General features: G+C 67.8%; 52 protein-coding genes (1 of these 52 cut by a window edge). 38 read left to right on the top strand and 14 right to left on the bottom strand.

Annotated elements, in window-relative coordinates:
- From IEW15_RS06980 to IEW15_RS06940, 9 genes are all read left to right on the top strand, one after another.
- Window positions 1–747 carry the 3' portion of a cytochrome c-type biogenesis protein gene (locus IEW15_RS06980; protein ID WP_229707878.1) on the top strand. It extends 30 nt beyond the left edge of the window, so only the last 747 of its 777 coding nucleotides appear in the window; the start codon falls outside the window, past its left edge; it ends in the stop codon at window positions 745–747.
- The gene (gene ccmI / locus IEW15_RS06975; protein WP_229707890.1) at window positions 747–2174 is read left to right on the top strand and encodes a c-type cytochrome biogenesis protein CcmI; all 1428 of its coding nucleotides are present in this window, start codon (window positions 747–749) and stop codon (window positions 2172–2174) included. The genes IEW15_RS06980 and ccmI overlap by 1 nt, the downstream gene beginning before the upstream one ends.
- Window positions 2175–2316: 142 nt before the next feature.
- Window positions 2317–3111 carry an ABC transporter ATP-binding protein gene (locus tag IEW15_RS06970; RefSeq protein ID WP_188576180.1) on the top strand — a complete coding sequence of 265 codons (795 nt, stop codon included), beginning with the start codon at window positions 2317–2319 and terminating at the stop codon, window positions 3109–3111.
- A 168-nt stretch (window positions 3112–3279) separates the two neighbouring features.
- A complete protein-coding gene (locus tag IEW15_RS06965; protein WP_188576178.1) occupies window positions 3280–3801 on the top strand; it encodes a MarR family winged helix-turn-helix transcriptional regulator in 522 nt (173 codons plus the stop codon).
- Window positions 3802–4027: 226 nt separating this feature from the next.
- Window positions 4028–4801, top strand: coding sequence for a lysine/arginine/ornithine ABC transporter substrate-binding protein (locus IEW15_RS06960; RefSeq protein ID WP_188576176.1), 774 nt, complete (start codon window positions 4028–4030; stop codon window positions 4799–4801).
- A 69-nt stretch (window positions 4802–4870) separates the two neighbouring features.
- Entirely contained in the window at window positions 4871–5590 is a 720-nt protein-coding gene (locus tag IEW15_RS06955; RefSeq protein WP_229707877.1) for an ABC transporter permease, read from the top strand.
- A 3-nt stretch (window positions 5591–5593) separates the two neighbouring features.
- Entirely contained in the window at window positions 5594–6283 is a 690-nt protein-coding gene (locus tag IEW15_RS06950; protein ID WP_188576173.1) for an ABC transporter permease, read from the top strand.
- A gap of 300 nt (window positions 6284–6583) precedes the next feature.
- On the top strand, window positions 6584–7984 hold the full coding sequence (locus IEW15_RS06945; RefSeq protein WP_188576171.1) for an MATE family efflux transporter: 1401 nt from the start codon (window positions 6584–6586) through the stop codon (window positions 7982–7984).
- Window positions 7981–8412 carry a glyoxalase superfamily protein gene (locus tag IEW15_RS06940; protein WP_188576169.1) on the top strand — a complete coding sequence of 144 codons (432 nt, stop codon included), beginning with the start codon at window positions 7981–7983 and terminating at the stop codon, window positions 8410–8412. The genes IEW15_RS06945 and IEW15_RS06940 overlap by 4 nt, the downstream gene beginning before the upstream one ends.
- Window positions 8413–8454: 42 nt before the next feature.
- On the opposite strand, the gene IEW15_RS06935 is transcribed toward IEW15_RS06940, so the two are convergent.
- On the bottom strand, window positions 8455–8916 hold the full coding sequence (locus IEW15_RS06935) for an Lrp/AsnC family transcriptional regulator (protein WP_188576167.1): 462 nt from the start codon (window positions 8914–8916) through the stop codon (window positions 8455–8457).
- A 142-nt stretch (window positions 8917–9058) separates the two neighbouring features.
- Between IEW15_RS06935 and IEW15_RS06930 the strand changes: the two genes are divergently transcribed.
- Window positions 9059–9685, top strand: coding sequence for a LysE family translocator (locus IEW15_RS06930; RefSeq protein ID WP_188576165.1), 627 nt, complete (start codon window positions 9059–9061; stop codon window positions 9683–9685).
- On the opposite strand, the gene IEW15_RS06925 is transcribed toward IEW15_RS06930, so the two are convergent.
- Window positions 9686–10141 carry a DUF1499 domain-containing protein gene (locus tag IEW15_RS06925; protein WP_188576163.1) on the bottom strand — a complete coding sequence of 152 codons (456 nt, stop codon included), beginning with the start codon at window positions 10139–10141 and terminating at the stop codon, window positions 9686–9688.
- A 70-nt stretch (window positions 10142–10211) separates the two neighbouring features.
- The gene (locus IEW15_RS06920) at window positions 10212–11126 is read right to left on the bottom strand and encodes a LysR family transcriptional regulator (RefSeq protein WP_188576161.1); all 915 of its coding nucleotides are present in this window, start codon (window positions 11124–11126) and stop codon (window positions 10212–10214) included.
- A 164-nt stretch (window positions 11127–11290) separates the two neighbouring features.
- Here IEW15_RS06920 and wrbA point away from each other — a divergent pair, with 164 nt between their 5' ends.
- The 9 genes from wrbA to IEW15_RS06875 all read left to right on the top strand — a co-directional run bounded on the left by wrbA (window position 11291) and on the right by IEW15_RS06875 (window position 20182).
- Entirely contained in the window at window positions 11291–11893 is a 603-nt protein-coding gene (gene wrbA, locus IEW15_RS06915) for an NAD(P)H:quinone oxidoreductase (protein ID WP_188576159.1), read from the top strand.
- A 96-nt stretch (window positions 11894–11989) separates the two neighbouring features.
- Entirely contained in the window at window positions 11990–13012 is a 1023-nt protein-coding gene (locus tag IEW15_RS06910) for a glutathione S-transferase family protein (RefSeq protein WP_188576157.1), read from the top strand.
- A 238-nt stretch (window positions 13013–13250) separates the two neighbouring features.
- Complete coding sequence (locus IEW15_RS06905; protein ID WP_188576155.1) at window positions 13251–14846, top strand: ABC transporter substrate-binding protein; 1596 nt, start codon at window positions 13251–13253, stop codon at window positions 14844–14846.
- 177 nt (window positions 14847–15023) lie between these two features.
- Window positions 15024–16034: an ABC transporter permease subunit gene (locus IEW15_RS06900; protein ID WP_188576153.1), complete on the top strand. Its 1011-nt coding sequence runs from the start codon at window positions 15024–15026 to the stop codon at window positions 16032–16034.
- Window positions 16024–16959 carry an ABC transporter permease subunit gene (locus IEW15_RS06895; RefSeq protein WP_188576151.1) on the top strand — a complete coding sequence of 312 codons (936 nt, stop codon included), beginning with the start codon at window positions 16024–16026 and terminating at the stop codon, window positions 16957–16959. The genes IEW15_RS06900 and IEW15_RS06895 overlap by 11 nt, the downstream gene beginning before the upstream one ends.
- The gene (locus tag IEW15_RS06890) at window positions 16959–17996 is read left to right on the top strand and encodes an oligopeptide/dipeptide ABC transporter ATP-binding protein (RefSeq protein WP_188576149.1); all 1038 of its coding nucleotides are present in this window, start codon (window positions 16959–16961) and stop codon (window positions 17994–17996) included. Before IEW15_RS06895 ends, IEW15_RS06890 begins: the two co-directional genes overlap by 1 nt.
- Entirely contained in the window at window positions 17989–18969 is a 981-nt protein-coding gene (locus IEW15_RS06885) for a dipeptide ABC transporter ATP-binding protein (RefSeq protein ID WP_188576147.1), read from the top strand. The genes IEW15_RS06890 and IEW15_RS06885 overlap by 8 nt, the downstream gene beginning before the upstream one ends.
- A gap of 242 nt (window positions 18970–19211) precedes the next feature.
- On the top strand, window positions 19212–19814 hold the full coding sequence (locus IEW15_RS06880) for a hypothetical protein (protein ID WP_188576144.1): 603 nt from the start codon (window positions 19212–19214) through the stop codon (window positions 19812–19814).
- A 185-nt stretch (window positions 19815–19999) separates the two neighbouring features.
- Window positions 20000–20182 (top strand): hypothetical protein, encoded by a 183-nt coding sequence (locus tag IEW15_RS06875; protein WP_188576143.1) that lies wholly within the window; start codon window positions 20000–20002, stop codon window positions 20180–20182.
- 25 nt (window positions 20183–20207) lie between these two features.
- Here the strand turns inward: IEW15_RS06875 and IEW15_RS06870 are convergent, their stop codons facing one another.
- Complete coding sequence (locus IEW15_RS06870) at window positions 20208–21182, bottom strand: methyltransferase domain-containing protein (protein WP_229707876.1); 975 nt, start codon at window positions 21180–21182, stop codon at window positions 20208–20210.
- Between the two features lie 64 nt (window positions 21183–21246).
- On the opposite strand from IEW15_RS06870, the gene IEW15_RS06865 reads away from it, so the two are divergent.
- The 3 genes from IEW15_RS06865 to IEW15_RS06855 all read left to right on the top strand — a co-directional run bounded on the left by IEW15_RS06865 (window position 21247) and on the right by IEW15_RS06855 (window position 23365).
- Window positions 21247–22077 (top strand): ComF family protein, encoded by an 831-nt coding sequence (locus IEW15_RS06865; RefSeq protein ID WP_188576141.1) that lies wholly within the window; start codon window positions 21247–21249, stop codon window positions 22075–22077.
- 127 nt (window positions 22078–22204) lie between these two features.
- Window positions 22205–22471, top strand: a complete 267-nt coding sequence (grxC, locus tag IEW15_RS06860) for a glutaredoxin 3 (RefSeq protein ID WP_188576138.1) — start codon at window positions 22205–22207, stop codon at window positions 22469–22471.
- A gap of 6 nt (window positions 22472–22477) precedes the next feature.
- Window positions 22478–23365: a carbon-nitrogen hydrolase family protein gene (locus IEW15_RS06855; RefSeq protein ID WP_229707875.1), complete on the top strand. Its 888-nt coding sequence runs from the start codon at window positions 22478–22480 to the stop codon at window positions 23363–23365.
- A 47-nt stretch (window positions 23366–23412) separates the two neighbouring features.
- On the opposite strand, the gene IEW15_RS06850 is transcribed toward IEW15_RS06855, so the two are convergent.
- Window positions 23413–24114, bottom strand: coding sequence for an LrgB family protein (locus tag IEW15_RS06850; RefSeq protein WP_188576136.1), 702 nt, complete (start codon window positions 24112–24114; stop codon window positions 23413–23415).
- A complete protein-coding gene (locus IEW15_RS06845) occupies window positions 24101–24508 on the bottom strand; it encodes a CidA/LrgA family protein (protein WP_188576134.1) in 408 nt (135 codons plus the stop codon). Before IEW15_RS06845 ends, IEW15_RS06850 begins: the two co-directional genes overlap by 14 nt.
- A 142-nt stretch (window positions 24509–24650) precedes the next feature.
- Between IEW15_RS06845 and IEW15_RS06840 the strand changes: the two genes are divergently transcribed.
- The gene (locus tag IEW15_RS06840) at window positions 24651–25535 is read left to right on the top strand and encodes a LysR family transcriptional regulator (RefSeq protein WP_188576132.1); all 885 of its coding nucleotides are present in this window, start codon (window positions 24651–24653) and stop codon (window positions 25533–25535) included.
- Between the two features lie 138 nt (window positions 25536–25673).
- Window positions 25674–26933: an MFS transporter gene (locus IEW15_RS06835; RefSeq protein WP_188576130.1), complete on the top strand. Its 1260-nt coding sequence runs from the start codon at window positions 25674–25676 to the stop codon at window positions 26931–26933.
- Here IEW15_RS06835 and IEW15_RS06830 read toward each other — a convergent pair.
- Window positions 26851–27738: an alpha/beta hydrolase family protein gene (locus IEW15_RS06830; protein WP_188576128.1), complete on the bottom strand. Its 888-nt coding sequence runs from the start codon at window positions 27736–27738 to the stop codon at window positions 26851–26853. The two genes, IEW15_RS06835 and IEW15_RS06830, sit on opposite strands and share 83 nt — an antisense overlap.
- 203 nt (window positions 27739–27941) lie before the next feature.
- The gene (locus tag IEW15_RS06825) at window positions 27942–28577 is read right to left on the bottom strand and encodes a peroxiredoxin (protein WP_188576126.1); all 636 of its coding nucleotides are present in this window, start codon (window positions 28575–28577) and stop codon (window positions 27942–27944) included.
- 266 nt (window positions 28578–28843) lie between these two features.
- On the opposite strand from IEW15_RS06825, the gene IEW15_RS06820 reads away from it, so the two are divergent.
- Complete coding sequence (locus IEW15_RS06820; RefSeq protein WP_188576124.1) at window positions 28844–29368, top strand: DUF1178 family protein; 525 nt, start codon at window positions 28844–28846, stop codon at window positions 29366–29368.
- A 237-nt stretch (window positions 29369–29605) separates the two neighbouring features.
- Here the strand turns inward: IEW15_RS06820 and IEW15_RS06815 are convergent, their stop codons facing one another.
- Genes IEW15_RS06815 through IEW15_RS06805 form a run of 3 tightly spaced genes read right to left on the bottom strand, consistent with a single transcriptional unit; the run spans window position 29606 to window position 32646 of the window.
- Window positions 29606–31156: a tripartite tricarboxylate transporter permease gene (locus IEW15_RS06815; RefSeq protein ID WP_188576122.1), complete on the bottom strand. Its 1551-nt coding sequence runs from the start codon at window positions 31154–31156 to the stop codon at window positions 29606–29608.
- A gap of 16 nt (window positions 31157–31172) precedes the next feature.
- Window positions 31173–31640, bottom strand: coding sequence for a tripartite tricarboxylate transporter TctB family protein (locus IEW15_RS06810; RefSeq protein WP_188576120.1), 468 nt, complete (start codon window positions 31638–31640; stop codon window positions 31173–31175).
- Between the two features lie 4 nt (window positions 31641–31644).
- Window positions 31645–32646, bottom strand: a complete 1002-nt coding sequence (locus tag IEW15_RS06805; protein ID WP_188576118.1) for a Bug family tripartite tricarboxylate transporter substrate binding protein — start codon at window positions 32644–32646, stop codon at window positions 31645–31647.
- Between the two features lie 307 nt (window positions 32647–32953).
- Between IEW15_RS06805 and IEW15_RS06800 the strand changes: the two genes are divergently transcribed.
- From IEW15_RS06800 to IEW15_RS06790, 3 genes are read left to right on the top strand one after another with little or no spacing between them, the layout of a single operon-like run.
- Window positions 32954–33628 carry a response regulator transcription factor gene (locus IEW15_RS06800; protein WP_188576115.1) on the top strand — a complete coding sequence of 225 codons (675 nt, stop codon included), beginning with the start codon at window positions 32954–32956 and terminating at the stop codon, window positions 33626–33628.
- Complete coding sequence (locus IEW15_RS06795) at window positions 33615–35036, top strand: sensor histidine kinase (protein ID WP_188576113.1); 1422 nt, start codon at window positions 33615–33617, stop codon at window positions 35034–35036. Before IEW15_RS06800 ends, IEW15_RS06795 begins: the two co-directional genes overlap by 14 nt.
- Window positions 35033–36133, top strand: a complete 1101-nt coding sequence (locus IEW15_RS06790; RefSeq protein WP_188576111.1) for an ABC transporter substrate-binding protein — start codon at window positions 35033–35035, stop codon at window positions 36131–36133. Before IEW15_RS06795 ends, IEW15_RS06790 begins: the two co-directional genes overlap by 4 nt.
- A gap of 49 nt (window positions 36134–36182) precedes the next feature.
- Here IEW15_RS06790 and ubiG read toward each other — a convergent pair whose 3' ends face one another.
- On the bottom strand, window positions 36183–36953 hold the full coding sequence (ubiG, locus tag IEW15_RS06785) for a bifunctional 2-polyprenyl-6-hydroxyphenol methylase/3-demethylubiquinol 3-O-methyltransferase UbiG (RefSeq protein WP_188576109.1): 771 nt from the start codon (window positions 36951–36953) through the stop codon (window positions 36183–36185).
- 195 nt (window positions 36954–37148) lie between these two features.
- On the opposite strand from ubiG, the gene IEW15_RS06780 reads away from it, so the two are divergent.
- From IEW15_RS06780 to IEW15_RS06740, 9 genes are all read left to right on the top strand, one after another.
- On the top strand, window positions 37149–38369 hold the full coding sequence (locus tag IEW15_RS06780) for an aspartate kinase (RefSeq protein WP_188576108.1): 1221 nt from the start codon (window positions 37149–37151) through the stop codon (window positions 38367–38369).
- Between the two features lie 70 nt (window positions 38370–38439).
- On the top strand, window positions 38440–39546 hold the full coding sequence (locus IEW15_RS06775) for an NAD(P)H-dependent flavin oxidoreductase (RefSeq protein ID WP_229707887.1): 1107 nt from the start codon (window positions 38440–38442) through the stop codon (window positions 39544–39546).
- Window positions 39543–41813, top strand: coding sequence for a phosphoenolpyruvate--protein phosphotransferase (gene ptsP / locus IEW15_RS06770; protein ID WP_188576104.1), 2271 nt, complete (start codon window positions 39543–39545; stop codon window positions 41811–41813). The genes IEW15_RS06775 and ptsP overlap by 4 nt, the downstream gene beginning before the upstream one ends.
- Window positions 41814–42242: 429 nt before the next feature.
- Window positions 42243–43469 (top strand): helix-turn-helix domain-containing protein, encoded by a 1227-nt coding sequence (locus IEW15_RS06765; RefSeq protein ID WP_188576101.1) that lies wholly within the window; start codon window positions 42243–42245, stop codon window positions 43467–43469.
- Between the two features lie 133 nt (window positions 43470–43602).
- Window positions 43603–44742, top strand: a complete 1140-nt coding sequence (ispG, locus tag IEW15_RS06760) for a flavodoxin-dependent (E)-4-hydroxy-3-methylbut-2-enyl-diphosphate synthase (protein ID WP_188576099.1) — start codon at window positions 43603–43605, stop codon at window positions 44740–44742.
- A 72-nt stretch (window positions 44743–44814) separates the two neighbouring features.
- The gene (gene hisS / locus IEW15_RS06755; RefSeq protein WP_188576097.1) at window positions 44815–46062 is read left to right on the top strand and encodes a histidine--tRNA ligase; all 1248 of its coding nucleotides are present in this window, start codon (window positions 44815–44817) and stop codon (window positions 46060–46062) included.
- Complete coding sequence (prfA, locus tag IEW15_RS06750; protein WP_188576095.1) at window positions 46059–47150, top strand: peptide chain release factor 1; 1092 nt, start codon at window positions 46059–46061, stop codon at window positions 47148–47150. The genes hisS and prfA overlap by 4 nt, the downstream gene beginning before the upstream one ends.
- A complete protein-coding gene (gene prmC, locus IEW15_RS06745) occupies window positions 47147–48067 on the top strand; it encodes a peptide chain release factor N(5)-glutamine methyltransferase (RefSeq protein ID WP_188576092.1) in 921 nt (306 codons plus the stop codon). Before prfA ends, prmC begins: the two co-directional genes overlap by 4 nt.
- Before the next feature lie 264 nt (window positions 48068–48331).
- Window positions 48332–49798 carry a DUF4167 domain-containing protein gene (locus tag IEW15_RS06740; protein WP_188576091.1) on the top strand — a complete coding sequence of 489 codons (1467 nt, stop codon included), beginning with the start codon at window positions 48332–48334 and terminating at the stop codon, window positions 49796–49798.
- Between the two features lie 112 nt (window positions 49799–49910).
- On the opposite strand, the gene IEW15_RS06735 is transcribed toward IEW15_RS06740, so the two are convergent.
- Window positions 49911–50675, bottom strand: a complete 765-nt coding sequence (locus IEW15_RS06735) for an MOSC domain-containing protein (protein ID WP_188576089.1) — start codon at window positions 50673–50675, stop codon at window positions 49911–49913.
- 338 nt (window positions 50676–51013) lie between these two features.
- On the opposite strand from IEW15_RS06735, the gene clpB reads away from it, so the two are divergent.
- Window positions 51014–53611 carry an ATP-dependent chaperone ClpB gene (gene clpB, locus IEW15_RS06730; RefSeq protein WP_188576086.1) on the top strand — a complete coding sequence of 866 codons (2598 nt, stop codon included), beginning with the start codon at window positions 51014–51016 and terminating at the stop codon, window positions 53609–53611.
- Between the two features lie 170 nt (window positions 53612–53781).
- On the opposite strand, the gene IEW15_RS06725 is transcribed toward clpB, so the two are convergent.
- Window positions 53782–55155, bottom strand: a complete 1374-nt coding sequence (locus IEW15_RS06725) for a M23 family metallopeptidase (protein WP_229707874.1) — start codon at window positions 55153–55155, stop codon at window positions 53782–53784.
- Between the last annotated feature and the right edge of the window lie 1312 nt (window positions 55156–56467).

The following is a 56467-nucleotide window of genomic DNA, read 5'->3' as shown; positions in this document are numbered from 1 at the left end:
GCCCCGGTGCTGCTGCCGGCCGCCAGCCCGGTGGCGCTGGCCCAGCAGACCGATGCGCCCTCGCCGCGCGTGCCCCAGGCGATGCCGGCGCCGGGCAGTGTGGCGCCGGGGCCGTTGAGCCGACCCGAGGCACCGCTGGCCGATCCGGCCGAAGAGCGTCGGGCGCGCGAGATTTCCAAGGAACTGCGCTGTCTGGTCTGCCAGAACCAGTCGATCGAGGACAGCAACGCCGAACTTGCCCGCGACCTGCGCCAGATCGTGCGCGAGCAGGTGGCCGAGGGCCGCAGCCGCGATCAGATCCTGGCATTCATGGTGGAGCGGTATGGCGACTGGGTGCTGATGCGCCCGCCGGTGAAGCCCACCACCTATCTGCTGTGGGCGGCGCCGGCGCTGGTGCTGCTGGCCGGTGCGGTGATCGTGATCGCCTTCATCCGCCGCCAGCGCCGCGCTTATGCGGCCAAGGCGGCCGAGGATGGCTTTGCACGGCCGCTGGATGACGACGAGGCCTGGCGACTGGCCCGGCTGATGGATGATGGCACGCCGGTTCCGGCGGACCTGCCGGCCGCGGGTGACGCCTCCGCCAGGGACGTGGACGTGGTCGATGCGCCCCTGACCGACGCGCCCGTCGACGCCGCGCCTGTCGACGATGTGCCCGCCGTGGATGAGGAACCGGTTGCCGACAAGCCCGCCGCCGCCGACGAACCCGCCGGTCGTGACGATACGCCTGAGGATAGAGAGCCCCGTTGATGATATCCGGCATCTGGTTCTGGGCGGCGATCGCGCTTGCCACCCTGATCTGCCTGACCGTGCTTCTGCTGCCGGTGCTGAAGGGGCGTGCGCGTGAGCGCGGTGCGGCCCGGCTGGGCGATATCGCGATCTATCGAGACCAGCTTGCCGAGGTGGAGCGCGAGCTTGCATCGGGCCGGCTGACCGCCGAGGAGGCCATCGCCGCCCGGCTGGAGATCCAGCGCCGGTTGCTGGCGGCGGATGGCGCGCGTGGTGCGCAGCCCCATCATGTCGCCTCGGGCTCGAAGGAGCGCCGCCGCGCCAACCGGTTGTCGGCAATTCTGATCGTGGTGGTGCCGCTGGTCGCGGTCGGCCTGTATGTCCGGATCGGCAATCCGGGCCTGCCAGACCAGCCGGCCGGTGCCCGCCCGGTTGCGGCGGCCGGCAGCGATGCCGATCTGGCGCGGCTGGCCGAGGAATTGTCGACCCGTCTTGAGACTGCCGACAGCGAGGATCCGCGCGGCTGGACCCTGCTTGGCCGGTCGCTGACCAGCCTTGGCCGCCATGATGAGGCGGCACGCGCCTTCGCCCGCGCCCTGGCGCTGACCCCTGACGATGTCGATCTGCTGACCAGCGCCGCCGCCGCCGAGGTGATCGCGGTGGGCGGGCAGGTGGACGAACATGCCCGTGTGCTGTTCGAACGCGCGGTCTCGATCGATCCCGACAATGCGGCGGCGCGCTATTATCTGGGACTGGCCGACGCCCAGGGCGGACGGATCGAGGCGGCGCTGGAACGCTGGGTGGCGCTCGCCGCCGACACCCCCGCCAATGCCCCCTGGCGGCCCGAGCTTGAACGCCAGATCCGCCGCGCCGCCGGCGATCTGGGCCGGCCGCTGGCCGGGCTGATGCCCGAGGCGTGGCAGGAGGGTGATGGCACCGCCACCGCCGGGGGCCGTGGCGAGGGCATGGCCGTGCCGCCGGCACAGGCCGAGATGATCCGCGGCATGGTCGAGGGGCTGGCGGCCCGGCTGTCCGATGCGCCGGAAGACCCGGAAGGCTGGCTGCGGCTGGCACGATCCTATGCGGTGCTGGGCGATCCGGCGGCGAGCCGCGCGGCCCTGGTGCGCGGCGCCGAGGCCAATCCGCGGGTGATGGATATCCAGCTGGCACTGATGCAGGCCCGGCTGGAACCGGCGGATGATGCCGCGATGGACCCCAGGATCCCGGCGGCGGCACGCGATGCCCGCAAGCGCGCGCTGGACATGGCGCCCGATCACGAGATGGCATTGTGGCTGGGTGGGCAGGTCCATCTGCGCGATGGCGAGCCGGCCGCGGCCCGGGATCTTTGGCAGCGCCTGCTGGACCGCCTGCCGGCCGACAGCCCCGACCGGGCCGCCGTCGAGCGGCAGCTATCGGCACTGCCGGCACCGGAGCCATCGAGCGATTGAGGATGACCGCCGCCTGATGACAGCCCGGCCGATCGGCCGGTTCCCATACGCAGCCGGGGCCGTCATAATCCTGTCTTGAAACGACCGGTGCCGCCTGTTGGGGTGGGATGGCACCGGTTTATGCTGGCAGCGAGGGGGCCGCATGACGCAGTCGGAGGCAGCAGGACGGGCACAATGGGCACTGGAGGTGGAGCGCCTTCATAAACGGTTCGGCGATCTGGAGGTCGTGAAGGGGGTGTCACTTCAGGCGGCCGAAGGCGATGTGATTTCGATCATCGGCAGCAGCGGATCGGGCAAGAGCACGTTCCTGCGCTGTATCAACATGCTGGAAATGCCGGATGCCGGTGAGGTGCGGGTGGATGGGGAGCCGATCCGTCTGAAGCCCCGGCGGGGTGGCGGCATGGAGCCGCAGGATCCGCGCCAGCTCGACCGTATCCGCGCGCGCCTGGGCATGGTGTTCCAGAGCTTCAACCTGTGGCCGCACCTGACCGTGCTGGAAAACCTGACGGAGGCGCCGATCCATGTGCTGCGCCGGCCGCGGGCCGAGGCGGTGGACACGGCGCGCAAGCTGCTGGACAAGGTCGGCATCGGCGACAAACGCGATCATTATCCGGCGGAATTGTCGGGCGGGCAGCAGCAGCGGGCGGCAATTGCCCGGGCGCTGGCCATGGACCCCCGGGTGATGCTGTTCGACGAGCCGACCTCGGCACTGGACCCTGAACTGGTCGGTGAGGTGCTGCGGGTGATCCGCGGGCTTGCCGAAGAAGGCCGCACCATGCTGATCGTGACCCATGAAATGGGCTTCGCGCGGGAGGTCTCGAGCCGGGTTGCGTTCTTCGACCAGGGCGTGATCGCCGAGGATGGTCCACCGTCGCAGGTGTTCGAGAACCCGGTCAGCGACCGATGCCGGCAGTTTCTTGCCAGTCGGTTGCACTGAGCCGGGGACGGGCAGTTCCGCCGCGGCGCCATTCGATGTTATCCTGCATGTATTCGTTGAAAACTGATCACGTAGCGCGTGCTACGATAACGCGCTGGACTTTCGCTCTTCAAGAAGCGGATAGCTGGCCCAAAAAAAACCGACGATCGGCAGGGGGAGATTGAGACGATGATGGTGCCTTCCGAGGACGCGGCCAACCAGCATGACCTGGAGCTGTTTCACTTCGCGTTCCGATTTCTGATCGAGGAGCCGGACCGCATCCTGGCTGAACGCGGCTTGAACCGGTCGCATCACCGGATCCTGTTCTTTGTGGCGCATGGTGGCCCGGACATGACCCTGACCGACCTGCTCGACAAGCTGAAAGTGTCCCGCCAGGCGCTGCACCGTCCGATGCGCCAGTTGCTCGACCAGAATCTGGTGGCGTTGAGCCCGGTGCCGTCGAACCGGCGGATGCTGAACGTGACCCTGAACCCGGAGGGCGCGGCATTGGAGGCGCGGCTCTCGGCGCTTCAGACCGCCTATCTCGACAGTGCCTTCCAGGCCGCGGGCGAGGGGGCGGCCGATGCCTGGCGCCGGGTGATGGCGGTGCTGGCTGCCGAGCCGCCCAAGATCGAAGACGCCGACAGTTTTTCGATGCGCAATGGCGGCCGGCCGCTGATCGGCAACATGCCGCGGCGGGCGATGCCGTGATCGCCGTGACGGTCGATGACGTTTTGTCGTTGAACAGCCCCTCGCCTCGCGGGTTTACTAAGGCGTAACATCGCCGTGCCCGGAACGCGCCAATGGTGCCGCATGCGCGGCAGCCGACGCGACAGGGGGGACCAAGTGCCGGTTCGGGGGAGCCGGCGCCGGTTCGTGACCCCGGCGTTCCGCGGGCATGGGCGTCATCGACCTTGAGGGAGACCGACACGTGGGCATGTTCCGCATCCTGACCGCAGCCGTCATTGGCCTGGGGCTGGCCTCCGGCGCCGCCGCGGCCGCCGAGATGACCAAAATCCGCATCGCCAACGAAGGGGCCTATCCTCCGTTCAATTTCGTCAACGATCAGGGCAAGCTCGACGGGTTCGACGTCGATATCACCAATGCGCTCTGTGAGAAGATGCAGGCTGATTGCGAGCTCATCACCCAGGATTGGGACGGCATCATTCCGGGGCTGCTTGCCAACAAGTACGATGCGATCATCTCGGCGATGTCGATCACCGACGAACGCAAGCAGTCGGTGGATTTCTCGGACAAGTACGCTCTGTCGGCCGGGCAGTTCGTGGCGCCGAAGGACAAGACCTATGATGATGTGTCGCCCAAGGCGCTGGCTGGCAAGGTGATCGCGGTCCAGCGCTCGACCACCCATGTCACCTTCCTGGAAGACAACTACAAGGATAGCGATATCCGGCTTTACGACACACAGGATCAGGCCAATCTGGACCTGGCGGCGGGGCGGGCCGATCTGACCCTGGCCGATCAGCCGGTTCTGGGCGACTGGCTGAAGACCCCGGACGGACAGGGATATCATTTCGTCGCGGGGCCGGTCGCCGATCCGAAATGGTATGGCGAGGGCATCGGGGTCGCGGTCCGCAAGGGCAATGACGATCTGGTGGCGAAGTTCAACGAGGCGATCGCCGCCATCCGCGCCGACGGCACGTTCAAGACCATCAACGACAAATGGTTCAACTTCGATATCTATGGCGAGTGATCCACGCGCGGTCGGGGGGTGTGCCATTGGCGCGACTCCTGACCGCTGCCAACCGACGGTCGCCATCTGATGTTCGATTTCAAAGGCTATGGCGGGCTGCTGATCGAGGGTGCGTTGATCACCCTTGCTCTGATCCCGCCGTCGCTGGCGCTTGGCCTGCTGCTCGGCATGGCCGGCGCGCTGGCGAAATCCAGCCGGTCGCGGGTGCTGCGCGGCATCGGCCAAGCCTATACCACCATCATCCGGGGCATCCCTGAACTGCTGGTGGTGCTGTTCGTGTTCTTTGCCCTGCCGGTGCTGGTCAACAATGTGCTGGCGATGACCGGCAGCGACGCCCAGGTGACCATCGGCCCGTTCGTGGCCGGTGTCACCGCGCTGGGTCTCGCCTATGGCGCCTATGCGACCGAGGTGTTGCGCGGCGCGCTGGGCGCCCTGCCCAAAGGCCAGATCGAGGCGGCGCGCGCGCTGGGGATGAGCCCGGCGCTCGCCTTCCGGCGCATCGTGCTGCCGCAGGTCTGGCGGCTGGCCCTGCCGGGACTGGGCAATCTGCTGCTGGTGATGATGAAAGACACCTCGCTGGTGTCGGTGGTGGCCCTGGACGAGCTGATGCGCAAGGCCCATGTCGCGGCGGGTGCGACGCGTGAGCCGTTCACCTTCTTCTTCGCGGCGGCGCTGATCTATCTGTTCTTCACCCTGATCGCCGAGATCGGCATCGCGCGCCTGGAATACTGGGCGGCGCGGGGCACCGGCCGCCGGCCGGGTGGTGTGCCCAAAGCCGGGAGGGCCTGACCGATGCGCTGGCAGGTCATCTTCGACAACTGGGAACGGCTGCTCGGCGGGCTGTGGACCACGCTGGAACTGGTGGCGCTGGCCCTGGTGGTGGGGGCGGCGCTGGCGCTGGTGGTGGCGATGGCGCGGGTCTCGCGCAATCCGCTGCTGGCCTGGACCGGGCGCGGCTATATCTTCTTCTTCCGCGGCACGCCGCTGCTGGTGCAGCTGTTCCTGATCTATTACGGCCTGTCGCAGTTCACTTTCGTGCGCAGCAGCATGCTGTGGCCGATCCTGCGCGAGCCATACTGGTGCGCCATCATCGCCTTTGCGCTGAACACCAGCGGCTATACCGCCGAGATCCTGCGCGGCGCGATTCAGGCGGTGCCGCGCGGCCAGATCGAGGCGGCACAGGCGCTGGGCATGAGCCGGGCGCTGACCTTCCGGCGGATCATCATGCCGATCGCGGTACGCTATGGCTTTCCCGCCTATGGCAACGAGGTGATCCTGATGATCAAGGCCAGCGCGCTGGCCAGCACCATCACCATCCTGGATCTGATGGGTGTCACCCGCACGCTGATTTCACGCACCTTCGCCGTGACCGAATTGTTCCTGGCGGCCGGCGTGATCTATCTGGTCATCACCCTGGTGCTGACCCGGGTGTTCGCGCTGGTGGAACGGCGGCTGAACCGGCATCTGACCGGGCGTGGCTGAGTGGGGCGTGGCTGAGCGGGCGGGGTCGGGTGAATGCCGGGCGGTCCAGCCGTGACGGCCGGAGCCAGGCCGTCGGCCCGGCGGCATGTCAGGACGGGAAACTGAGGTGGCCCCCATTTCCCATGTTGCCTTGAGAGTGGGTTCCTTGTATCGACACCGCAAGGTGCCGGGCACCTGCCGCCTGCGGACTCCTGTCACGGTGAAGCCCGGATCACGACGATATCTCACCCTCGATGCATTTCGCAGGTGGGCAATGCAGGCCCCCTCCCTCATCGAGATGCCTCTCCGGAGGAGTGAGCGATGTCTGTCGGACGGGCTGCCAATGCCGTTGAAAACCCCTTTCTGACGCGACCCATCGGACGATTATTCCTGTCCAACGCCTTGCCCATGGTGGTGGTCATGTCGACGGGCGGTCTGCTGAACGTGGTCGACGGGATCTTTGTCGGGCGTCTCATCGGCGCCGACGCTCTTGCCGCCGTCAGCCTGGCATTTCCCGTCGTCATGCTGCTGACCGCGTTGACCGCGCTGGCGGGTGGCGGCATGTCGAGCCTGCTGGCCCGGCATCTTGGCGCGGGATCGCGGACCCGGGCGAGCGCCGTCTTCGCCGGCGCGCACGGGCTGGCTCTCGCATTGAGTGTCGTCCTGATCCTGGCGGCGTTGACCATCGGCCCCGCCACCATTTCGTTTCTGGCTGGTGGGAACCCGGCTGTCGCGGCGCCCGCGCGGGACTATCTGCTGATCCTGATCCTGGGCGCGCCTGTGCAGTTCGGCCTGGGACTGCATGCCGATGCCTTGCGCAACGAGGGGCGGGCCGGGCTGATCGCGCTGCTTTCGGTGCTTGTCAACCTGCTGAATATTGCGGCGAACTATACAGCGATCGTGTGTCTCGACCTTGGGGTCGCCGGATCCGCGGCCGGCACCGTTGCCGCGCAGGCGCTTGGCCTGTCACTTCTCGTGGCGGTGCGCGGACGCAGCTCCAGCCTGCTGCCGCTGGCGGCCCTGTTGCGCGACAACTGGTTGTCCGGGTGGCGACAGATCCTCGCGCTGGGTCTGCCCCTCAGCCTGAGCTTCATCGGGATGGCCCTGGTGGTCAGCACCGTGCTCGTCGCCATCGGCACCGACGCCGACGGCGCGGATCAGGCCACCTGTGTCGCGGCCTATGGCGTGGTGACGCGCATGCTGGGGCTGGCCTTCCTGCCGCAGATGGCGATCGCGCTGTCCACCCAGAGCATCACCGGCAACAATGTCGGCGCGGGCCGCGTGGACCGGGCGCGCGCGGCCCTGCGGTTGGCCATGGCCAGCGCGTTCCTCTGGTGTCTGAGTGTCGCCCTGGCCGGCATGTTCGCGGGCGGGACGCTGGGCGCGCTGTTTTCAACCGATCCCGCGATCGCCACCGCCGTTGGCGCGATCATGCGCCCGATGACCGCGCTCTATGCCATCACCGGGCCGATCCTCGTGATGGCCATGCATTTCCAGGCGATGGGGTATCCCTCGCGCACCGCGGTGTTGACCCTGGCCAAGCCCTGGATTCTGACGCCGGCGCTGATCGTGGCCCTGAATGCGGCCTTCGGCGCGCGGGGACTGTGGTTCGCCTTTCCAGTGGCGGATGCCGTTCTGTTTGCTCTGGCCCTCACAATCATCTTTTGGTTCCGCGTGCCCGATACCGCCCCGTTGGCGCCGCAGGCGAAGGAGGTCGCATGACACAGCCGTCACTCGATGCCGTCAAAGCCCAGGCCAGGGCGCTGCGGCAGGCACTCAGATCCGGGAACATGATCGTCAGCCATGCCCGGGCCCTTGAACTCGTTGCCCGGCAGCACGGAGCGCGGGACTGGAATACGCTCCACGCCCGTCTTGCCCGGCGAGGCACCCGATCGGGCCTCGCCCTGGGCGATCGGGTGGCGGGGCGCTATCTGGGGCAGGTCTATAGTGGTGAGGTCGTCGGCCTCTCAGGAGGCGCGCGCCATCGCCAGGTGGAGATCAGGCTCGACCGGCCGGTCGACACCGTTCGGTTCGAAAGCTTCTCGAACTGGCGCCACCGCATCCGCGGCACCGTGGACACGACCGGTCGCAGTCACCGCAAGACCTCGGATGGCATGCCCCATCTGATCGTGGAGAAGGCGGCATCCTGACCGCCGTGGCAAAGCCGCCCTTGTGGCCCTTTGCCACGCCGATCAGCGCAGCGGCAGGGCATGGCTCTGCTTCACTGTCTGGCTGGGCACCTCGGTCTTCAGGTTCTGCACGCCGGGCAGACGGCCCAGATGGGCGGCCTGGATGCGGCGGTAGTCATCCAGGTCGGCGGCCACCACCCGCAGCAGAAAATCGCAGTCGCCCAACATGATATAGCAGTCGACGATTTCGGGGATGCGCTCGACCGCGGCGATGAAGCTGTCGATGGTCTCGACGTCCTGTGCCTTCAGCCACACCCGCACGAACAGAGACAGCCCGGCACCGACCTGTGCGGGGTCGAGCACCGCGACATAGCGCCGGATCACCCCGGCCTGTTCCAGCAGGCGCACCCGGCGCAGACAGGGAGAGGGGGTGAGCCCCACCTCGCGCGCCAGATCGACATTCTGGATCCGGGCATCGCGTTGCAGCGCGCGCAGGATGCGCCGGTCGATCTCGTCCAGTTTCATGAGCGGCCTCCGTGCCGGTCTATCGCCATTATGGCACGCACTGCCAATATCACGCCGCTGCTCGCAACCTGACGCCAGAGACTGCCGGTCGCGCGGCATCTTCGCAACCCGATTGCGTGGCGGGCGGCCTATGATCGCGGCCATGGAAACCATGACCCTGATCCTGTTCGCGGCCACCGTGCTGCCCCTGATCTGCACCCCCGGCCCGGACATGCTGTTCGTGGCCGCACAGGCCGTGTCCGGCGGCACGGCGGCGGGCTTGCGTGCCACCGCCGGTGTCTGCCTGGGCTATGTTGTGCATTCGACACTGGTGGCGCTGGGTATCGCCGCCCTGATCGCGGCGTCACCGGTGCTGTTCGATGCGCTGCGCTGGCTGGGGGTGGGCTATCTGGTCTGGCTGGGCCTGCGGCTGCTGCGCCACGCGCTCGCCGCCGGGCGGTTGACGCTGCAGGATGTGGGCCATAACCGGCCATTGGCCCGCGGCTTTCTAACCGCGCTGCTGAACCCCAAGGGGATGATGATCTATATGGCGATCCTGCCGCAGTTCATGACGGCGGGGGCCGGCATCGCCCCGCAGGCGGCAGCCCTGTCGGTCATCTTCATCGGCCTGTGCGGGCTGGTCTATACCGGCCTCAGCCTCGCCATCGGCATCATGGGCCGGCGCTGGGCGCGCGGCGGCGCCCTGTTCGGTGGTCGCGGCCGGCGTTGGGCCGAGGCCGCAGCCGGGGCCATGCTGATCGCGGCCGCCGGCCGGCTGGCCGCGAACTGATCACCGGCCGCTGGTCAGGGCGCCAAGCCAGGCTTCCACCCGCCGGCGGTTGGCGCCCAGATCATTGCGGCCGATCCGCGACCGCGACAGGATCACCGGCGCCGCCCCGTCCCCGACCGGCATTGCCCACAGCGCCACATCGTCCGTGAAGCGGAAGATCCGGCTGCGCTGGATGGCGTCGATCCGGAAAGAGTTGGGGTCGGCGGCAATGATGCGGGTGCGCGGGCGACTGCGCAGCATCCGCGCCATCAGCCCGCACAGCCGGTCGGGCGACATCGGCAGCATCGCCGTCAGGATATGCGGCGTCAGGCCGGGCAGGGCATCGGCGGGCGCCGCAAGGCACCAGTTCGGGTGCGGCCGCGCCGTGAACGCCGCCAGATCGATGACCCCGCCATCCTGCGGGCGACCCTGCGGACCAGGCTCGGGCATGTCGGGGAACGCGTCATCGCTGGGCATCGGCAGATCCTCGGCCGGATGGGGCTTGAGCCGGTCATGAAACCGGCCGGACAGCCGGTTATGATGCTGATCAGGAGAAGGGCATGTCCTGGCGGCGCTGGCGCAACCAGTCGACATAATGATCGATGAAACTGCGCACCTTGGCCGACAGATGCCGGTTATGGGGATAGACCGCGAAGATATCGACCGGTGGCGGCGCGAAATCCTCAAGCACCGGCTCGATCAGTCCGGCGGCGATCTCGGTGCCGACGATGAAGGCGGGCAGCCGGGCGACACCGGTGCCGGCCAGGGCCGCATCGCGCAGGATCTGGCCGTTATTGGCATTCAGGGTGCCCGAGATCCTGACCGCGATCGTCTCAGCCCCCTCCCGCGCGCGGAAGCGCCATTCATTGCGGGTGGAGAGATAGGCATATTCCAGACAGTTGTGGCGGGCCAGGTCGCGCGGGTGCTGCGGCCGGCCGTGGGTGTCCCAATAGCCGGGCGTCGCCACCACCATGGTCCGGCTTTCGGCCAGCTTGCGGGCGATCAGGCTGCTGTCGGCCAGATTGCCGATCCGCACCACCAGATCATAGCCTTCATCGACCACATCGACGAAACGGTCGTCCAGCGACACCTCGACCCGGACATGGGGGTATCGCTCCATGAAGCCGGGCAGGCAGGGGGCCAGATGCAGCAGGCCGAACGACATCGGCGCGTTGATGCGCAGCGTGCCGCGCGGCTCGTCCTGAAGCCGCCCGACCTCAAGATCGGCCTCTTCCGCCTCGCGCAGGATGCGCGCGCACCGGCGATAATAGACCTCGCCCATCTCGGTGAGGCTGAGCCTGCGGGTGGTGCGGTTCAGCAGCCGGGCGCCCAGCCGGTCTTCCAGCCGGCCGATGTGCTTGGACACCGCCGATTTCGACAAGCCCAGCGCCCGCGCCGCCGACGAGAAGCTCTGCGCTTCCACCACGCGCGCGAACACCGCCATGCTGGTCAGGTGATCCATCGGCCCGCCGCTCCGGCTTTGTTGATCTGAGGGTGACAATCCATTTCCATTGTTGCCGGTAGTAAGCCAAACCGCCAGTGCTACATTCATGGGGAGAACAGACACCAGCGCGGCCCGGGCGACACGCTTCGGATGGCCGGCGCGGCAACCGGGGAATGATGACGATGACCAAGGTTCTGGTCCTGTATTACAGCATGTACGGCCATATCGAGACGATGGCGGGCGCCGTGGCCGAGGGCGCTGCATCGGTCGACGGCGTCGAGGTGACCGTGAAGCGGGTGCCCGAGACCATGCCGCGCGAGGTGGCCGAAAAGGCCGGCGCCAAGCTGGACCAGGCCGCTCCCGAGGCGACGCCGGCCGAACTTCCCGACTATGACGCGATCATCTTCGGCACCCCGACCCGCTTCGGCAACATGGCCGCCCAGATGCGCAGCTTCCTCGACCAGACCGGCGGCCTATGGGCGCAGGGCAAGCTGGTCGGCAAGGTCGGCAGCGTGTTCGTGTCGACCGCGACCGGCGGTGGCAACGAGTCGACCGTGCTGACCTTCTGGCCGACGCTGGCCCATCACGGCATGGTGATCGTGGGCCTGCCCTATGCGGCCCCGGAACTGTTCGACATTTCCGAGGCCCGTGGTGGCAGCCCCTATGGCGCCGGTTCGCTGGCCGGCGGCGATGGCAGCCGCCAGCCCAGCGCCAAGGAGCTGTCGATGGCACGCTTCCAGGGTGCCCATGTCGCCGGTATTGCCAGAAAGCTCGCCGGCGCCTGACCGCGCACCGATCATCGCCCGGCGCCGGGTCGGGGGCTGTTACCCCCGTCCGGCGCCGGGCCGCTTTCCAGGACATCAACCAGAGAGGCGACCATTATGGGCGTGATGATCGACGGCGTCTGGCACGATCGCTGGTACGACACCGCGAAATCCGGCGGTCGTTTCGAACGCGAGGCCAGCCGCTTCCGCGACCGGCTGGCGTTGACCCCGGATGACGACGGCCTGCCGGCGGTGCCCGGCCGCTATCATCTGTATGTGTCGCTGGCCTGCCCCTGGGCGCATCGCACGCTGATCTGGCGTAAGCTGAAGCGGCTGGAGGATGCGATTTCGGTCAGCGTGGTCGACCCGCGCATGGGCGGCGCCGGCTGGACCTTCGGCGCGCCGGTGGAAGCGGGGCCGGATGCGCCGGCCTTCGCCGGGGCGACCGGCGACGATCTGGCAGGACACACGGCGCTGCATCAGGTTTATGCCTCGGCCAATCCCGGCTATACCGGCCGGGTGACGGTGCCGGTGCTGTGGGACCGCGAGCGCGCCACGATCGTGAACAATGAAAGCGCCGAACTGGTGCGGATGCTGGACCGTGCCTTCGACCATCTGGCGCCGGCCCATGGCAATCCGGATCTGGTGCTGTGCCCCGATGACCTGCGGGACGAGATCGACGCGGTCAACGCGCTGGTCTATGACGCGATCAACAACGGCGTCTACAAGGCCGGCTTCGCCACCACCCAGGCGGCCTATGAGGATGCGGTCGAGCCGTTGTTCGCGGCCCTCGACCAGATGGAGGCACGCCTGGCGGCCGGCGCCGGCTGGCTGGTCGGCGGGCGGATGACGGAAGCCGATCTCAGGCTGTTCACCACCCTGATCCGCTTCGATCCGGTCTATCACGGCCATTTCAAATGCAACCGCCGGCGGATTGCCGACTACCGGATGCTGCGCGCGCTGACCGCCCGCATCGCGGCCGTCCCGGCCGTGGCCGCGACCATCGATGACGCCCATATCCGCTGGCATTATTACTGGAGCCACACCACCATCAACCCGACCCGGGTGGTGCCGGTCGGCCCTGGCGACCCGCTGGTGGTGAACCCGGACTTTCCGGCGCCGACGCTGCCGGGGTTGTGAGGCCAGAGATATGATCGTCGGCGCTCTCGCTCGTCACGCGTGCGTCCCAACCACAGGCGTCCTGATGGTATACCACATGAAGCGCGGGCGTGTGTTCCACTGGCGTTGACGGTTGTATCGTTGCTGGCATAGGCTCGATGGAAATCCGCGGGCAGGAGAGGGACCGAGGGTCACCGGCATCTTGGGGGAGATGCTGCCGAGGTCAGGTCCGGCGGAGCGATTTCCGGAGGGAGACTTCATGTACAAGGCTCTGATGGGTGCGGCGGCTGCCGTGGCCCTGCTCGGTGCGGTTGGTGCCGCCGAGGCGAAGACGATGGTGTACTGCTCGGAGGGGAGCCCCGAGGGGTTCAACCCGCAGCTCTTCACCTCAGGCACGACCTTCGATGCCAGTTCGCGCAACGTCTACAACCGGCTGGTGGAATTCGAGCGCGGCACGACGACGGTGAAGCCGGGCCTGGCCGAGCGCTATGACGTGTCGGATGACGGCCTGACCTACACCTTCCACCTGCGCAAGGGTGTGAAGTTCCAGTCGGTCAAGGGGTTCACCCCCAGCCGCGACTTCAACGCCGATGACGTGGTCTACAGCTTCGAGCGTCAGTTGAACCCCGATCACCCGTACCACAAGGTTTCGGGGGGCACGTATGAATACTTCCAGGGCATGAGCATGCCGTCGCTGCTCAAAGCGGTCGAAAAGGTCGACGACCAGACCGTCCGATTCGTTCTGAACCGCCCGGAAGCACCGTTCATCGCCAATATGGCGATGGATTTCGCCTCGATCCTGTCGGCCGAATATGCCGACAAGATGCAGACGGCCGGCACGCCCGAGAAAGTCGATCTTGAGCCGGTGGGCACCGGCCCGTTCCAGCTGGTCAATTACCAGAAGGACGCGGTGATCCGCTATAAGGCGCATCCCGATTACTGGCGCGGCAAGGGTGATATCGACACGCTGGTGTTCTCGATCACGCCCGACGCCTCGGTGCGCTATGCCAAGATCAAGGCCGGCGAATGTCATGTGATGCCGTTCCCCAACCCGGCCGATCTGGCGCAGATGGGCAGCGACCCCGACGTCAACCTGATGTCGCAGGAAGGGCTGAACATCGGCTATCTGGCGTTCAACGTGCGCAAGAAGCCGTTCGATGACGTCAAGGTCCGCCAGGCGCTGAACCTGGCCACCAACAAGGCGGCGATCATCGAGGCGATCTATCAGGGTGCCGGCAAGGTTGCCAAGAACCCGATCCCGCCGACCATCTGGTCGTATAACGACAAGGTCGAGGATTACCCTTACGACCCGGAGCAGGCCAAGGCGCTGCTGAAGGAAGCCGGCCTTGAGGGCGGGTTCGAGACCGACATCTGGGCGATGCCGGTGCAGCGGCCCTATAACCCCGGCGCGCGGCGCATGGCCGAGATGATCCAGTCCGACTGGGCCGCGATCGGCGTGAAGGCCAATATCGTCTCCTATGAGTGGGGCGAGTATCTGAAGCGCGCCCAGGCCGGCGAACACCAGACCCTGCTGCTGGGCTGGACCGGCGACAATGGCGACCCCGACAACTTCCTGGCGGTGCTGCTTGGCTGCGACGCGGCCAATGGCGGTTCCAACTATGCCGGCTGGTGCTACAAGCCGTTCGACGACCTGATCATGAAGGCCAAGACCGTCGCCGATCAGGGCGAGCGGACCAAGCTGTATGAAGAGGCGCAGGTCGTGTTCAAGGAACAGGCGCCCTGGATGACCATCGCCCATTCGGTGGTGTATCAGCCGATCCGGCCAGAGGTGCAGGATTGGCGGATCGATCCGCTCGGCGGCCATTACTTCTATGGCCCGAGCCTCAAGGACTGAGGCGCAGGCCCGCTGAGACCGCGGGTGCGGCGGGTGGTGACGGGCGGTCTTCGGGCCGCGCGTCGCCATCCGCCCGCCGCTTGAGGCGCCCATCCCGATCTGACATCTGCCCCCGACGGATTTGCCCTGGCTCCCGCGGACGATGCCGGCCCGTGCCGCTTGCGCGGTCGTTCCTGAATGTTCGCTTTTGTGTTCCGGCGCCTGGGCCTGGTCATTCCGACCTTCCTCGGCGTCACCCTGTTCGCCTTCATCCTGATCCGGCTGATCCCCGGTGACCCGGTGGCCATGCTTGCCGGTGAACGCGGCATGTCGCCCGAACGCCACGCCCAGATGATGGCGCAGCTCGGCCTCGATCGTCCGATGATCGAGCAATACGTGATGTATCTGTGGTCCCTGCTCCAGGGGGATTTCGGCCGCTCGCTGGTCACCCGCACGCCGGTGCTCGACGAGTTCATGACCCTGTTTCCGGCCACGCTGGAACTCAGCGTCACCGCCATGCTGTTCGCCCTGATCATCGGCCTGCCCGCCGGGATCATCGCCGCCGTGCGCCGTGGAACCGCACTTGATCACACCGTGATGGCCGGTGCCCTGACCGGCTATTCGATGCCGATCTTCTGGTGGGGCCTGCTGCTGATCCTGCTGTTTTCGGTGACGCTGGGCTGGACGCCGGTCTCGGGCCGGATCAGCGTGCTCTATTACATCGAGCCTGTGACCGGGTTCATGCTGATCGACACGCTGCTGTCGGACGAACCTGAAGCCTTCTGGTCGGCGCTGCATCATCTGGTGCTGCCGGCGATCGTGCTGGGCACCATCCCGCTGGCGGTGATCGCGCGGATGACCCGGTCGTCGATGCTGGAGGTTCTGGGCGAGGACTACGTCCGCACCGCCCGCGCCAAGGGGCTGAACCCGGTGCGCGTGGTGCTGGTGCATGCCCTGCGCAATGCGTTGATCCCGGTGATCACCGTGATCGGATTGCAGGTGGGCCTGCTGCTGGCCGGGGCCATCCTGACCGAGACCATCTTCGCCTGGCCGGGGATCGGCAAATGGCTGATCGAGTCGATCGGCCGGCGGGATTATCCCTCGGTACAGGGCGGCATCCTGCTGGTGTCCTGCGTCGTGATCGTGGTCAACCTGATCGTCGATCTTCTCTATGGCATCATCAATCCGCGGATCCGACATGCACGCTGACAGCAACCTGCCGCCGCCGGCCGGTCTGCCGGCGGCGGCCCCGGCCGGCACCGGCGCCCCGGTGCCGCCCCGGGCCATTCTGGCCTTCTGGGCCGATTTCAAGCGCAATCCCGGCGCCGTCTCCGGGCTGGCGATCATCCTGGTGATCGCGTTTCTGGCGGTGTTCGCCGATCTGGTGGCGCCACACAGCCCGAATGCCCAGTTCCGCGATGCCCTGCTGCTGCCGCCGGCCTTCGTCGAGGGCGGCAACTGGGTCTATCCGCTGGGCACCGATGATGTTGGGCGCGACATGCTCTCGCGCCTGATCCACGGCGCCCGGCTCAGCCTACTGATCGGCATCATCGTCGTCACCCTGTCGCTGGCGGCCGGCATCCTGCTGGGGCTGGTGGCCGGTTTCTTCGGCGGTGTGGTCGACACGCTGATCATGCGGCTGATGGATGTCATGCTGGCCCTGCCCAGCCTGCTGCTGGCGATCGCGATCGTGGCGATCCTGGGGCCCGGTCTTGCCAACGCCATGTTCGCGATCGCGATCGTGGTGCTGCCGCATTATGTGCGTCTGACCCGGGCGGCCGCGATGGGCGAGGTCAACAAGGAATATGTCACCGCCTCGCGCCTCGCCGGCGCCCGGCCGTTGCGGCTGATGTTCCAGGCGATCCTGCCCAATTGCATGGCGCCCTTGATCGTGCAGGCGACGCTGGGGTTTTCCACCGCGATCCTGGATGCGGCGGCGCTGGGCTTCCTGGGCCTGGGCGCCCAGCCGCCGACCCCTGAATGGGGCACGATGCTGGCCGGCGTGCTGCAATACATCCAGCGCGCCTGGTGGGTGGTGACCCTGCCGGGGCTGGCGATCCTGATTACCGTGCTGGCCTTCAACCTGCTCGGCGACGGATTGCGCGATGCCCTCGATCCCAGGATGAAACGCTGATGTCTCTGCTCGAAATCGACGGGCTGACCGTCACCTTCGGCGCGGGCAGACGGGCCTTCCGCGCCGTCGACGACATCTCGCTCAGCGTCGATGCGGGTGAGGTGCTGGGGATCGTCGGCGAAAGCGGGTCTGGCAAGAGCGTCAGCTCGCTGGCGATCATGGGCCTGCTGCCCGCGACCGCCACCGTCACCGCCCGCACCGCCCGCTTCGACGGCACCGATCTGCTGACCCTGTCGCCCCGCGCCCGCCGCCGCCTGACCGGCCGCGATGTGGCGATGGTGTTCCAGGATCCCCTGACCAGCCTGAACCCCTGCTTCACCGTCGGCTTCCAGATCATCGAGGCGCTGAAGGTGCATGAGGGCGGCAACCGCCGGCAATTGCGCGACCGCGCGATCGATCTCCTGGCGCAGGTCGGCATCCCCGACGCGAAATCGCGGATCGATGCCTATCCGCATCAGTTGTCGGGGGGCATGAACCAGCGGGTGGTGATCGCCATGGCGATCGCCTGCAATCCGCGGCTGCTGATCGCCGATGAACCCACCACGGCGCTGGACGTCACCATCCAGGCCCAGATTCTGGATCTGCTGCTCAGCCTGCAGCGCGATCGGGGCATGGCGCTGATCCTGATCACCCATGATCTGGCGGTGGTCGCCGAAACCGCGAAACGGGTGGCGGTGATGTATGCGGGCCAGGTGGTGGAGGTGGGGGATGTGCCGCAGATCTTCCGCCATCCCCGCCATCCCTATACCGCCGCCCTGCTGGAGGCGCTGCCGGAACGGGCGGCGGGCAAACGGCGGCTGAACGCCATTCCCGGCGTCGTGCCCGGCCAGTATGACCGGCCCACCGGCTGTCTGCTGAACCCGCGCTGCCCGCATGCGACCGCACATTGCGTGGCGGCGCAGCCGGCCCTGCGGCCCTGGCCACAGGGCGAGGTGGGGAGCGGTATGTCAACGGCGATGGTCCGCTGCCATACGCCGCTCGACGATGCCGGCCGCCCGACACGCGTCGCCGATACCGCCGAGGTGATCCATGGCTGATCCGATCCTGATCGCGGATGATCTGGCGCGCCATTACGACGTGCCTCTGGGCTTCCTGAAGGGGCATGCGGTCCTGAAGGCGCTGGATGGCGTCAGCTTCCAGGTCGAGCCCGGCCGGACGCTGGCGGTGGTGGGCGAAAGCGGTTGCGGCAAGTCGACGCTCGCCCGCCAGCTGGTGATGATCGAGAAGCCGACCACCGGCCGGCTCTCGATCGGCGGCACCGATGTTGCCAGCGCGAAGACGGCCACGGTGCGTGCCATGCGCCGGCGGGTGCAGATGGTGTTCCAGAACCCTTATGCCTCGCTGAACCCGCGCAAGACCGTGGCTCAGACGCTCGATGAGCCGCTGGCGATCAACACCGACCTGGACCGCGCGGCGCGCGCGGCGCGGGTGGCCGAGATGATGGCCAAGGTGGGCCTGCGTCCGGAACAGGCCGGGCGCTATCCGCATATGTTCTCGGGCGGGCAGCGCCAGCGGGTGGCGATCGCCCGGGCGCTGATGCTCGACCCGGCGGTGGTGGTGGCGGATGAACCGGTCTCGGCGCTGGATGTCTCGATCCAGGCCCAGGTGCTGAACCTGCTGATCGATCTGCAGCGCGAATTCGGTGTCGCCTATGTGTTCATCAGCCACGACCTGTCGGTGGTGCGCCACATCGCCGACGAGGTGATGGTGATGTATCTGGGCCGGGCGGTGGAACAGGCGCCGCGCGATCTGCTGTTCCAGAAGGCGGCGCATCCCTACACCCGGGCGCTGCTGGCCTCCACCCCGCGCATCGACCCCGATGAACGCGCGGCGAAGGTGCCGATCGGCGGAGAATTGCCGTCGCCGCTGGCGCCGCCGCCGGGCTGTACCTTCCACCGCCGCTGCCCGATGATGATCGATCGCTGTGCCGTGGAGCGCCCGGAGCTTCGGCCCGTCGCCGGCCGCATGGTCGCCTGCCACCGTGCCGAAGAGGTGCTGGCGCTCGATTGACCCGAAGCGCAGCGGTTTCCGCACGCTCTTGCCCCTTGAACGCCCCGACTGTGCCGCGATCCGGTCACAGCCGGGGCGTTTCAGGTGATGGTGACGGGTCATACGCCGCTCAACGGTCATCGACCGGCCCTGAAACAGCCGCTGGCGCGGGGCCGCGCTGTGGGCTAAAGTCCGATGATCCAAGGCATTTTACACGACCTTAACCTGTCGTTCAGCCACCCGGAACCGGAGCCTGCGCCGTCATGGCCGTCCTCGATCCCATCCGCCGCACCGATGCGGCCCGCCCGTTGCAGGGCTGGGCCGGGGGTGCCGTGCGGCCGCAGGGCGGCGACAGAGAGGGCTGGGCTGAGAGTATCCGGGCGATCGACCCGGTTGCCGCCTATGGCAGCGATGCCGGCGGCAGCTTCGACCAGGGCAGCTTCGACGATCAGCTGCGCGATCAGGAGCGCCGGCAGAACGGCCAGCGCGGCTTCGCGCGGCCGCTCAGCGCCGGCACCCTGGCAGCCTTGATCGATCTGGCCGGCAACCCTGATTTCGCGGCGGCCAACATCAACACCCGCGCGCCCACCACCCAGGCCCAGGCGGCCGACCGTTATGCGGCAACCGCCGCCGCGGCCGACCCGCGGGGGCCGGATGCCGGTGCCACCCGTGCCGCCGGCGCCGCCGCATCGACCGCCGCCGCCAACACCAGCACCAGCGCCGCCACCACCGGCCTGTTCGGCCTGTTCACCGATTTCCTGGCCAACCGGCCGGAAGCCTCGGCGGTGGTTGCCGCTTATCGCTCGGTCCAGGCGGTCCGCGCCGACCAGCTTGGCCGCGATCTGGCGATCAGCCGGGTGGGGTGACGACCGGGTGGGGTGAAGGGCCGGCTCTGCCTTGCCCGTCGCTATGGCAGCCATTTTTGCGAAAACAGAAAGTTGCGCGGTCAGGATCCGCGTCCTGTCGAGATGATCGGGAGACAGAGCGCGGATGCCGGCGCGAGCGTCGACCGACGGCCCGCCGAGGCACGCCGGTCAACGGCGATGCCGGCATGAGCCAGCGATGGGTCGATGTGCCGGTCGACGTCCATGCGGTTCTGACGGATGGCCGCCGCCAGCATTTCCGTGGCCATTATACGCTGCACCGCGTCGTGCCGGGTGTCGGTGCGTCCGCTGAGGCCGAGCGATGGCATCTCTTTGCGGCACAGCTTGCTCCGGTGGATGTTCAGCCGTAAGGGCCGGTTTGACGTCGGCAGGGGGTCAGCGCGGATCGTCGCCCGGTGGCGTCTGGGCGGCGATGCGGGCCAGCATGTCGCTCATCGCGGTGTCGGCGCTGCCGCGCTTGCGCGGCTGGGGCTGGCCGGTGGCGGTCTTCCAGCCCGCCATGTGGATGATGTCGAGTGTGGCGGTGACGCGGCCATCGGGGCGGCTGAAGCGCTGCTGATAAATCTCGGCGGCGCGCATCAGCACCGCCCGCTTCAACGGGCTGCGGCGACGATCGGCCAGTGCATTGGTGGCGCCGATCATGCGCAGTTCCGCCATCAGCTTCAGCGGATGCGGATAGGCCAGCGTGATGGTGTCGACATCGATCACCGGCAACTGGAACCCTGCCCGCTGCATCAGCCCGGCCGCATCGATCAACTGGGCGAAGGGCGACACCCGCGGCGACAGCCCGCCGTCGATCTCGATTTCGGCCTGGGTCAGCGCCTGACGCAGTTCGGTCAGGCTGTTGCCGCCGGCGATCGCGCCCAGAAACAGCCCGTCGGGCACCAGCGCACGCTCGATCTGGATCAGCGCGCCGGGCAGATCGTTGGTCCAGTGCAGCGAGAACTGGCCGATCGCCAGATCGACCGAATTGTCGGCGACCGGCAGCCGTTCCTCGTCGGCCACCACCACCGGGCCCGGATCGCGCGCGGCCATGGCTTCAGACAATTCCACCCCGACCAGGGTCTCGATCCCGCGCCGGCCCTGAAACAGCGGTCGGGTGGCGCCATCGCGCGATCCGATCAGCAGGGCGCGGGGAAAGCTGCGCAGCACGTCGTCCAGCCTGTCGGCCAGCCGCTCCGCCACTTCCCGGACCATGAAGCCGTGATCGCCGCCGGCGCGGGCGGCGCGGTCGCGCCGGCGGCGCAGAAGCGCACGGTCGAACACCTGGATGATATCGCTCATGGCACCGGTATATGGCACATGGCGCCGCGCGTCCAGATGCCGGGCGCCATGGGCTTGCCTTGGCATGACGGGATGACGCATGATCGTATGACGCACGTGACCGGCGAATATTTTCATCAGAGGTTATGGCATGACGCTGATCGATGATCGGGCACCGGTCACGCCGCGCCGGCTGGCGGTGGCACGCGGCCTGCTGGCACGGCTGGCGCGGGCGGTGCTGGATGCGGCCCTGCCGCCGCTTTGCGGGCTGTGCCGGGCGCCGGTCGATCAACCGGGGCTGTGTGCCACGTGCTGGTCGGGGCTGGGTTTCGTGACCGGCCCGGTTTGCGATTGCTGCGGCGTGCCGCTGCCGGTCGATCCGGGCGGCCCTGCGATCTGTGGCGGCTGTGCGGCCCATCCACCGGCCTTCAGCACCGCCCGTGCGCCGCTGATCTATGATGGCGCGTCGAAACGGCTGGTGCTGGCGTTGAAGCATGGCGATGCCGGGCATCTGGCGCCGCTGCTGGCCGGGCTGATGGCGCCGGTGGCGTCGGGGTTGGGGCCCGTGGATATGGTGGTGCCGGTGCCCCTGCACTGGCGCCGGCGGTTGCGGCGCCGCGACAATCAGGCGGCGCTGATCGCGCGCGACCTGGCGGCGCGGCTGGGCTGCCGCCATCAGCCGGGCATGCTGCGCCGGCGCCGCGCCACCCCGATCCAGGGCAACAAGGGCAGGGCCGCGCGGGCGCGCAATGTTAGCGGTGCGATGGCGGTGCCGGCATCGGCGGATATCCGCGCCCGGCTGTCGGGCGCGCGGGTGCTGCTGGTCGATGATGTGATGACCACGGGTGCCACCGCCGATGCCTGCGCGCGGGCATTGCTGCGGGCGGGCGCCGCCTCGGTGGTGGTGGTGGCCGCGGCCCGGGTGCCGGCACCGGGCGACGGCATCCGCCATATGGCCGATCCGACCGCCCTTGCGGTATGAACCGCGTCGAAGGGCATGGCCGCATCACGCCGGGGCTTTGAGCGCGGGCGATCGCCCCTATATCATTGCCAGCACGTCTTGCGGCCGATGCAGGCCGTCCCGTTCACGGAAGGAAGTCGAGGGTATCGTGGCCGACGTTATTATCTATTCCACGCCGATCTGCCCCTATTGCGCGCGCGCCAAGTCGCTGCTTGACCGCAAGGGCGTCAGCTACACCGATATCGATGTCTATGGCGACCGGGCCCTGCGCGCCCAGATGGTCGAGAAGGCCGGCGGCCGGACCTCGGTGCCGCAGATCTTTATCGACGGCCAGCATATCGGCGGCTCCGACGATCTGCATGCGCTGGAGCGGGCGGGCAAGCTGGACCCGCTGCTTGCCGGCAGCCCGGCCTGACCGCTGATGACCCGGAACACTGCCACACACTCAGCCGCCGCCGACAACCCCATGCCGGCGGGCGTGGTGCGTGTCGCCTGTATCCAGACCACCGCCACGCCGGATATGGCGGGCGGGCTGGACCGGATCGATGATGCGGTCGGCCAGGCGGCGGCAGGCGGCGCCGCGCTGGCCATGCTGCCGGAAATGTCGGCGATGCTGGCCCCCGGGCCCGAACAGCGCGCGGCGGCGGTGGTCGAAGACGACCACCCCGCCGTCGGCCGCTTCGCCGCGATCGCCCGCCGCCACGGCATCTGGCTGCATTGCGGATCACTGGCGGTGGCAACCGGTGATGCGGAGGATGACCGGCTGGCCAACCGCACGCTGGTCTTCGACGGCCAGGGGCGGATCGCCGCCCGATACGACAAGATCCATCTGTTCGATGTGGGCGATCTGGCCGATGGCCAGAGCTATCGCGAAAGCGACCGTTATCGCCCCGGCGACCGCGCGGTGGTGATCGATACCCCTGCCGGACGGATGGGGTTGTCGATCTGCTATGACCTGCGGTTTCCGGCGCTGTATCAGGCACTGGCCACGGCCGGGGCCACGATCATCGCCATTCCTTCGGCATTCACCGTGCCCACCGGCCGCGCCCACTGGCATGCGCTGATCCGCGCCCGCGCCATCGAATGCGGCGCCTGGGTGATGGCCCCGGCGCAGACCGGCGAGCATTACCCCGGCCGGCGCACCTATGGCCACAGCCTGATCGTCGACCCCTGGGGGCGGGTGGTGGCGGAGGCGGCGGAAGAGACCGGCGAGACGGTGATCTTCGCCGATATCGACCCGGCGGCGGTGACCGATGCCCGCGCCAAGGTGCCGTCTTTGTCGAACCGGCGGGATTTTCTGGCACCGTGATCGCCCCGGCGCCGTGAATGCCTGTGACCGTGATCTCCGGCCTGCGGTCAGGCGCTCATCACCGCCGCCAGCACCGGTGCCATCAGCACGTTGAACAATCCGGCCAGAACCATCACCAGCCCGGCGATGGAGCCTTCCTCGGTGCCGAGCTGATGGGCCTTGGCGACGCCGGCGCCGTGGGCGCCCATGCCGAACAGCGCGCCACGGGCCAGCGCCGAGCGCAGCGGCAGCCAGTTGAGCATCACCTCGCCGATCGCGGCGCCGCAGACACCGGTCAGGATCACGAATACCGCGGTCAGGTCGGGCAGGCCGCCGATATCGTCCGACACCGCCATGGCGAAGGGCATGGTCACCGAGCGCGGCATCAGGCTGCGTGCCAACTGGTCGGACAGGCCCAGAAGATCGGCCATCACCCAGGCGCTGGCCATGGCGATGCTGCTGCCAATGGCGACACCCAGCGCCAGAACCGGCCAGTGCCGGCGGATCACGGCGCGGCGTTCATAGATCGGCAGGGCGAAGGCAACGGTGGCCGGGCCGATCATCAGGGTCAGCCAGTGGCTGCCGCGGCTGTAATCGCCATAGCCGGCGCGGAGCAGGGTGGCGAGGCCGATCAACAGCGCCGGCGTCACCAGCAGCGGCGAGGTGTACCATGCCGGGTGCAGCCGGTTCAGCGCCCGGGCGCCGATATAGAAGCCGATGGTGGCGGCGGGCCAGAACAGCAGTGTCGCGGGATCGTCAGGCAGGGTCATGACGCGTCCTCAACCGGAAGAACAGTTCCACGGTCAGTGCGGTGGAAGCCATCACCATCAGCGTGCCGGTCAGGATCACCGCCAGCAGCTTCAGGCCCAGCGTGCCGATGAATTCGTGGTGGTCGAGCAGGGCCATCACGGCGGGCACGAAGAACAGCAGCATTTCGGCCAGCAGCCATTTCGCGCCCCGGCCCAGCGTGTCGGGCCGGATGCGATGGGTGGCCAGCAGCACCAGAACCACGGCCATGCCGATGATCCCGCCCGGCACCGGCAGGTGCAGTTGGCGGACCAGCGCTTCGCCACAGGCCCAGAAACCGGCCAGCAGTGCGATCTGCACCAGGCGGTTGCGGTGGAGTGTGTGACGGATGGCGGCGGCAAGCCTCTGGCGGCGCATGGGTCTGATCCTCTAAGGTTCTGAAATCAGTGTATGCTGCATCGCGGCATGTCGAAAATGAATTGATTGCATTCTGGAAATGCGATCCTGGAATACATTGACGACGGATTGGAACGGGATCGATGAAACCGGGACAGGGTTGATGGAACTGCGCACGTTGAGGGCCTTCGTCGAAGTGGTCCGCCAGGGCGGCTTCTCGCAGGCGGCCAAGGTGGTGAACACCACCCAGCCCACAATCAGCAAGGCGGTGAAACAACTAGAAGACCAGTTGGGCACACCGCTGCTCGACCGTGTGGGGCATCGCAGCGAGCTGACCGAGGCCGGGCGCATCGTCTATCGGCGGGCGCTGGCGATGCTGGCCGAACGCGACGACATGATCGCCGAGATGGACGAGCTGCGCGGGCTGAAGCGCGGCACGCTGACCCTGGGCCTGCCGCCGCTGGGATCGGCCACCCTGTTCGCGCCGCTGTTCGCCATGTTCCGCAGCCGCTATCCGGGGATCGAGATCGGTCTGGTGGAACATGGCAGCAAACGGCTGGAAGAGGTGCTGCTGGCGGGCGAGATCGACATGGCGGCATCGCTGCTGCCGGTGGCGGAGGATTTCGATGTCCAGGCGGTGCGGGCCGAGCCGCTGGTCGCTCTGCTCAGCCTGAACCATCCGCTGGCCGGGGCGGCGCGGATCGATATGCCGATGCTGGAGCATGAACCGCTGGTGATGTTCGAAAGCGGCTTCGCGCTGAACAAGATCATCAACGATGCCTGCCGCCGGCACGGGTTCAGGCCAACGGTGGCCGCGCGCAGCGGCCAGATCGATTTCATCGTGGAACTGGCCGCCGCCGGGCTGGGCATCGCCTTCCTGCCGCGGATGATCGCCGAACAGCGCCGGCATCCGGCGGTGCGGCTGGTGGCGCTGGACGATGCCGAGATGCATTGGCACATGGCGCTGATCTGGCGGCGGGGCGGTTATCTGTCCCATGCCGCGCGGGCCTGGCTGGCCTTGACCCGCGAGGTGCACGGCCACGGCTGACCGACACATGCCGACGGGACATGGGCCATATGCGGTCAAGTCATGTCGGCCGGGCGCTGTTGCGGTGCAATATCAAGGGCCGGGCCGTGCGCCATCCGCGGCGCATGACCGTGATCCGTGTTCCGGAGATCCGGCCCCATGTCTTCCCCGCCATCGCCTTCCCCGTCATCGTCTTCCCTGTCATCACCCCGGTCACGACTGGCTCGCCTGCCGCTGCCGCTGGTGGCGATCGCGCTGGCCTCGTTCGGCATCGGCACCACCGAATTCGTCATCATGGGCCTGCTGCCCGATGTGGCACGGGATCTGGGCGTCGACATTCCGGCGGCCGGCCTGCTGGTCACCGGCTATGCGCTGGGGGTGACTTTCGGGGCGCCGGTGCTGGCGGTGCTGACCGCGGGCATGAACCGGCGCACGGCCCTGCTGCTGCTGATGGCGATCTTCATTCTGGGCAATCTGCTGTGCGCGGTCGCACCCGATTACCGGATGCTGATGGCGGCCCGGGTGGTGACCGCCTTCTGCCACGGCGCCTTTTTCGGCCTGGGGGCCGTGGTCGCGGCCCAGGTGGTGGCGCCGGAAAAGCGCGGTCAGGCGATCGCGATCATGTTTTCCGGCCTGACGCTGGCCAATGTGCTGGGGGTGCCGTTCGGAACCGCGCTCGGCCAGGAACTGGGCTGGCGGTCGACCTTCTGGGCAGTGGTGATGATCGGCGTCGTGGCGGCGGGCGCGCTCTGGGCCTGGCTGCCGCGCAGCCTGCATGCCGGCACGGCCGGGCTGCTGGGCGAGGTGCGCAGTCTGGGCCGCAGGCAGGTGCTGCTGGCCATGCTGATCAGCGTGCTGTCATCGGCCAGCCTGTTCAGTGTGTTCACCTATATCGTGCCCATGCTTCAGGACGTGACCGGCATTGCGCCGGGGCGGGTGACGCTGGTGCTGCTGCTGCTGGGCGTGGGGCTGACCATCGGCAATCTGATCGGCGGCCGGCTGGGCGACTGGCGGCTGATGCCGGCGGTGATCGGCCTGTTCGTGGCGGTGATGCTGGTGCTGGCGGCTTTCACCCAGACGCTCCATGCGGTCTGGCCGGCGGTGCTGTCGGTGTTCCTGTGGGGGATGGTGGCGTTCGCGCTGGTCTCACCGCTTCAGATGCGGGTGGTGACCGAGGCCCGGGGCGCGCCCAATCTGGCCTCCACGCTCAACCAGGGGGCCTTCAATCTGGGCAATGCGGCCGGCGCCTGGATCGGTGGCCTTGCGATCGGCCATGGCCTGTCCTATGACCGCATCCCCTGGATCGGGGTGGCGCTTGCGGCCATCGGGCTGGGTTTCAGCCTGCTGTCCCACTGGCTGGACCGGCGCTGCCTGCGGCCGGTGGTGCCCCATCCAGCAGGCCGGCCAGCGCAGCCTTGAACACTGGTGAGCGGGCGATGGCGTTGAAGCCGTGGCCGGCGCCGGGGATCTCGACAAAGCTGCCGGCGATGCCGGCGGCTTCCAGAGCCTGGCGATAATCGCGGCCCAGGCTGGGCGGGGTGTTGGTGTCGTTCTGGCCGGTGACCACCACCACCCGGGTTAAGGCATCACCGGTGCGGCGCGGGATGGTCTTGACCTGATCGATGGCCGACAGGCTGTTCGGCCAGGGCCCGCGGCCGCGATCCTGGCGCCAGCGGGCGACGTCGCAGGGGCACGAGACCAGCATCGCCCGATCGATCAGCCCGGGCGTGCGGCCCAGAATGACACCGGCCAGATTGGCGCCGCCGGAATGACCCAGCACCACCAGTCGCATGGCGCCGGTGCGGCTGCGCAGGGTGCGTAGCGCCTCGGCGATCGCATTGGCGGCATCATGGGTGTAATGGTCGCGCCGTTCATTGGTGGCGCCGTCCGAGATATGGCTGTCGCCATCGCCATAGCCGGGGCGCATCAGCACGGCGGTTGCCAGCCCCTGGCGGCTTGCGGCCAGATCGCGCGCCAGATCCTGCAAATAGTCGACCGGCCCGCCGCTGGACAGGTCGCCATGCAACAAGACCAGCAGGGTTTCGGCATTGGTGGGGCCGAAACGGTTGACCGCCAGGCACCCGAGCTTGCCGGCCGGCACGAAATACTGCAGATCGCGGTCATTGCAGGCAGCGGCACGCGCCGGTGCCGTCGCGGCCACCATCCCCGCCAGAACAGCGGCCGCCATCATCAGCACCACACCGCGGATGCGGGCGATAGTCACGGGGCATCCCTCCATTATTGTCTTGGGCGTCATCGTGTCATGACTGGCGGCAACATAAAACGCCCCGGCGAAAAAATACCGCCGACGGCAGAGGCGCCGGCGGCGGCAAGGCACGGTGCGGTCTTCACGCGGAACGGCGACTGGCCGGCTGGCCGGCCAGTCGATCAACGCGCCATCCGGTCATCAGGCAGGCTGGGCCTGCCTCAGATATCTGGCTGGGGCGTGATGCGCAGATAGGGCTTCAGGCGCCTGAAGCCCTTGGGAAAGCGGGCCACGGCCTCGGCATCGGTCACCGCCGGCACGATGATGACGTCATTGCCCCGGCGCCAGTTGACCGGGGTTGCGACCGCGAAGCCGTCGGTCAGTTGCAGGCTGTCGATCACCCGCAGGATTTCCGTGAAATCACGACCGGTGCTGGCGGGATAGGTGAGGGTCAGCCGCAGCTTGCGCGCGGGGTCGATCACGAACACCGACCGCACGGTCAGGGTGTTGCTGGCATTGGGGTGGATCATGCCATACAGGCCCGCGACCACCCGCTCCGGGTCGGCGATCAGCGGATAGGTCACCGTCTGGCCCTGGGTTTCGGCGATATCGCCCAGCCAGCGGTGGTGATCTTCAACCCCGTCGACCGATAGCGCGATGACCTTCACACCACGCGCGGCGAAGGCGTCGTGCAGGCGCGCGACCTCGCCCAGTTCGGTGGTGCAGACCGGGGTGAAATCCTTCGGGTGCGAAAATAGAACCACCCAGTTCTCGCCGGCCCAGTCGTGAAGATCGATCCGGCCGTGGGTGGTGTCGGCGGTGAAGTTCGGCACCACGTCGCCAAGTTGCAGAGCCATCGTCAACCCCTCCTCCCCTAACCGGCCCGTACCGGCCCTGTCCGGGGGGCGGTGGCCCGATTCTCCATATCGCTTGGAAAATCATGCGGGGATTCCTTGGACCGTTCAATATTTATCTGTAAATATTTTCGATATAACAAATCTAAAAAGTTATTTATTGGCGGAGGCGGCGCTTGCGATGGACGGGGCGGCGTGCCATCTACTAGTGCATAACGAACAGCTTCCAGACCGTCGGCTGACGGGCCAGATGCGGGTTTGCGGGGATCATGATCGTCTTCGACCTCAAATGCGGCGCCGACCATCGCTTCGAAGCGTGGTTCAAGGACAGCGACAGCTTCACGGCCCAGGCCGCGAGCGGCGAGATCGGCTGCCCGGTGTGCGGGGACGACAGGATCGTGAAGGCGATGATGGCGCCCCGGCTGAATATCCGCTCCCATGGCCGCGAGCCGTCGCGGCCCGACCCTGATGCCAACGCTGATGCCGGCCGTGATGTCATAGCCACCGGTGGCGATGTGCCCGCGGCCCCGGCAGCCACGCCCGACCCGGCCACCGCGCGGTTGATGGCGGTACAGGGCGAGGTGATGAAGCGCCTGCGTGAGATCCGGCGCGAGGTCGAGGCGTCGTGCGATTTCGTCGGCGACCGCTTTGCCGAGAAAGCCCGCAGCATGCATCTGGGCGAAACCGAGGCGCGCCCGATCTATGGCCAGACCACCGAGGAAGAGGCCGAGAGCCTGCGCGAGGACGGCATCCCCTTCGCGGCGGTTCCCTGGCTGCCCCGTGACGACGGCTGATCGCAGTTCATAACGCATACCAGCTTTTGGATGGCGGCCTTGCTGCGGCGGCGCGGCGAGATGTCCCGCCTGCTCGACCGGCTGACGTCGATGGTGCCGGCAGTTGGCGCGTGCCGGAAATTGCAAATAGATCGTCTTCTCGGCCAGGCTCTGTGTTCGCGACGATCAGATGCGCTGATGTCACGCGACCCGCCGGCGCCGGCCCGCTGAGGCCGGTGCCGACGGGGCGGAACGACATCAGGCCACCCGTCCATCCGCGGCGCGTGTGACGGTTGCGTCCGGGGCCGCCGTATCGGGGGCGGTAGCCCGCTTCAACCGCCGGCCCAGTATCAGCGGCAGCACCGCGACCAGGGCGGCCGCGATCCAGAGCACGATCGAGATGGTGCTGTCGAACAGGATGCCGATATCGCCGCCGCTGATCGCAAGCGCGTTGCGCAGGTTCACCTCCATCACCCGGCCCAGCACGAAACCCAGGATGATCGGCGCCATGTCGAAGCCGGTCTTGCGCAGCAGCCAGCCGGCCATGCCGATGCCCAGCATCAGCAGCACCGAGAAGGCGGAGGCGTGGGTGGAATAGACGCCCACGATCGACAGAACCAGGATGCCGGGCACCAGAACCCAGTTCGGCACGGTGAGCACCCGGGCGAAGATCCGGACCAGCGGCAGGTTCAGCGCCAGCAGCAGGATGTTGCCGATGAACAGCGAGGCGATCAGCCCGCCGACGATTTCCGGCCGGTCGGTCATCAGCGTCGGGCCGGGCTGGATGTTGTAGAGCATCAGCGCGCCCAGCATCACCGCGGTCGTGCCGGAGCCGGGCACACCCAGGGTCAGCATCGGTACGAAGGCGCCGCAGGAGGTGGCGTTGTTGGCGGCTTCCGGTGCCACCAGCCCGCGCGGATCGCCCTTGCCGAAGCTGCCCTCGCGATCCGAGATCCGCTTCTCGGTCATATAGGCGATGGCGCTGGAGACCGAGGCGCCGGTGCCCGGCAGCACGCCGACCACGAAGCCGATGCCGCTGGAGCGCAGCGCCGTGCCGATGCTGCGGCGGATGTCTGAGAGCCGGGCTGTCATCCGCCCCAGGCCGCGGATGATCTCGGTGCCGGCGGCCTGCTTCTCCAGCAGGATCAGGGCTTCCGAGATCGAGAACAGGCCGATCACCAGCACCACGAATTCGATGCCGTCGCCGAGTTCGGGCTCGCCGAAGGTGAATCGATAGGCGCCGGAGGTGGCATCCAGCCCGACGGTTGCCAGCATCAGGCCGAGCACGCAGCCGATCAGGGTCTTCACCGGCCGCGCACCCATCATCGAGCCGAGGGTGGCGAAGGCGAAGACCATCAGCACGAAGTATTCGGCAGGCCCGAAGCCGGTGGCGAGGCCGGCCAGCACCGGTGCGAACAGGGCAAGGCCCGTGGCGCCGATCATGCCGCCGGTGAACGAGGCGAGGCCGCTCAGCATCAGCGCTTCGCCGGCCCGGCCCTGACGGGCCATGGGATAGCCGTCGAGCGCGGTCATCACCGCGCCGGCATCACCCGGCACGTTGAGCAGGATCGACGAGATCCGCCCGCCATACTCGGCGCCGCAATAGATCGCGGCAAGCAGGATCATGGTGCTTTCGGGCGGCAGGCCCATGGTATAGGCGATGGGCAGCAGCAGGGCGATGCCGTTGATCGGGCCGATCGCCGGCAGGGCGCCGATCATGGTGCCGAGGAAGCAGCCGATCAGGCCGATCAGAAGATTCTGGGCGCTGAGCGCGACCGAGAACCCTTCCCAGAGATAATCGAAGGACATGCGACGAACTCTCCCGTCAGCCGAAGACCGTGCCGGTCGGCAGATAGACCTCCAGCGCCGCGACGAACACGCTCCACCAGAGTGCCGCATGCAGCGCGCCGCCAAGGACGGCCCTCGGCCAGCCGGCGCCGAACACGCGGGCAACACCGGTGGTGAGGACGAAGATCGCGATCGGGAAGCCGAGCGGTTCCATCAGCAGCACCGCCGAGACCGCGAGCGCCGGGATGGCGAGGGTGCGGCCGAGCAGGGCCCCCCGGGGCAGATCCTCAGCCCCTTCAGGCCGGCGCGCGAATAGCAGCGCGAATACGGCGAGCGCGATCGCCAGCGCCACAGGGAAGACCCTTGGCCCCAGCGGATCCGACGCGAAGGCATAATCGATCCGGGCGCCGATGAGGCCATAGGCGATGGCGAAGAGAAAGAGGCAGGCAGCAGCGACCCTGCCAGTGGGCAGGTGACCGCGACCGTGACCGGCTGAACCGCTCATGGCGTCACATCCCCGCATCCGCGGCGATCTGCTTGAAGCGGGCGACGTCGTCACGGACCTTCTGTTCGAAATCGGCGCCCAGAAGCGTATAGGGATAGAGGCCGCGAGCGGTCCGCTCCGCCTCGAATTCCGGGGTCTTCGACAGGGCGGCGAACTGGTCGACCCACCAGCGATAATCGTCTTCGGATACGTCGTGGCCGATATAGTAACCGCGCCAGACCGGCCATTCGATATCGATGCCCTGCTCACGCGCGGTCGGCACCGCGGCCAGTTCGCCGGGCAGGCGTTCCGGTGCCATCACCGCCAGGATGCGGACCTTGCCGGCGGCATGGTGGCGCGCCATCTCGGCGGCATCGCCCGCGCCGATCGCGACATGGCCGCCTTCCAGCGCGGTGAGCACCGCGCCGCCGCCCTCAAGTGCCACATAGCGCATGTCGCGCGCCGGATGTCCGGCGGCCTTGGCCAGCATGACGCCCTTCATCCAGTCCTGCGAGCCCACCGCACCGCCGCCGGCGATCGGAAACTTGCCCGGCTCCGCCGCATAGGCGTCGATCAGCTCGGCCAGGGTCTGGTAGGGGCTTTCGGCGGCGACCACCAGCACGCCGTAATCGGCGCCAAGCGCCCCCACCCAGCGCACGGCGGTGTCGTCATAGCGGCCGAACTTGCCCTGGGCGAGCAGCAATGCCGAGCCCGACGAGGCGGCGGCGACCAGATTGGCATCGGTGGCGCGCTTGCCGATCACATGGTTATAGGCCACCGCGCCGACACCACCTTCCATATAGGTGACGATCATCGGCCTGGAGATCAGCTTCGCCTGGAGCATCGCATTGGCGATCAGCCGGCAGGTGAGGTCGAAACCGCCGCCGGGCTTGGCGCCGGCCAGACATTCCGGCCGGTCGGGTGCCGCCATGGCCGGCAGGGTGATGGTCGTGGCGGCGGTGGCAAGAGCGAGGCCAAGTGCCGGGAGCAGGGCAGAAATGGGGCGGCGCGGGGCGTTGCGGGGCATGGTCGGTTCTCCGATCATCCGGATGATGGCAAAGGAAATCCGTTTCTCTTCATGAAATACGAAGAGATGAGAGCATTGATCAGCGCCCGCATACCTGTCTATTGCAGGAATGCGGGTGATATCAGCCTGTATTTTTTTGAGAAACTATGTCTTTGCCGCAATGGGCATCATGGTATCCTCCCTTTTGTCTTGTGGTGGATCCGTCTTCGCGGATTGTCCTGCATGATGGCGGGTGAACCTGTCAGGAGTCTGTCTGACACCGGGGGTTTCCGTTCCTGGCCAATGGTTCTCGCGCGGGGGGATTTTGATGCGCATCCTGCTGGTGGAGGATACCCACGACGTCGGGGAAGCGATCTGCCGGCGGTTTCAGGCGATCGGCCATAGTGTCGACTGGGAGACCGACGGCACCGCGGCGGCCGAGATCCTGGACTTCACCGATTATGCTCTGGTGATTCTGGACGTGATGCTGCCGGGGCTCGACGGCTTCGAGATCCTGAAGCGTCTGCGCCGGGCGGGGAACAGCACACCGGTGCTGTTGCTCACCGCGCGTTCGGAGGTCGAGGACCGGGTCGGCGGGCTCGATCTCGGCGCCGACGACTATCTGGTGAAGCCCTTCGATTTCCGCGAACTCGAAGCCCGCGCCCGGGTGCTGATGCGCCGCACCGCCGGCGAGGCGACCAATCTGCTTGCCTGCGGCGACGTGATCATCGACCGCGCCGCCCGTCAGGTCCGGCTGGGGACGCGCGAGATTCCGCTCAAACGTCGGGAGATGACCCTGCTGGAACTGTTTGCGGCCCGGCCCGGGCGGGTCTTCGGCAAGGATGAACTGCTCGACCAGTTGTTTGGTTTCGGCGAGGGGACCAACCCCAACGCTATCGAGCTGTATGTCGGCCGGCTGCGCAAGAAGCTGGAGGGGGCAAAGGTGCGGATCGTCACCGTGCGTGGTGCCGGCTATCAGATGGTGACCGATGATCAGGTCTGAGCCCGCCCGGTTGTCGGCGGAGACCAGACCGTCGCTCGCCTCGCGGCTGATGCTGCGTATCGGGGCGCTGGTGGCGGCCGGGGCGGTGATCCTGGTGACCGCCGCCTGGTATTATGCCAGGGCGGCGGCCGACGATGCCTATGATCAATTGCTGGTCGGGGCGGTGCTGCAGATGACCGAGGGCCTGGCGGTGGAGGACGGGGAACTCACGGTGTCATTGCCGGTCTCGGCCTTTGAACTGCTCGGGCTGGCGGGGCAGGACCGGATCTTCTATCGGGTCATCGACCCGGCGGGCCGCACGCTCACCGGCTATGACGATCTGGCGCCGCCGTCGGAGGCGGGAGCTGTGGGCGACCGGCCGCTGGTCACCGACGGCCGGCATGGCGGCGAAGCGGTGCGCATGGCGGTGGCGTCGCGCCGGTTGACGGACCCCGCGATCAGCGGCACCGCCCGGGTGGTGGTGGCCCAGACCGAACGGGCGCGCCGGGATCTTGCCCGCGAACTCACGCTGCGGGTGGTCGGGCTGGTGGCGGTGATGGCGGCGGTCGCGGTGACGGGAACCATGCTCGCCATCCGCTATGCGCTGCGCCCGGTCCGGGGCATGGGCGAGGCTTTGGGGCGGCGCGATCCTCACGACCTGACGCCGCTGTCGACCGATGTTCCGCGCGAACTTGGCCCCTTCGTGGGCTCGATCAATCATTTCATGGGCCGGCTTGATCAGCGGGTGGGCGGGCTGCAGCGCTTCATCGCCGATGCCGCCCACCAGATCCGCACCCCGCTGACCGCGCTCTCGGCCCAGATCGATCTGTTGGAGCCCGCCGTTTCGGGCGATGAGGGGTTGCGGCATCTGACGCGGGTGCAGGACCGGCTGCGGGAACTGGCCCGGCTGACCAATCAGTTGCTGAGCCATGCCATGGTCATTCACCGGGCCGATGTGGTGCAGCTGAAGGCCGTGGATCTGGTCGACGTCACCCGTCGTGCCTTCCGTTCGGCGATCCCGATCACCATCGACCACGACACGCTGGTCTCGTTCGATGCGCCGCCCCGGCCGGTTATGGTTCTGGGCGATCCGGTCAGCCTGCGCGAGGCGGTGGCCAATTGCATCGACAATGCGCTGACCCATGGCGTGATGTCGCGGCTGGAGGTGCGGGTGGTGGTGCGGGACGGCCGGGCCGCGATCGAGGTCGAGGATGATGGCCCCGGCATTCCGGCCGAGGACTGGCCGCACATGCTGCAGCGCTTCGCCACCACCCGCGCGGGCGATGGCGGCACCGGCCTGGGCTTCGCCATCGCCGCCGAGGTGATGGCCGCCCATGGCGGGGAACTCGGCTTCCGGGTGGTCGAACAGGGTGGTTTCGTGGTGATCGCCACCATGCCGCTGGCACCGGCGACGGGAGGCGGGGGATGATCCGCCGGGCGCTGGCGACGGCGCTGTTCGCGGCCGCTCTGGCTTATGCCGCCCCGACGGTGGCCCGCGAAGGCGAGACCGTGGTCTTCGCGGCACCGGCCGTCGAGACCGATCGGCTGGCCATCCATGCCGCGACCGATGTCGCGGCAATGGCGCCGTTGATCCGCGATTTCCAGACCCGCAATCCCAGCGTCACGGTCGACTATGTCGAATATGTCAGCAACGATCTTCAGGCGGCCGCGATCTCGGCCTGTGCGGCGCGCAAGGCGCCGGGCGATCTGCTGATCTCGCCCTCGGTCGATCAACTGCTCAAGCTTGCCAATGACGGCTGTGCGCTTGCCCATCTGTCGCCCGAGACCGAAACGGTGCCGGACTGGGCCAACTGGCGCAACGAAGTCTTCGGCTTCTCGATCGAGCCGGCGGTGTTCGTCTACAACGCCCGGCTGGTGCCCGAGGCCGAGGCGCCGCATACCCATGTCGAACTGGCCGACCTGCTGCGCCGGCAGATCGACCGCTATGCCGGTCGGGTCGGCACCTATGACATCCGGGTCTCGGGCATCGGCTATCTGTTCGCCTTCAACGATGCCCGCCAGACCACCACGATCTTCGGCCGGCTGCTGGAGAGCCTGGGCCGTGCCGCCGTCGTGGTGCGCTGCTGCACGTCGGATGTCGTGGCCGAGGTGGCGGCGGGCCGGCTGCTGATCGGCTATAACATGCTGGGCTCATATGCCTATGCCGCGGCGCGTACCGATCCGGCGCTCCGGGTCGTGGTGCCTGCGGATTACGCGTTGGTGCTGGCCCGCGGCGCGCTGATCCCCACCCATGGCGCCAGGCCCGACCTTGCCCGGCGCTTCCTCGACTATCTGCTCTCCGCCCGCGGCCAGCAGGTGGTGCGGGACGAAGCGTTCTTCTTCTCGGAAGACGGGCCGATGCCGGCGGGCGTCGCCGGGCCGCGCGCGCTCGACGAGGGTGGCATCGCGCGGCCGATCCGGATCGGCCCTGCACTGCTGGCGGTTCAGGATGCCGCCCAGCGTCGCCGCTTCATCCGCGACTGGAGCCGGTCGATGGTGGATATGGGGGTGCCGCCCACGCCATGACGCGGACCGTGCCCACCCGGTCCGGATCAACCCCGCATGGCCGCCGCGATCAGGCCGGCTTGCGGGCGGCGATCAGATAGTTGATGCCCAGCGACCCGCCGGTGTGCCAGCGGCCGGTGGCGAGGTCGCGGTTCAGCCCCACCGCCTGGAACGGGCGGAGGCCGGCATCGCGCAGGCCCCGGGCGAGTTCCGATGGCTTCAGAAACTTGCGCCAGTCATGGGTGCCGCGCGGCACCCAGCGCAGCAGGTATTCCGCGCCGATGATGGCCCCCAGAAAGCTGGCTGGCGTGCGGTTGAGCGTGGAGGCGATCAGCACCCCGCCGGGCTTGAGCAGCCGGGCGGCGCTGTCGAGGAACAGCGCCGGGTCGGCGACATGTTCGACGATCTCCAGCGTCAGGACGGCGTCGAAGGCGGCGGTCTCGCCCGCCGCCACCAGATCTTCCGCCGCCTCTGCGCGATAGCGGATGTCGAGGCCGGCATCGCGGGCATGGGCCGCCGCCACCGCGATGTTGCGCGCGCCGGCATCCAGCCCGGTCATGCGGGCGCCCAGACGGGCCAGCGGTTCGCAGACCAGCCCGCCGCCGCAGCCGATATCGATGATGTCGAGCCCGGAAAGCGGCCGGTCGGCCAGAGGGTCGCGGCCGGCATGGCCGCAGATCGTGTCGCGGATATAGCCGATGCGGGCCGGATTCAGGGCATGCAGCGGCGCGAACGGCCCCGCCGGATCCCACCATTCCTCGGCAATTCGGGTGAAATTGTCGATTTCGCGGGCATCGACGGTTCCGGATGCGGCAGCATGGGGTCCGGCGGCAGGGCTCATGGGGATTTGCGTCCTTCGGGCTGATCTCCGGTGCGCATCCTTGCACGGTCCGGCAGGTGAGAGTATGAATATGCGCCCCGCGAGCGACAAGGGCTTGACGGCAGCATCAATTGCGTAAACGGCCAGTAAAATCGACCCGGGTCGCCTGCCACAGTGGCGCGCAGGCCAGGTCGAGACGACGGAGCGGACCCAGACATGGCGCGCATCGTGATGAAGTTCGGCGGCACATCTGTCGGCGACATCGAACGGATCAAGACCGTCGCCAGGCGGGTCAAAACCGAGGTGGAGGCAGGCAACGAGGTGGCCGTGGTGGTCTCGGCGATGTCGGGCACCACAAATCAACTGGTCGCCTGGTGTCGCGAGGCGGATCTTGTGCACGACGCCCGTGAATACGACACGGTCGTCGCCTCGGGGGAACAGGTGACCGTGGGCCTGCTCGCGATCGCGCTGCAGGCGATCGGCGTGCCCGCCCGGTCGTGGCTGGGCTGGCAGATCCCGTTCCGCACCGATGATGCCCATGGCCGCGCCCGGATCGAGGGCATCGAGGGGGCCGAATTGCTGACCCGCATGGCGCGCGGCGAGGTGCCGGTGGTGGCCGGGTTCCAGGGCGTGTCGCCCACCGGCCGGATCACCACCCTTGGCCGTGGCGGGTCCGATACCTCGGCCGTGGCCCTGGCCGCGGCACTGCATGCCGACCGCTGCGACATCTATACCGATGTCGACGGCGTCTATACCACCGACCCGCGCATCGTTGCGAAGGCGCGGAAGCTTGATAAGATCACGTTCGAGGAAATGCTTGAGATGGCATCTCTCGGAGCGAAGGTTCTGCAGACCCGCTCGGTCGAGATGGCGATGAAGCATGGTGTACGCGTACAGGTTCGCTCCACCTTCTCGGACGCGCCCGGCACCCTGGTCGTTGACGAGGACGAGATCATGGAACAGAAGCTGGTGAGTGGCATCGCGTACAGCCGCGACGAGGCCAAGATCACCCTGGTGCGCGTGCCCGACCATCCGGGAATTGCCGCCCATGTGTTCGGGCCACTTGCCCGGGCCGGCGTTAATGTCGACATGATCGTGCAGAACGTGTCGGAAGACGGCCGTGCCACCGACCTGACCTTCACGGTCGGCAAGGCGGATATGGAACGGGCGCTGGCCGTGCTGGATGGCGCCCGCGCCCAGATCGGCTGCGAGCGGGTCGACGCCGATCCGAACGTCGCCAAGGTTTCGGCGATCGGCGTCGGCATGCGCAGCCATGCCGGCATCGCCTCTCAGATGTTCGATGCGCTGGCGCGCAAGGGCATCAACATCATGGTGATCTCGACATCCGAGATCAAAATCAGCGTGCTGGTGGCCGAGGAATATACCGAGCTGGCGGTGCGCGCCCTGCATGCGGAGTATGGCCTGGATGCCGCTTGACCGGCCGACCGCGCGTTCCGGCGCGGAAAACCCCGATGCGGGGAACACGGGCGCTGTGTGGCTGGACCACATGTGGCGCCGGGGCACGGCCCTGCTCGGAACCCGCTATGCGATTCTGGGCGGCGCCATGTCATGGGTGTCGGAACGCCATCTGGTGTCGGCCATCTCGAATGCCGGCGGTTTCGGTGTCATCGCCTGCGGGTCGATGGGGCCGGATCTGCTGCGCGCCGAGATCCGTGGCACCCGGGCGCTGACCGCCAAACCCTTCGGCGTGAACCTGATCACCATGCATCCGGAACTGGATGCGCTGATCCGGGTCTGCGCCGAGGAAGAGGTCGGCCATGTGGTGCTGGCGGGCGGTCTGCCGCCGACGCCGGCGATCCAGGCGGTGAAGGCATCCGGCGCCAAGGTGCTGTGCTTTGCGCCGGCGCTGGCGCTGGCGCGCAAGCTGGTGCGCATGGGCATCGACGGGCTGGTGATCGAGGGCGCCGAGGCCGGCGGCCATATCGGCCCGGTGTCGCTGAATGTGCTGATGCAGGAGATTCTGCCCGAGATTTCCGAGGTGCCGGTGTTCGTGGCCGGCGGCATCGGTCGGGGCGAGGCGATCGCGGCGTTCCTGGACATGGGCGCCGCTGGTGTCCAGATCGGCACCCGCTTCGTCTGCGCCACCGAGTCCATCGCGCATGAGAATTTCAAGAAGGCGTTCATCCGCGCCGCGGCCCGCGACGCTCAGCCGACGACCCAGGTCGACCCGACCTTCCCGGTCATCCCCGTGCGTGCGCTGGGCAATGCCGGCACCCGGCGGTTCGTCGAGCATCAGCACGATGTCATCCGCCGCTATCGTGCGGGTGAGCTGGACATGAAGGCCGCTCAACTGGATATCGAGCATTTCTGGGCCGGCGCGCTCAGGCGTGCGGTCATCGATGGCGACGTCGAGAACGGCTCGCTGATGGCGGGCCAAAGCGTCGGCATGGTCCGCAAGGTCCAGCCGGTGGCCGAGATTGTCGAGGAACTGGTCAGCGAGGCGGCGGCCCGCTTCGCCAGCCTGCGTGGCGACCGGCTGCCGCCTGAGGCCGAAGACCGGCTGCCGCCTGAGGCCGAAGACCGGCTGCCGCCAGAGGCTGGCGAGGCGACGCAATCCAAGGACGGCCAGTCCGCCCCTCAGGGCGAAACATGAGCGTCGGGGCGCAGGCCATTCCGGGACCGCGCCGCCTTCTCAGGCGGTTGCGCGACGTCATGGCCGCGCCCGGCACCGCGCAATCGCGCCTCAATCAGGTCGTGCTGGTCATCGCCGCCGATATGGTGGCCGAGGTCTGCTCGATCTATGTCCGGCGCGCGGGCGACGTGCTGGAACTGTTCGCCACCGAAGGTCTGAACCCCGAAGCGGTCCACAAGACCCGGCTCAGAGTGGGCGAGGGTCTGGTCGGTCATGTCGCCGCCCAGGCGACCGCCCTGTCGCTGTCGGACGCCCAGTCGCATCCCGATTTCGCCTATCGCCCGGAAACCGGCGAAGAGGTCTACCACTCGCTGATGGGCGTGCCGATCCTGCGGTCGGGGCGGGTGGTGGGTGTGCTGGTGGTGCAGAACCGCACACGGCGCAATTACACCGAAGAGGAACTGGAAGCGCTCCAGACCGTCGCCATGGTGCTGGCCGAGTTGATCGGCGCCGGCGATCTGGTCAATCCGTCGGAATTCTATGAGGCCGAAGGCAACGCCACCCTGCCGCAGCGCGCCGAGGGTGTGCGGCTGGCCGATGGCGTGGCCATGGGCGTCGCGGTGCTGCACCGTCAGGCGATCGAGATCCGCCAACTGGTGGCCGAAGACCCCGAGGTGGAGGCGCGGCGCCTGTCGGACGCGCTGGACCTGTTGCGGGCCCAGGTCGACCGCATGCTGGCCCGGCCCGACATCGCAAGCGGCGGCGAGCATCGCGAGGTGCTGGAAACCTATCGGATGTTCGCCCATGACCGGGGCTGGATTTCGAAGATCAACGATGCGATCCGCAACGGCCTGACCGCGGAAGCCTCGGTCAAGCGGGTGCTGGACGATATGCGCGTCCGGCTGAACGCGGCGAGCGACCCTTATCTGCGCGAACGCGTGCTGGATCTTGAGGATCTGGCCGGGCGGCTGCTCGGCCTGCTGACCGGCGGCCCTGAACCCGCCGCGCGGGAACTGCCCGATGACATGGTGGTGATCGCCCGTGCCATGGGCCCGGCGGAGCTGCTGGATTACGACCGCACGAAGCTGCGGGCGCTGGTGCTGGAGGAAGGCTCGGCCACGGCCCATGTGGCGATCGTGGCCCGCGCGCTCGACATCCCGGTTCTGGGGCGGGTCGATGGCGCGCTGGCCAAGATCGCGGCCGGCGACCCGGTGATCGTGGATGCCGACAACAATCAGTTGATCATCCGCCCGGGCGAGGATGTGGTCGAGGCGGTGCAACTGACCCTGGCCGCCCGCGCCGAGCGCAAGGCGGCCTTCGCGGCCTTGCGTCACATGCCGTCGATCACCCGCGATGATGTGCGGGTGAACCTGCTGATGAATGCCGGCCTGCTGGCCGACATGACCATGCTGGGCGAAAGCGGCGCCGAGGGCATCGGGCTCTATCGGACCGAGCTGTTCTTCATGGTCCGCTCGCAGATCCCCGATGTCGAGGCCCAGGCCGACCTCTATGCCCGCGTGCTCGACCAGTCGAGCGAGCGGCCAGTGTATTTCCGGACCCTCGACGTCGGGTCCGATAAGCAACTGCCCTATTTCAACCACCGTCCGGAAGAGAATCCGGCGATGGGCTGGCGGTCGCTGCGCCTGACGCTGGACCGGCCGGTGATGCTGCGCCGGCAGGTGCGGGCGCTGCTGATGGCCAGCGCCGGCCGGCAGTTGAACATCATGTTCCCGATGGTGGCCGAGGTTGCGGAATTCGATGCCGCCCGCAAGCTGGTGAACATGGAGGTGGCGCGGGCGCGCCGCCTGCGTCAGCGGCTGCCCTCGCAGGTGCGGGTCGGCACCATGCTGGAGGTGCCGGCACTGGCCTGGCAGTTGCCGGCGCTGCTCGACCGGGTGGATTTCGTCTCGGTGGGGTCGAACGACCTGTTGCAGTTCCTGTTCGCCTGCGACCGGGGCAATCCGGAGCTGTCGGACCGCTATGACCTGCTGTCGCCGGCGGTTCTGGCTTTCCTCAGCCATCTGGTCGACGCCTGTGCCCGGGCCGATGTGGAACTGTCGCTGTGCGGCGAAATGGCCAGCCGGCCGCTGGAGGCCATGGCGCTGATCGGCCTCGGCTTTCGGCGCATGTCGATGCCGGCCGGTGCCATCGGGCCGGTGAAGGCCATGGTGCGCAGCCTTGATCGCGGGCAGTTGAGCAGCTATATGCGCAGTCTGCTGAACGTGCCGGACCATTCGGTACGCGACCGCCTGCTGGCCTATGCGCATGATCATGGCATCGCCATCTGAGCGGCCCGGTGCGGAACGTCATGGCCGCGGCATGCGGCTGCGCCGGATTGCCGGGCCGGGCACAGTCCAGTCTGGGTTAAGCCATGGGCGAGACTGGCGGATTTCGCAGCCCAGCCCCCGGCTGCTGCGGGCTTGCGCTTGGCCCGGACCAAGAGTACGGTCGACGTCATTCGGCACCGCACAACGGCGACCGCGTTCGTATCGCATCCATGACGTCCGTATCGGACCGTAAAACGGCCGGTTCCGGTGGGATGCTGCAGCGCAGCTTTGCGCAATCCGAAGATGCGCAATCCGATGACCGGCTGCCTGTGGCCGGTTCGATGCCGGCCGGTCCGCCGGCTCGTCATGCCTGCCGGTCCGTGAACCAGGCCTCCGCCTGTTTGCGGCCAGATGTTTTCTGCCTCTTGCGACCGGAGCGATCGATCCCCGATGGCGCGCCCGACTTCGAACAGCCGCCTGCAACTTTATGATGTCAATGCCGGTGAAACCGGCGGTTCTGCCGGTGGCCCCTCCGGGGGGTCGTCCGGCGGCGACTATGCCGGTGTGGGCGCGCTGCTGAAGCGCGAACGTCTGCGCCAGGGCCATGACATTGCCCAGGTCGCCGACCAGCTCCGCATTCGGCAGGTGTATCTGGACGCGCTGGAAGAGGGGCATTATGCCCAGCTGCCGGCGCCCGCCTATGTGATGGGCTTCCTGCGGTCGTATGGTGGCTTTCTGGGGCTGGATGTGCCGGAGCTGCTGCGGCGCTACAAGTCCGAAGGCCAGCACGTGCCGGCCACCAACAGGCTCGATTTCCCGACGCCGGCCGAGGAAGGCCAGATGCCGCGCTTCACGGTGATCGTGGTGGCGCTGGTGCTGGCGGTGATCGCCTATGGCGGCTGGCGATATTTCGGCGAGACACCGAACCAACTGGCCGACAGCGTGGCCGAAGTGCCGGCCTATCTGTTGCAGTCGGGGGGTGAAGGCAGCGATGCGGCCCAGGTCGGCGCCGGCAGCCAGGCCGGCAGCGTGACGGAAAGCGACGACCGCACCGCCGCCGAAAGCACGCGTGAGCTGGCCCCCGATACCGGAGAGACCACCGCCACGCCGCCGGCCGTCACCTCCGCGCCCACCACCTCTGCGCCGACCACATCGCCTGCCCCGGCCACATCGCCCGCACCGGCTACGTCAGCAGCACCGGCTACGTCAGCAGCACCGGCTACGTCAGCAGCACCGGCTACGTCAGCAGCACCGGCCACCTCGGCGTCGCCATCGACATCGGGCAGCCAGCCTGCGGCCCCGTCGGCGCAGACCCCGGCCAATCAGACCCCGGCCAATCAGGCGCCAGCCCCTCAGGCCCCGGCAGCGGGTGCTCAGCCGATCCCATCGGCGCCCCAGGCTCCGGCCGGTGGCAGCGGCATCCGCATCGCCGCCAATGCCGACAGCTGGCTGCAGATTCGCGGCCCCGGCGGCAATACGGTGTTCAGCCGCATTCTGAAGGCGGGTGAAACCTATGATGTGCCGCCTGAAGCGGTGGGTGGCAGCATGATCACCGGCAATGCCGGTGGCATCGTGGTCGTGCTCGACGGACAGGGATTGCCGGCGCTTGGCGGCCCCGGCGTCGTCCGTCGCGGGATCGTGCTGGAGCGCGAGGCGCTGCGCGCACTGGGCGGCTGAGCCGCCTGCGGTCTCCACATGCCCTTGCCGACGGTGCCGGCGGCTGCTAAGTCCTGTCCGTGCAGCCCATCCTGTCCGCCCATTCCGGCGACCCGTCACCCCCGGCGGGTCACGTTCAGCGACGGAAGCGACCATGACCGTCAGAGCCTATCGCCATATCGAACGGCGGCTCAGCCGCAAGATCCGCGTGGGATCGGTCGAGGTCGGCGGTGATGCGCCGATTTCGGTGCAGACCATGACCAACACCCAGACCCCCGACATCGCCGGCACGCTGGACCAGATCCGCCGCGCGGCCGAGGCTGGGGTCGATATCGTGCGGGTGTCGTGCCCGGACGAGGACTCGACCGCGGCGTTGCGCCAGATCGTGCGTGAAAGCCCGGTGCCGATCGTGGCCGATATCCATTTCCATTATCGCCGCGCCATCGAGGCCGCCGAAGCGGGGGCCGCCTGTCTGCGGATCAACCCGGGCAATATCGGCGCCGCATCGCGTGTGCGCGAGGTGGTGAAGGCGGCCAGGGATCACGGCTGTTCGATCCGCATCGGCGTGAATGCCGGCAGCCTGGAGCGCGACTTGCTGGAGCGCTTCGGCGAGCCCTGCCCCGAGGCGATGGTGGAAAGCGCGCTGAACCATATCCGGATCCTGGAAGACAACGACTTTTTCGAGACCAAGATCAGCGTCAAGGCGTCGGATGTGTTCCTGGCCGTCGCCGCCTATCAGGGGCTGGCGGAAGCCTGCGACTATCCGCTGCATCTGGGCATCACCGAGGCGGGTGGCCTGCGCGCCGGCACGGTGAAATCGGCCGTGGGCCTTGGCATGCTGCTCTGGGCCGGGATCGGCGACACGGTGCGGGTGTCGCTGTCGGCCGATCCGGTGGAAGAGGTCAAGGTCGGCTATGACATCCTGAAGAGCCTGGGCCTGCGCCGGCGCGGCGTGACCATCGTCTCCTGCCCATCCTGTGCCCGGCAGCGCTTTCAGGTGATCGACACCGTGACGCGACTGGAAGACCGGCTGTCGCATATCACCGTGCCGATTTCGCTGTCGGTGATCGGTTGCGTGGTCAACGGCCCCGGCGAGGCGCGCGAAACCGAGATCGGTGTCACCGGCGGTGGCGGCCATCATCTGGTCTATATCAACGGCAGCCCCGACCATAAGGTCGATGACGACCGGCTGGTCGACCATATCGTCGAACTGGTCGAGGCGCGGGCCGCCGCGATCGCCGCCGGCGACACGACCATGACCACGCTGAAGCGCACGGTTGCGGCCGGGAGCTGAACCGCCCCGCTCAACCTTGCCTGCCTCGGCATGCCCCCTGATCCGAGACCACGCCTTACGGAGACCAAAGCCTTGGCCAAGTTGCAGTCGGTGCGCGGCACCCACGACATCCTGCCCGACGAGATGCCGCGCTATCGCAATGTCTTCGACGCGGTTGCCGAGGTCGGCACCACCTATGGCTATGGCGAGATCGCGACCCCGATCTTCGAATTCACCGAGGTCTTCAAGCGCACGCTGGGCGACACCTCCGACGTGGTGTCGAAGGAGATGTACACCTTCAACGACCGTGGCGGCGAGGGGCTGACCCTGCGGCCTGAAGGCACGGCCGGTGTGGCTCGCGCGGTGATGTCGGCGGGTCTGCTGCAATCGGTGCCGCTGAAATACTTCTATCGCGGCCCGATGTTCCGTTATGAGCGGCCGCAGAAGGGCCGGATGCGCCAGTTTCACCAGATCGGCGTGGAACTGCTGGGCGTGGCGGAACCCGCCGGCGATATCGAGGTGATCACCCTGGGCGCCGATCTGCTCGACCGGCTGGGGGTGATGGGCGACACGGTGCTGGAGATCAACACCATCGGCGACATGGACAGCCGCAACGCCTATCGCACGGCTCTGGTCGCCTATCTGGAAGCCCATATCGACCAGCTCTCCGACGACAGCCGCGAGCGCCTGCACCGCAACCCGTTGCGGGTCTTGGACAGCAAGGATGCCGGCGACCGGGCGGTGGTGGCCGATGCACCGCGCTTCGACGATTATCTCACCCCCCATGCCGCCGATTTCTTCGCGACCGTTCTGGCGGGCCTCGACCGGCTGGGCATCGGCTATCGCCGCAACCCGTTCCTGGTGCGCGGGCTTGATTACTATTGCCACACCACCTTCGAATTCGTGACCGAGCGGCTTGGATCGCAGGGCACCGTGCTGGCCGGCGGCCGCTATGACGGTCTGATGGGCCAGATGGGCGGCGCCGAGACCCCCGGTGTCGGCTGGGCGGCCGGTGTCGAGCGGCTGTCGATGCTGGCCGAGCCGCGCGCGGTGGCGCCGCGTCCGGTGGCGCTGGTGCCGCTGGGCGGTGCCGCCGAGGCCGAGGCGCTGGTTCTGGCCCGCAGTCTGCGGCGCGCGGGCGTGGTGGTCGATCTGGGTTATGGCGGCAATCTGAAGAAGCGGATGAAGCGGGCCGACAAGATCGGTGCCGCGCGGGCGGTGATCTTCGGTGATGACGAACTGGCCCGCGGTGTCGCCCAGGTGAAGGATCTGGACGAGGGCGGCCAGACCGAGGTGGCGCTGGCCGATCTGGTCGACCGGCTGGCCGTGCAGCACGGATGAGCATCGACGCCAAACTCGATCAGGTGTTGCGCCGGCACGAGGAACTGGCGGCGCGGCTGGCTGATCCGGCTCTGGCGGGATCGGCTGATTTCGTGCGGCTGAGCCGCGAGTTCGCCGGCCTGGACGAGCTGGCCGGCGCCGTCCGCCGCCGCCGGATCCTGACCCGCGAGTTGGAGGATGCCCGCCGGCTGGCGCGGGAGGCCGGCCAGGACGCCGAGATGCGGGCGCTGGCCGAAGACGAGATCGCGGCGCTGGCCAGTGAGGCGGCCGCCCTGGACCGCGCCGTGCGGCTGATGCTGCTGCCGCGCGACGAGGCCGACGACCGCAGCGCCATTCTGGAAATCCGCGCCGGCACCGGCGGCGACGAGGCGGCGCTGTTCGCCGCCGATCTGTACCGCATGTATCAACGCTTCGCTCAGGAGATGGGCTGGCGGATGACCCTGATGCAGGCCAGCGACAGTGATCTTGGCGGCTTCCGCGAGGTCGTGGCGGAGATCGAGGGCGCCGGCGTCTATGGCCGGATGAAATTCGAAAGCGGCGTGCACCGGGTGCAGCGGGTGCCGGAAACCGAGGCGCAGGGCCGGATCCATACCTCGGCCGCGACCGTGGCGGTTCTGCCCGAGGCGGAAGAGGTCGATGTCGCCATCGATACCGGCGACCTGAAGATCGATGTCTTCCGGGCCAGCGGCGCCGGCGGCCAGCATGTCAACACCACCGACAGCGCCGTGCGCATCACCCATGTGCCGACCGGGCTGGTGGTGGTGCAGCAGGATGAACGGTCGCAGCACAAGAACCGCGCCAAGGCCCTGAAGATCCTGCGTGCGCGGCTGTTCGAGCAGGCCCGCGACCAGGCGTCGGAAGCTCGTGCCGCCGAGCGTCGCGGCCTGGTCGGCTCCGGCGACCGGTCGGAACGGATCCGCACTTATAATTTCCCGCAGAACCGGGTGACAGACCACCGGATCGGCCTGACCCTGTACAAGTTGGACAAGGTGATCGCCGGCGAGGCGGTGGGCGAGTTGATCGAGGCGCTGATCACCGAGGATCAGGCGGCACGGCTGGCGATGCTTGATGACGAGGCCGCCGCATGACCACCGGCGACGGTGACGCGCGCGGCATAGCCCGCACTGCGGATAGCTTGCGTTGCCGGTTGACGATGGCCCTGCGGCCGGTGGCCGGAGATGATGCCGGGCTTGAGGCACGGATGATCACCGAGGCCGCAACCGGGCTCGACCGGGCGGCCCTCCGGTTGCAGGGCGCCACGGCGGTGCGGCCGGCGCAACTGATGGTCGCGGAGACGATGCTGGCCCGCCGGCTGGCGCGCGAACCGTTGTCGCAGATCCTGGGCAGCCGGGGGTTCTGGACGCTCGACATCGACGTCACCGCCGATGTGCTCACCCCCCGTCCCGACACCGAGACCCTGATCGACGCGATGCTGGACTTCGTCGATGCCGACGGTCGCGGACACGGCTATCCGTGGCGGGTGCTGGATCTGGGCACCGGATCGGGTTGCCTGCCGGCGGCGCTGCTGTCGGAACTGCCTGAGGCGCGGGCGATCGCCATCGACCGTTCCCCCGCCGCCGCCCGTATCGCCCGCCGCAATCTGGACCGCATCGCCCCCGGGCGGGCGCTGGTGGTGGTGTCGGATTGGGCATCCTGTCTGGCGGCGACGGGATGTGAGGCCGGCGCATTCGACTTGATCCTGTCCAATCCGCCTTATATACCTAGCGGAGAAATCCGGACCCTTGATCCGGAGGTTGCGCGGCACGAGCCGCATCTTGCGCTGGATGGCGGAGATGACGGGCTCGCGGCATACAGGGTGCTGGCACCCGGGATTGCCCGTCTGCTGCGCCCCGATGGGTTCGCATGCATCGAGATCGGATTGGGACAGGCGCTGGATGTGGAGCGCCTTCTGGCCGATCAGGGACTGATGACTTCTGTACGGAACGATCTTGGCCATATCGCGCGCTGCGTTACGGCGCGGCATGCTATGAGCCCGGCGGCCTGAACGGCTCTGTGGGATCTGAACGGCTCTGTGTGACCCGAGCGGCCCCGCGGCCGGATTCGACCCTGGTGATACCTGCCCGTGATCGCCTGGTGCCTCGCGGACCCATGGTCGAATGCGCACTGTATCGTGCTGGCCGCTTCTGGACATGATTTCAGACCGGACCCCGCCAAAGCCTGGCGCGGACGTCACCGAACTGCCGGCTTGCCCGGCCTTGAACACTGCCGGCATGACCGGCCTTGAACAGATAGGACGGCTTGGACTGACATGAGGAACGGCCCGAATTCCAAGCGGACACGCATGGGGCGCCAGCAGAGTGGCGGTGGCAGTGGTGGCAGCGGACGTCCGCGGCCGCAACAGCCGGTCAATCGCAACCGGATATTCGAAAGCAACGGCCCGGCCGGCAAGTTCAAGGGCAATCTGTCTCAGATCATCGACCGTTATCTGGCGGCGGCGCGCGATGCCTCGTCGTCGGGTGACCGGGTGCTGGCAGAGAGCTTCCTGCAGCATGCCGAACACTATCTGCGCCTGCTGAATGGCACCCAGGATGCCGATCGGGTTCCCGAGACCCGTCCGGTCCCCGACCGGTTCAGCCGCGGCGGGCCTGATGGCGAGTCCGATGACGACGACAATGATGGCGACCAGGGCGACGGCGACGACGATGCCGGCGACCGGGGCCCGGATCGTGGCGGCGACCGCTTCGATCGCGGTGATCGCAACGGCCGCTTCGATCGCGGCGACCGTCCGGAGCGGGGCGAGCGTTTCGACCGTGGCGAGCGTACCGACCGTGGCGATCGCTTCGAGCGTGCCGATCGCGGTGAGCGCGTGGACCGGGGTGACCGGCCCGATCGTGGTGACCGGCCCGAGCGCGTCGACCGGCCCGAGCGCGTCGACCGGCCCGAGCGCGTCGACCGGCCCGAGCGCGTCGACCGAACCGAGCGCGTCGACCGATCCGAGCGCGTTGAGCGCGGCGACCGGCCTGAACGTGTCGACCGGCCCGATCGCAGTGAACGACCTGATCGCACTGAACGACCCGACCGCACTGAACGACCCGACCGCACTGAACGACCCGAGCGTGCCGAACGGGCGGATCGTCCCGAGCGTGGCGATCGTCCCGATCGCATCGAGCGGGGCGACGACGACCGCGGTGGCCGCCGGCGGCGTGGACGCCGGGGCAATCGCGGCGAAGGTCGTGACGAGCGCGAGGGCGGTGAGGTCGCGGCCCGGCCCGACACCGGCGGCGATCTGTTCACCGGCGATGCGCCACGGGTTGAGCGGCGGCCTGCTGGCGACATGATCGACCCGGCCCCGGCGCCTGTTCCGACCCAGCCCGCGGCGCCGGCACCGGTTCCCACACCGGCCCCCGCACCGGCTCCGACGCCCGCACCGGCTCCGGCCCCCGCACCGGCTCCCACGCCCGCACCGGCCCCGGCTCCGACGCCTGCCGCCGCCCCGGCCCCGGCGGAAGCTGCGCCGGCGGAACCGCCGGTACGGACCCGGGCGCCACGCCGCAGCGCTGCCGCTGTGGCGGCCGAGGGTGAGGGTGAGGCCGTAGTGCCCAAGCCCCGCGCGACCCGTCGTCGCCGTACCGCAGCCGAGATCGCTGAAGCCGCCGCGTCGGCGGAAGCGGCACCGGCGGCCGAGGGCGGTGAGGACAAGCCCGCGCCGCGCAAGCGCGTGACGCGCGCCCGGCGGACCAAGGCCGATGATGCCGCCGATGGCGGTGACGCGTGACCGGCTGAAGGCCTGATGCCGGCCCTGCCGGCCCGACGACGAACGGCGCCATCGGATATCCGGTGGCGCCGTTTTTTTGGCATGGGGTCTGTGGGCGGGCGCGGGATGCTGATCAGTCGATGGTCACCGCCATGCCGCGGCTGATCTCCCCGCCCTCGATCACCACCGTGAACACGCCGAATTCCTTATGGCCATAGTGATCGGTCAGCGCCTGGACGATCTTCAGATCGCGCCGGTCGGTGCCGGGATGAATTTCGGTGGCGGCGCAGCGGATGACCTGAGCCACGACCTCCAGCACCGTATCGCCGATCCGCAACCGCCGGCCGATCAGGTCGCGCTCCATCCAGGCGGTGCCCAGATCGACCAGAAGGTTGTTGCGGAAGCGCAGCGGATCGACCTCCGGCAGGTCCATGTCACGGGCAAGTCTGCGGGCGCTGGCCAGATTGCTGACCGAGATCATCTGGCGCTGCTTGTCGGTCAAGGCGCTCTCGGCCATCCGCACCAGCATCGGCGCCTTGGCGGGCGCCAGCCCCAGATGGCGTGCCACCAGCTGGCCGGCGCGGATCGCGAAATCCGGATCGGTGCCCTGGCCGGCCATGGCCTCGCCATCGGGCAGGGTGATGGCCAGCCGGTCGGCGGCCTCGTCATAGCGGCAGCCGATCGACCCCATGCGCGCCTCTGTGACCATCACATGAAAGGCGGCCTTCGGGCGCCATTCCGGCTGGAACGGATTGGGCTGGGTGCCGATTTTGGCAAAGGCGAAGCGGCGATCCGCCGGCAGCGCGGCACCAGGCGTCAGCCTGCAGGTCTCAAGCCGGTCGACCGACAGGCTCTTGACCGGAAAGCGGTTGATATCGATCAAGGCACCATCGGCCATGGATCGGTTCTCCTGATATGGGGCAGGGGCTCCGGTCGTGCGGCTGCGCCGGCAGGACAACGGTGTGCGGGCGTGCACCCAGCCATCATACCGATGGCGGCGGATCGATCGAGACGATCTTGCACGACTGTTGCCGGTTCACCACATTGACCGTGGGTCGGGGATAGCCGGCCCACCGGCCGCCGTTGCCGCATCATGCGGGGCGCGCGATGGCCGGTTTGTCGGTCGGCCAGCCGTTGCCAGAAGGGCGCGGCCCGGGCGCTGTTGGCAGCGGCGGGCCAAGCCTCCGGGATGGTGGTGCCTTTCCATCGGACGATCGCCACGAGGACGTCGAGGCCATGAATATCGAGAGCTATACCGACCGCGCGAAGGGCTTCCTTCAGGCTGCCCAGCAGCTGGCCCAAGCGCGCGGGCATCAACAGTTCACGCCGCAGCATCTGCTGAAGGTGCTGGTTGATGACGAGCAGGGCATGGGGCTGGGTCTGGTGCAGGCGGCGGGCGGTGACCCGGCGCGGCTGCGCGAAACCGCCGAGCGTGCGCTGGGCCGGCTGCCCAAGGTTGAGGGCAGCGGTGCGGGGCAGCTGTATCTGGCGCCCGATACCGCGCGCGTGTTCACCGAGGCCGAGGCTCTGGCCAAGCGGCTGGACGATGATTATGTCGCCGCCGAAACCCTGCTGCTGGCCCTGGCGCTGGTCGAGAAGACCGATGCCCAGACGGCGCTGGCCGAGGCCGGTGTGAAGCCGCAGGCGCTGGAGGCTGCCATCCGCGATATGCGCAAGGGGCGCAAGGTGGAAAGCGCGCAGGCCGAGCAGGGCTATGACGCGCTGAAGAAATATGCGCGCGATCTGACCCAGGCCGCGCGCGACGGCAAGCTCGACCCGGTGATCGGCCGCGACGAGGAAATCCGCCGCACCATTCAGGTGCTCAGCCGCCGGACCAAGAACAATCCGGTGCTGATCGGCGAGCCCGGAGTCGGCAAGACCGCGATCGTCGAGGGGCTGGCCTTGCGCATCGTCAATGGCGACGTGCCCGAAAGCCTGCGCAGCAAGAAGGTGCTGGCGCTGGATCTGGGCGCGCTGGTTGCCGGTGCCAAATATCGTGGCGAGTTCGAGGAACGGCTGCGTGCCGTGCTGCAGGAGATCGATGCGGCGGCGGGCGAGGTGGTGCTGTTCATCGACGAGTTGCACACGCTGGTGGGTGCTGGTGCCGCCGAGGGCTCGATGGATGCATCGAACCTGCTGAAGCCGAAGCTTGCCCGCGGCGAGTTGCGCTGCATCGGCGCGACCACGCTGAATGAATACCGCAAGCATATCGAGAAGGACGCGGCGCTTGCCCGCCGCTTCCAGCCGGTGGTGGTGCCCGAGCCCTCGGTGCCTGAAACCATTTCGATCCTGCGCGGTCTGAAGGAACGCTATGAGCTGCATCATGGGGTGCGGATCACCGATGCGGCGGTGGTGGCGGCGGCGACGCTGTCGAACCGCTATATCACCGACCGCTTCCTGCCCGACAAGGCCATCGACCTGATCGACGAGGCCGCAAGCCGGCTGCGGATCGAGATCGACAGCAAGCCCGAGGCGATCGACGAGCTGGACCGCAAGCTGATCCAGTTGAAGATTGAGCGCGAGGCGCTGAAGCGCGAGAGCGATGCCGCGTCGAAGGACCGGCTGGTCAAGCTTGAGGGCGAAATCACCGCGCTTGAGAAGCAGTCTGCCGACATGACCGCATCCTGGCAGGCCGAGAAGGGCCGGCTGGAAGGCGTGCAGAAGGTGAAGGAGCAGCTCGATCAGGCGCGCATCGAACTGGCCAATGCCCAGCGGCGTGGCGATCTGGCGCGGGCCGGTGAGCTTGCCTATGGCGTGGTGCCCGATCTGGAGCGCAAGCTGAAGGCGACCGAGGAGCAGGTGAAGAGCCGGCTGCTCGACGAGGCGGTGTCCGACAACCACATTGCGGCGATCGTCTCGCGCTGGACCGGCGTGCCGGTGGACAAGATGCTGGAAGGTGAGCGGGCCAAGCTGTTGCGGATGGAACAGGTGCTGGGCGGCCGGGTCATCGGTCAGGCCGAAGCGGTGGCGGCGGTGTCGGAAGCGGTGCGCCGGGCGCGGGCCGGGCTTCAGGATCCCCGTCGGCCGATCGGCTCCTTCCTGTTTCTGGGCCCGACCGGTGTCGGCAAGACCGAGTTGTCGAAGGCTCTGGCGCAATTCCTGTTCGACGATGATGCGGCCCTGCTCAGGGTCGACATGTCGGAGTTCATGGAAAAGCACGCGGTCTCGCGGCTGGTCGGCGCGCCTCCGGGCTATGTCGGCTATGACGAGGGGGGGGTGCTGACCGAAGCGGTGCGCCGCCGGCCCTATCAGGTGATCCTGTTCGACGAGGTGGAGAAGGCTCATCCGGACGTGTTCAACATCCTGCTTCAGGTGCTGGATGACGGGCGGCTGACCGATGGTCAGGGGCGGACGGTCGATTTCACCAACACGGTGATCATCCTGACCAGCAATCTCGGTGCCGAGATTCTGGCCGGTCAGGCACCGGGGACGCCGGCCGAGGATGCCCGTGCCCAGGTCATGGCGGTGGTGCGGGCCTCGTTCCGGCCGGAATTCCTCAACCGTCTGGACGAGGTGATCCTGTTCCACCGGCTGGGGCGCGAGCATATGGGCGGGATCGTCGATATTCAGGTCGCCGATCTGGTCAAGCGGCTTGGCGACCGGCGCGTGGGGCTCTCGCTCACCGATGGGGCCCGCAACTGGCTGGCAGAGGCCGGCTACGACCCGGTCTATGGCGCCCGGCCGCTGAAGCGCACCATTCAACGCGAGGTGCAGAACCCGCTGGCGCGGATGGTGCTGGAAGGCCGCCTGCCTGAAGGTGCCGAGGTGCGGGTGGATGTCCGCGACGGCGCGCTCACCTTCGAAACCACGGCCCCCAAGGCCGAGGCTGCGTGAGACATGGCGGCTGCATGAGGGGTGGGGTGGCGGCTTCGTCCGCCCCCATCGTCACCGCCCCGCCACCAATGAAACCCCGCCACCAATGAAACCCCGCCACCAATGAAACAAGGCCCCGCTTCGGCATGAAGCGGGGCCTTTTTCAAGGGACCGGGTGCGGTCGGTTCAGATCACTCGGTGGACCGGCCCGGGGTCGCCGACCGGCTGCTGGCCAGGGTCGCCGACGAGCTGCGCAGGCTGGCGACCTGCTTCTCGACCTGAGCCACGGTCTGGCGGAATTTCTTCATCTCCGCGGCCGCCAGCGTGCGGCCGACGGGCAGCTTGATGCTCTTCGGGTTCACCTGCACCTTGTTGACCAGCACTTCATAATGCAGATGCGGTCCGGTCGAGTTGCCGGTGGTGCCGACGGCGCCGATCACCTGGCCCTGCTTCACCTTCTGGCCGGCCTTGACGTTGATCCGGCTCATATGGGCATAGGCGGTGGAATAGGTACCGTTGTGGCGGATGCGGACATATCTGCCATAGCCGCTGAACCATTCGGCCTTCTCGACCACACCTTCACCGGCGGCCATGATCGGCGTGCCGGTGGGGGCGCCGAAATCCACGCCCTTGTGCATCTTGGTATAGCCGAGCAGCGGATGGCGGCGGGCGCCGAAGCCCGAGGTCAGGCGCGCGCCCTCGATCGGGGTCTGGAGCAGGGCCTTGCGGACGCTCTTGCCCTTCGGATCGAACCAGTCGTCGTCGAAGCGATACAGGGTCAGCGACCGGCCGCCGACCACCAGGGTCGCCGCCAGCATCGCTCCGGTGCGGATCACCCGGCCGCCCTCGTCGACCATGCTTTCATACAGCACCTCGAAGCGGTCGCCCGGCTGAATGTCGCGCTGGAAGTCGACGTCATAAGAGAACGGCTTGATCAGCTCCGACACCATCGATACCGGCAGATTGGCGGCGGCGGCGGCTTCGTAAAGGCTGGAACGGATCTCGCCCGAGGCGAGCGCCAGTTGACGGTTGAGTTCCTTGCGAACCTCGACCGCGGTGAAATTGGTCTGGATACCGCTGCGCTCCACCCGGACATGGCGTTCGGCATCGATCGGCAGGTCGAGCGTCGAGAGCGGGCCGGGATTGCCGTCTGCCCGGCGGCGCGGGAACGTCAGGGAGACTTCCTGGCCAACCTTCAGCGAGCGGGGATTGAACACCTTGCGCATCGACGAGACCAGCGCATAGGCGTCGTCCTGGGCAACGCCGTTGCGGACCAGAAGGTCAATCATGGTGTCGCCGCGCTCCACCGTGGCGCTGCGCACGATCGGGCCCAGATCGGCCGACGAGGTCGAGGGCGTCAGGGTGCGGAGTTCGAGGCGCTCGTCCAGCAGGCGGCGGGTGAGCATCTCGGGGCCGGCAGCGCCCGAGGCGCTGCGCAGGGTCATGTCGAAGGGGTCGAAGCTGTTGACCAGCGGATCGGCGAAGGCAACGTACTCGGCGGCGACGGAAGGAGAGGCAGTGGCGGCGATCGTTATCCCCATCACGGCAGCGACCGCATACGCCATCGTCCTGCCCAACAGAGTTTGTCGCACACCAGACCCGTCGGTGGTGAACCGCATGTAGTCGCCCCTTTGTCCTTGAACCCGCATTTATCGCGTGCTCCCGACCCGCCAGCACCGCCTGTGCGGCCTTCCGGTCGAGATGCGTCGCCCGATCACTTTGGACGTGCCCCCAGTCTGGACGTGCCCGTTAACTTTTAACCGATCATCTCTTTTCCGGCCGTGAACGCCATCGCCGCTCGGCCCGGTTGGCTGGACCGCTTCATTCGGCGCCAGATCGCCTGATATCCGCGTGTGGCCGCCGGCTTTCCCGGAATAAATCACCCGTCAAAGGGTGACGCATCCTTGAAAAGGCAGCCCGAAGAATGCTGATTGACATTCCGGGGCAGAGATCAGGTGAAAAATCACCGTTAGGCAGGTCTTTCCAGTTGAACAAACCCATCTGGACGAGTCCATTCGCGCTGCCTCCGTTGCCGGAGATCAGTTGGAAAGGCGACCAAAACATTCACGACTTTGTTTTGGACTTCGTGTCACTGTGCCCAACCGAAACGGGGGTGTCAACGAGATGTTGGGTATTCCGCGCGGGCAAAATCGTCGCAGGTCCGAATGCGGTCGGAAAGCGTAAAAAGCCACGTATCGTTAATCACTTGGACACCGTACTTCACGCGGCCTCATATGTCGCGACGGGGCGGTTTTGATCTGCGTTCCTCGCATGCGTACACGCGCGAATGAGGGCACGAGCCTGTTTGGGGCCTGAGTGTCCGCCGCGCCGCGCCGGCAATCTGTGTGCGCAGCCGCTCAGATCGGGCACGGGGCGCAGGGAGGGCGGTCACGCTATCGTCACAGCCTGTCCCGCCAGTCCGATGCCCCGCCAGCCCGATGTCCCGCCAGCCCGATGCCCTGCCGGTCCGTTGTTGTGCCAGCCCGGTTTCCGTTCAGCCCAGTTCCCGGCCGGCCCGGTTCCCCGGGCGGTGTGACAGAGGATGCGGGGGCATGATGCATGGGGCGGGTGATCGGCCCGCAGAATAATTCAGGCGGGTTCCACCAGCCTTTTCAATGGCCTGTCAGGGAGTGCCGCCGTCCTGTCGAAAAACCGTCAAAAAAGGTGTTGCCAGTGTGTGCGGGGACCCTTATAAACCGCCCCACACCAGACGGCAGCGCGGTTGACGCGGCGCCGGACGGGGCCGAAAGGCCAGGAAATACAGGCCCTTAAATGGGTCGCGGCTCTTAAATGGGCTGAGAGCGCCTGAGGGCGCGGCGGATCTTCGGGTTCGCTGGGGTTTGTAGCCCCTGATCTTTGACATTGTGAAACGGATCG

Origin of the sequence: Tistrella bauzanensis (assembly GCF_014636235.1) — a bacterium.
Lineage (GTDB): Bacteria > Pseudomonadota > Alphaproteobacteria > Tistrellales > Tistrellaceae > Tistrella > Tistrella bauzanensis.
Note: the sequence above shows the minus strand (reverse complement) of the source record. Positions and strands in the feature narration are given on the sequence as shown.

Excerpts from the sequence above, each read along its gene's own strand:
- IEW15_RS06840 (WP_188576132.1), top strand. The coding sequence starts at position 24,651 with ATGGAACTGCGCACGTTGAGGGCCTTCGTCGAAGTGGTCCGCCAGGGC.
- IEW15_RS06870 (WP_229707876.1), bottom strand. The coding sequence starts at position 21,182 with ATGCCAAGGCAAGCCCATGGCGCCCGGCATCTGGACGCGCGGCGCCAT.
- IEW15_RS06765 (WP_188576101.1), top strand. The coding sequence starts at position 42,243 with ATGGCGCGCCCGACTTCGAACAGCCGCCTGCAACTTTATGATGTCAAT.
- IEW15_RS06885 (WP_188576147.1), top strand. The coding sequence starts at position 17,989 with ATGGCTGATCCGATCCTGATCGCGGATGATCTGGCGCGCCATTACGAC.
- ccmI (WP_229707890.1), top strand. The coding sequence starts at position 747 with ATGATATCCGGCATCTGGTTCTGGGCGGCGATCGCGCTTGCCACCCTG.
- ispG (WP_188576099.1), top strand. The coding sequence starts at position 43,603 with ATGACCGTCAGAGCCTATCGCCATATCGAACGGCGGCTCAGCCGCAAG.
- IEW15_RS06955 (WP_229707877.1), top strand. The coding sequence starts at position 4,871 with ATGTTCGATTTCAAAGGCTATGGCGGGCTGCTGATCGAGGGTGCGTTG.
- IEW15_RS06810 (WP_188576120.1), bottom strand. The coding sequence starts at position 31,640 with ATGAGCGGTTCAGCCGGTCACGGTCGCGGTCACCTGCCCACTGGCAGG.
- IEW15_RS06800 (WP_188576115.1), top strand. The coding sequence starts at position 32,954 with ATGCGCATCCTGCTGGTGGAGGATACCCACGACGTCGGGGAAGCGATC.
- IEW15_RS06845 (WP_188576134.1), bottom strand. The coding sequence starts at position 24,508 with ATGCGCCGCCAGAGGCTTGCCGCCGCCATCCGTCACACACTCCACCGC.
- IEW15_RS06835 (WP_188576130.1), top strand. The coding sequence starts at position 25,674 with ATGTCTTCCCCGCCATCGCCTTCCCCGTCATCGTCTTCCCTGTCATCA.
- IEW15_RS06970 (WP_188576180.1), top strand. The coding sequence starts at position 2,317 with ATGACGCAGTCGGAGGCAGCAGGACGGGCACAATGGGCACTGGAGGTG.
- IEW15_RS06900 (WP_188576153.1), top strand. The coding sequence starts at position 15,024 with ATGTTCGCTTTTGTGTTCCGGCGCCTGGGCCTGGTCATTCCGACCTTC.
- IEW15_RS06925 (WP_188576163.1), bottom strand. The coding sequence starts at position 10,141 with ATGCCCAGCGATGACGCGTTCCCCGACATGCCCGAGCCTGGTCCGCAG.
- IEW15_RS06910 (WP_188576157.1), top strand. The coding sequence starts at position 11,990 with ATGGGCGTGATGATCGACGGCGTCTGGCACGATCGCTGGTACGACACC.
- IEW15_RS06775 (WP_229707887.1), top strand. The coding sequence starts at position 38,440 with ATGTGGCGCCGGGGCACGGCCCTGCTCGGAACCCGCTATGCGATTCTG.
- IEW15_RS06895 (WP_188576151.1), top strand. The coding sequence starts at position 16,024 with ATGCACGCTGACAGCAACCTGCCGCCGCCGGCCGGTCTGCCGGCGGCG.
- ubiG (WP_188576109.1), bottom strand. The coding sequence starts at position 36,953 with ATGAGCCCTGCCGCCGGACCCCATGCTGCCGCATCCGGAACCGTCGAT.
- IEW15_RS06945 (WP_188576171.1), top strand. The coding sequence starts at position 6,584 with ATGTCTGTCGGACGGGCTGCCAATGCCGTTGAAAACCCCTTTCTGACG.
- IEW15_RS06950 (WP_188576173.1), top strand. The coding sequence starts at position 5,594 with ATGCGCTGGCAGGTCATCTTCGACAACTGGGAACGGCTGCTCGGCGGG.
- wrbA (WP_188576159.1), top strand. The coding sequence starts at position 11,291 with ATGACCAAGGTTCTGGTCCTGTATTACAGCATGTACGGCCATATCGAG.
- ptsP (WP_188576104.1), top strand. The coding sequence starts at position 39,543 with ATGAGCGTCGGGGCGCAGGCCATTCCGGGACCGCGCCGCCTTCTCAGG.
- IEW15_RS06740 (WP_188576091.1), top strand. The coding sequence starts at position 48,332 with ATGAGGAACGGCCCGAATTCCAAGCGGACACGCATGGGGCGCCAGCAG.
- IEW15_RS06815 (WP_188576122.1), bottom strand. The coding sequence starts at position 31,156 with ATGTCCTTCGATTATCTCTGGGAAGGGTTCTCGGTCGCGCTCAGCGCC.
- IEW15_RS06890 (WP_188576149.1), top strand. The coding sequence starts at position 16,959 with ATGTCTCTGCTCGAAATCGACGGGCTGACCGTCACCTTCGGCGCGGGC.
- prfA (WP_188576095.1), top strand. The coding sequence starts at position 46,059 with ATGAGCATCGACGCCAAACTCGATCAGGTGTTGCGCCGGCACGAGGAA.
- IEW15_RS06960 (WP_188576176.1), top strand. The coding sequence starts at position 4,028 with ATGTTCCGCATCCTGACCGCAGCCGTCATTGGCCTGGGGCTGGCCTCC.
- IEW15_RS06965 (WP_188576178.1), top strand. The coding sequence starts at position 3,280 with ATGATGGTGCCTTCCGAGGACGCGGCCAACCAGCATGACCTGGAGCTG.
- IEW15_RS06880 (WP_188576144.1), top strand. The coding sequence starts at position 19,212 with ATGGCCGTCCTCGATCCCATCCGCCGCACCGATGCGGCCCGCCCGTTG.
- IEW15_RS06905 (WP_188576155.1), top strand. The coding sequence starts at position 13,251 with ATGTACAAGGCTCTGATGGGTGCGGCGGCTGCCGTGGCCCTGCTCGGT.
- IEW15_RS06795 (WP_188576113.1), top strand. The coding sequence starts at position 33,615 with ATGATCAGGTCTGAGCCCGCCCGGTTGTCGGCGGAGACCAGACCGTCG.
- IEW15_RS06935 (WP_188576167.1), bottom strand. The coding sequence starts at position 8,916 with ATGAAACTGGACGAGATCGACCGGCGCATCCTGCGCGCGCTGCAACGC.
- IEW15_RS06930 (WP_188576165.1), top strand. The coding sequence starts at position 9,059 with ATGGAAACCATGACCCTGATCCTGTTCGCGGCCACCGTGCTGCCCCTG.
- IEW15_RS06920 (WP_188576161.1), bottom strand. The coding sequence starts at position 11,126 with ATGGATCACCTGACCAGCATGGCGGTGTTCGCGCGCGTGGTGGAAGCG.
- IEW15_RS06780 (WP_188576108.1), top strand. The coding sequence starts at position 37,149 with ATGGCGCGCATCGTGATGAAGTTCGGCGGCACATCTGTCGGCGACATC.
- IEW15_RS06940 (WP_188576169.1), top strand. The coding sequence starts at position 7,981 with ATGACACAGCCGTCACTCGATGCCGTCAAAGCCCAGGCCAGGGCGCTG.
- IEW15_RS06825 (WP_188576126.1), bottom strand. The coding sequence starts at position 28,577 with ATGGCTCTGCAACTTGGCGACGTGGTGCCGAACTTCACCGCCGACACC.
- prmC (WP_188576092.1), top strand. The coding sequence starts at position 47,147 with ATGACCACCGGCGACGGTGACGCGCGCGGCATAGCCCGCACTGCGGAT.
- clpB (WP_188576086.1), top strand. The coding sequence starts at position 51,014 with ATGAATATCGAGAGCTATACCGACCGCGCGAAGGGCTTCCTTCAGGCT.
- IEW15_RS06865 (WP_188576141.1), top strand. The coding sequence starts at position 21,247 with ATGACGCTGATCGATGATCGGGCACCGGTCACGCCGCGCCGGCTGGCG.
- IEW15_RS06735 (WP_188576089.1), bottom strand. The coding sequence starts at position 50,675 with ATGGCCGATGGTGCCTTGATCGATATCAACCGCTTTCCGGTCAAGAGC.
- IEW15_RS06820 (WP_188576124.1), top strand. The coding sequence starts at position 28,844 with ATGATCGTCTTCGACCTCAAATGCGGCGCCGACCATCGCTTCGAAGCG.
- IEW15_RS06805 (WP_188576118.1), bottom strand. The coding sequence starts at position 32,646 with ATGCCCCGCAACGCCCCGCGCCGCCCCATTTCTGCCCTGCTCCCGGCA.
- IEW15_RS06850 (WP_188576136.1), bottom strand. The coding sequence starts at position 24,114 with ATGACCCTGCCTGACGATCCCGCGACACTGCTGTTCTGGCCCGCCGCC.
- IEW15_RS06855 (WP_229707875.1), top strand. The coding sequence starts at position 22,478 with ATGACCCGGAACACTGCCACACACTCAGCCGCCGCCGACAACCCCATG.
- IEW15_RS06725 (WP_229707874.1), bottom strand. The coding sequence starts at position 55,155 with ATGGCGTATGCGGTCGCTGCCGTGATGGGGATAACGATCGCCGCCACT.
- IEW15_RS06875 (WP_188576143.1), top strand. The coding sequence starts at position 20,000 with ATGAGCCAGCGATGGGTCGATGTGCCGGTCGACGTCCATGCGGTTCTG.
- IEW15_RS06790 (WP_188576111.1), top strand. The coding sequence starts at position 35,033 with ATGATCCGCCGGGCGCTGGCGACGGCGCTGTTCGCGGCCGCTCTGGCT.